48 protein-coding genes, 1 tRNA gene, 1 rRNA gene and 2 riboswitches are annotated in these 57,671 nt (G+C 47.0%); of the genes, 5 read left to right on the top strand and 45 right to left on the bottom strand.

Translation table 11 applies throughout. The features are described from left to right. Nucleotides 1–273 precede the first annotated feature (273 nt). The 8 genes from AC4EHJ_RS11200 to AC4EHJ_RS11165 form a co-directional block, all read right to left on the bottom strand. Complete coding sequence (locus tag AC4EHJ_RS11200; protein ID WP_490975705.1) at nt 274–1,530, bottom strand: exo-beta-N-acetylmuramidase NamZ family protein; 1,257 nt, start codon at nt 1,528–1,530, stop codon at nt 274–276. Between the two features lie 20 nt (nt 1,531–1,550). Beyond that, a complete protein-coding gene (locus tag AC4EHJ_RS11195; protein ID WP_490975704.1) occupies nt 1,551–3,656 on the bottom strand; it encodes a glycoside hydrolase family 3 N-terminal domain-containing protein in 2,106 nt (701 codons plus the stop codon). Between the two features lie 18 nt (nt 3,657–3,674). Further along, nucleotides 3,675–5,312, bottom strand: coding sequence for a serine hydrolase domain-containing protein (locus AC4EHJ_RS11190; RefSeq protein ID WP_490975703.1), 1,638 nt, complete (start codon nt 5,310–5,312; stop codon nt 3,675–3,677). 207 nt (nt 5,313–5,519) lie between these two features. Beyond that, complete coding sequence (locus AC4EHJ_RS11185; RefSeq protein ID WP_490975702.1) at nt 5,520–6,587, bottom strand: DUF871 domain-containing protein; 1,068 nt, start codon at nt 6,585–6,587, stop codon at nt 5,520–5,522. A 359-nt stretch (nt 6,588–6,946) separates the two neighbouring features. After that, a complete protein-coding gene (locus AC4EHJ_RS11180; RefSeq protein ID WP_490975701.1) occupies nt 6,947–8,326 on the bottom strand; it encodes a PTS transporter subunit EIIC in 1,380 nt (459 codons plus the stop codon). A gap of 23 nt (nt 8,327–8,349) precedes the next feature. Then, the gene (gene murQ / locus AC4EHJ_RS11175) at nt 8,350–9,234 is read right to left on the bottom strand and encodes an N-acetylmuramic acid 6-phosphate etherase (protein WP_490975700.1); all 885 of its coding nucleotides are present in this window, start codon (nt 9,232–9,234) and stop codon (nt 8,350–8,352) included. Between the two features lie 492 nt (nt 9,235–9,726). Further along, entirely contained in the window at nt 9,727–10,575 is an 849-nt protein-coding gene (locus AC4EHJ_RS11170; protein ID WP_490975699.1) for a MurR/RpiR family transcriptional regulator, read from the bottom strand. Nucleotides 10,576–10,718: 143 nt separating this feature from the next. After that, nucleotides 10,719–11,456: an SDR family oxidoreductase gene (locus AC4EHJ_RS11165; protein ID WP_490975698.1), complete on the bottom strand. Its 738-nt coding sequence runs from the start codon at nt 11,454–11,456 to the stop codon at nt 10,719–10,721. Between the two features lie 144 nt (nt 11,457–11,600). Between AC4EHJ_RS11165 and AC4EHJ_RS11160 the strand changes: the two genes are divergently transcribed. Next, complete coding sequence (locus AC4EHJ_RS11160) at nt 11,601–12,488, top strand: DNA-3-methyladenine glycosylase family protein (protein WP_490975697.1); 888 nt, start codon at nt 11,601–11,603, stop codon at nt 12,486–12,488. 197 nt (nt 12,489–12,685) lie between these two features. Here the strand turns inward: AC4EHJ_RS11160 and AC4EHJ_RS11155 are convergent, their stop codons facing one another. Then, nucleotides 12,686–13,807, bottom strand: a complete 1,122-nt coding sequence (locus AC4EHJ_RS11155) for an NADH-dependent flavin oxidoreductase (RefSeq protein ID WP_490975696.1) — start codon at nt 13,805–13,807, stop codon at nt 12,686–12,688. A gap of 152 nt (nt 13,808–13,959) precedes the next feature. On the opposite strand from AC4EHJ_RS11155, the gene AC4EHJ_RS11150 reads away from it, so the two are divergent. Continuing rightward, the gene (locus AC4EHJ_RS11150) at nt 13,960–14,988 is read left to right on the top strand and encodes an NADP-dependent oxidoreductase (RefSeq protein WP_490975695.1); all 1,029 of its coding nucleotides are present in this window, start codon (nt 13,960–13,962) and stop codon (nt 14,986–14,988) included. A gap of 67 nt (nt 14,989–15,055) precedes the next feature. Here AC4EHJ_RS11150 and AC4EHJ_RS11145 read toward each other — a convergent pair whose 3' ends face one another. From AC4EHJ_RS11145 to AC4EHJ_RS11115, 7 genes are all read right to left on the bottom strand, one after another. Further along, on the bottom strand, nt 15,056–16,063 hold the full coding sequence (locus tag AC4EHJ_RS11145) for an LLM class flavin-dependent oxidoreductase (protein ID WP_490975694.1): 1,008 nt from the start codon (nt 16,061–16,063) through the stop codon (nt 15,056–15,058). 290 nt (nt 16,064–16,353) lie between these two features. Further along, on the bottom strand, nt 16,354–19,794 hold the full coding sequence (metH, locus tag AC4EHJ_RS11140; protein ID WP_490975693.1) for a methionine synthase: 3,441 nt from the start codon (nt 19,792–19,794) through the stop codon (nt 16,354–16,356). Beyond that, nucleotides 19,775–21,634 carry a bifunctional homocysteine S-methyltransferase/methylenetetrahydrofolate reductase gene (locus AC4EHJ_RS11135; RefSeq protein WP_490975692.1) on the bottom strand — a complete coding sequence of 620 codons (1,860 nt, stop codon included), beginning with the start codon at nt 21,632–21,634 and terminating at the stop codon, nt 19,775–19,777. The genes metH and AC4EHJ_RS11135 overlap by 20 nt, the downstream gene beginning before the upstream one ends. Before the next feature lie 73 nt (nt 21,635–21,707). After that, nucleotides 21,708–21,814, bottom strand: a riboswitch (SAM riboswitch). Between the two features lie 183 nt (nt 21,815–21,997). After that, nucleotides 21,998–23,986 carry an acyltransferase family protein gene (locus AC4EHJ_RS11130; protein ID WP_490975691.1) on the bottom strand — a complete coding sequence of 663 codons (1,989 nt, stop codon included), beginning with the start codon at nt 23,984–23,986 and terminating at the stop codon, nt 21,998–22,000. 269 nt (nt 23,987–24,255) lie between these two features. Further along, the gene (locus AC4EHJ_RS11125) at nt 24,256–25,239 is read right to left on the bottom strand and encodes an aldo/keto reductase (protein WP_490975690.1); all 984 of its coding nucleotides are present in this window, start codon (nt 25,237–25,239) and stop codon (nt 24,256–24,258) included. 114 nt (nt 25,240–25,353) lie between these two features. Beyond that, nucleotides 25,354–26,193, bottom strand: coding sequence for a DUF6920 family protein (locus AC4EHJ_RS11120; RefSeq protein WP_490975689.1), 840 nt, complete (start codon nt 26,191–26,193; stop codon nt 25,354–25,356). Nucleotides 26,194–26,337: 144 nt separating this feature from the next. Next, nucleotides 26,338–26,940: a hypothetical protein gene (locus tag AC4EHJ_RS11115; RefSeq protein ID WP_490975688.1), complete on the bottom strand. Its 603-nt coding sequence runs from the start codon at nt 26,938–26,940 to the stop codon at nt 26,338–26,340. 232 nt (nt 26,941–27,172) lie between these two features. On the opposite strand from AC4EHJ_RS11115, the gene AC4EHJ_RS11110 reads away from it, so the two are divergent. Then, entirely contained in the window at nt 27,173–27,688 is a 516-nt protein-coding gene (locus AC4EHJ_RS11110; RefSeq protein ID WP_490975687.1) for an SRPBCC family protein, read from the top strand. A gap of 51 nt (nt 27,689–27,739) precedes the next feature. Here the strand turns inward: AC4EHJ_RS11110 and AC4EHJ_RS11105 are convergent, their stop codons facing one another. The 19 genes from AC4EHJ_RS11105 to groES all read right to left on the bottom strand — a co-directional run bounded on the left by AC4EHJ_RS11105 (nt 27,740) and on the right by groES (nt 48,984). Next, nucleotides 27,740–28,258 carry a YehS family protein gene (locus AC4EHJ_RS11105; protein WP_490975686.1) on the bottom strand — a complete coding sequence of 173 codons (519 nt, stop codon included), beginning with the start codon at nt 28,256–28,258 and terminating at the stop codon, nt 27,740–27,742. 128 nt (nt 28,259–28,386) lie between these two features. Then, on the bottom strand, nt 28,387–28,602 hold the full coding sequence (locus tag AC4EHJ_RS11100; RefSeq protein WP_490975685.1) for a hypothetical protein: 216 nt from the start codon (nt 28,600–28,602) through the stop codon (nt 28,387–28,389). Nucleotides 28,603–28,733: 131 nt separating this feature from the next. Further along, on the bottom strand, nt 28,734–29,723 hold the full coding sequence (locus AC4EHJ_RS11095) for a tRNA dihydrouridine synthase (protein WP_490975684.1): 990 nt from the start codon (nt 29,721–29,723) through the stop codon (nt 28,734–28,736). 204 nt (nt 29,724–29,927) lie between these two features. Next, the gene (locus AC4EHJ_RS11090) at nt 29,928–31,028 is read right to left on the bottom strand and encodes a threonine aldolase family protein (protein ID WP_490975683.1); all 1,101 of its coding nucleotides are present in this window, start codon (nt 31,026–31,028) and stop codon (nt 29,928–29,930) included. A gap of 96 nt (nt 31,029–31,124) precedes the next feature. Continuing rightward, complete coding sequence (locus tag AC4EHJ_RS11085; protein ID WP_490975682.1) at nt 31,125–32,063, bottom strand: GAF domain-containing protein; 939 nt, start codon at nt 32,061–32,063, stop codon at nt 31,125–31,127. Nucleotides 32,064–32,249: 186 nt separating this feature from the next. Next, complete coding sequence (locus tag AC4EHJ_RS11080) at nt 32,250–33,095, bottom strand: DegV family protein (RefSeq protein WP_490975681.1); 846 nt, start codon at nt 33,093–33,095, stop codon at nt 32,250–32,252. Between the two features lie 395 nt (nt 33,096–33,490). Continuing rightward, nucleotides 33,491–34,678 carry an acyl-CoA dehydrogenase family protein gene (locus AC4EHJ_RS11075; protein ID WP_490975680.1) on the bottom strand — a complete coding sequence of 396 codons (1,188 nt, stop codon included), beginning with the start codon at nt 34,676–34,678 and terminating at the stop codon, nt 33,491–33,493. Between the two features lie 38 nt (nt 34,679–34,716). Then, nucleotides 34,717–35,544 (bottom strand): MetQ/NlpA family ABC transporter substrate-binding protein, encoded by an 828-nt coding sequence (locus tag AC4EHJ_RS11070; protein ID WP_490975679.1) that lies wholly within the window; start codon nt 35,542–35,544, stop codon nt 34,717–34,719. Nucleotides 35,545–35,745: 201 nt separating this feature from the next. Further along, nucleotides 35,746–35,872, bottom strand: a riboswitch (SAM riboswitch). Nucleotides 35,873–36,202: 330 nt separating this feature from the next. Next, nucleotides 36,203–36,601, bottom strand: a complete 399-nt coding sequence (locus AC4EHJ_RS11065; protein ID WP_490975678.1) for a protein-export chaperone SecB — start codon at nt 36,599–36,601, stop codon at nt 36,203–36,205. A gap of 32 nt (nt 36,602–36,633) precedes the next feature. Next, the gene (locus tag AC4EHJ_RS11060; RefSeq protein WP_490975677.1) at nt 36,634–37,038 is read right to left on the bottom strand and encodes a hypothetical protein; all 405 of its coding nucleotides are present in this window, start codon (nt 37,036–37,038) and stop codon (nt 36,634–36,636) included. Between the two features lie 23 nt (nt 37,039–37,061). After that, the gene (locus AC4EHJ_RS11055) at nt 37,062–37,724 is read right to left on the bottom strand and encodes a hypothetical protein (RefSeq protein ID WP_490975676.1); all 663 of its coding nucleotides are present in this window, start codon (nt 37,722–37,724) and stop codon (nt 37,062–37,064) included. 724 nt (nt 37,725–38,448) lie between these two features. Then, the gene (locus AC4EHJ_RS11050; RefSeq protein WP_490975675.1) at nt 38,449–39,051 is read right to left on the bottom strand and encodes a hypothetical protein; all 603 of its coding nucleotides are present in this window, start codon (nt 39,049–39,051) and stop codon (nt 38,449–38,451) included. Nucleotides 39,052–39,124: 73 nt separating this feature from the next. After that, nucleotides 39,125–40,009, bottom strand: a complete 885-nt coding sequence (locus AC4EHJ_RS11045; RefSeq protein ID WP_490975674.1) for an IS30 family transposase — start codon at nt 40,007–40,009, stop codon at nt 39,125–39,127. Between the two features lie 188 nt (nt 40,010–40,197). Next, entirely contained in the window at nt 40,198–40,488 is a 291-nt protein-coding gene (locus AC4EHJ_RS11040; RefSeq protein WP_490975673.1) for a hypothetical protein, read from the bottom strand. 89 nt (nt 40,489–40,577) lie between these two features. Beyond that, nucleotides 40,578–43,583 (bottom strand): type I restriction endonuclease subunit R, encoded by a 3,006-nt coding sequence (locus tag AC4EHJ_RS11035; RefSeq protein WP_490975672.1) that lies wholly within the window; start codon nt 43,581–43,583, stop codon nt 40,578–40,580. Further along, nucleotides 43,584–44,864, bottom strand: coding sequence for a restriction endonuclease subunit S (locus AC4EHJ_RS11030; RefSeq protein WP_490975671.1), 1,281 nt, complete (start codon nt 44,862–44,864; stop codon nt 43,584–43,586). It abuts the gene before it with no gap. After that, a complete protein-coding gene (locus AC4EHJ_RS11025) occupies nt 44,857–46,635 on the bottom strand; it encodes a type I restriction-modification system subunit M (RefSeq protein WP_490975670.1) in 1,779 nt (592 codons plus the stop codon). Before AC4EHJ_RS11025 ends, AC4EHJ_RS11030 begins: the two co-directional genes overlap by 8 nt. A 240-nt stretch (nt 46,636–46,875) precedes the next feature. Continuing rightward, complete coding sequence (groL, locus tag AC4EHJ_RS11020) at nt 46,876–48,507, bottom strand: chaperonin GroEL (protein ID WP_490975669.1); 1,632 nt, start codon at nt 48,505–48,507, stop codon at nt 46,876–46,878. A gap of 192 nt (nt 48,508–48,699) precedes the next feature. Then, a complete protein-coding gene (gene groES, locus AC4EHJ_RS11015) occupies nt 48,700–48,984 on the bottom strand; it encodes a co-chaperone GroES (protein ID WP_490975668.1) in 285 nt (94 codons plus the stop codon). 197 nt (nt 48,985–49,181) lie between these two features. Between groES and AC4EHJ_RS11010 the strand changes: the two genes are divergently transcribed. Next, nucleotides 49,182–49,973: a CPBP family intramembrane glutamic endopeptidase gene (locus AC4EHJ_RS11010; RefSeq protein WP_490975667.1), complete on the top strand. Its 792-nt coding sequence runs from the start codon at nt 49,182–49,184 to the stop codon at nt 49,971–49,973. A 31-nt stretch (nt 49,974–50,004) separates the two neighbouring features. Here the strand turns inward: AC4EHJ_RS11010 and tatC are convergent, their stop codons facing one another. The 3 genes from tatC to AC4EHJ_RS10995 all read right to left on the bottom strand — a co-directional run bounded on the left by tatC (nt 50,005) and on the right by AC4EHJ_RS10995 (nt 51,708). Continuing rightward, nucleotides 50,005–50,775, bottom strand: coding sequence for a twin-arginine translocase subunit TatC (gene tatC, locus AC4EHJ_RS11005; RefSeq protein ID WP_490975666.1), 771 nt, complete (start codon nt 50,773–50,775; stop codon nt 50,005–50,007). Between the two features lie 12 nt (nt 50,776–50,787). Continuing rightward, a complete protein-coding gene (locus AC4EHJ_RS11000) occupies nt 50,788–50,985 on the bottom strand; it encodes a twin-arginine translocase TatA/TatE family subunit (protein ID WP_490975665.1) in 198 nt (65 codons plus the stop codon). A gap of 90 nt (nt 50,986–51,075) precedes the next feature. Continuing rightward, nucleotides 51,076–51,708: a redox-sensing transcriptional repressor Rex gene (locus AC4EHJ_RS10995; protein ID WP_490975664.1), complete on the bottom strand. Its 633-nt coding sequence runs from the start codon at nt 51,706–51,708 to the stop codon at nt 51,076–51,078. Between the two features lie 129 nt (nt 51,709–51,837). Here AC4EHJ_RS10995 and AC4EHJ_RS10990 point away from each other — a divergent pair, with 129 nt between their 5' ends. Continuing rightward, entirely contained in the window at nt 51,838–53,778 is a 1,941-nt protein-coding gene (locus AC4EHJ_RS10990; RefSeq protein WP_490975663.1) for an ABC-F family ATP-binding cassette domain-containing protein, read from the top strand. 359 nt (nt 53,779–54,137) lie between these two features. Here the strand turns inward: AC4EHJ_RS10990 and tsaD are convergent, their stop codons facing one another. From tsaD to rrf, 7 genes are all read right to left on the bottom strand, one after another. Then, nucleotides 54,138–55,157, bottom strand: coding sequence for a tRNA (adenosine(37)-N6)-threonylcarbamoyltransferase complex transferase subunit TsaD (gene tsaD, locus AC4EHJ_RS10985; protein WP_490975662.1), 1,020 nt, complete (start codon nt 55,155–55,157; stop codon nt 54,138–54,140). After that, entirely contained in the window at nt 55,150–55,605 is a 456-nt protein-coding gene (gene rimI / locus AC4EHJ_RS10980) for a ribosomal protein S18-alanine N-acetyltransferase (protein ID WP_490975661.1), read from the bottom strand. Before rimI ends, tsaD begins: the two co-directional genes overlap by 8 nt. Then, complete coding sequence (gene tsaB / locus AC4EHJ_RS10975) at nt 55,602–56,297, bottom strand: tRNA (adenosine(37)-N6)-threonylcarbamoyltransferase complex dimerization subunit type 1 TsaB (RefSeq protein ID WP_490975660.1); 696 nt, start codon at nt 56,295–56,297, stop codon at nt 55,602–55,604. The genes rimI and tsaB overlap by 4 nt, the downstream gene beginning before the upstream one ends. Further along, complete coding sequence (gene tsaE, locus AC4EHJ_RS10970) at nt 56,294–56,746, bottom strand: tRNA (adenosine(37)-N6)-threonylcarbamoyltransferase complex ATPase subunit type 1 TsaE (protein WP_490975659.1); 453 nt, start codon at nt 56,744–56,746, stop codon at nt 56,294–56,296. Before tsaE ends, tsaB begins: the two co-directional genes overlap by 4 nt. A gap of 158 nt (nt 56,747–56,904) precedes the next feature. Beyond that, nucleotides 56,905–57,369, bottom strand: coding sequence for a DUF2691 family protein (locus AC4EHJ_RS10965; protein ID WP_490975658.1), 465 nt, complete (start codon nt 57,367–57,369; stop codon nt 56,905–56,907). 98 nt (nt 57,370–57,467) lie between these two features. Further along, nucleotides 57,468–57,540: transfer RNA gene (locus AC4EHJ_RS10960), tRNA-Asp, on the bottom strand. 13 nt (nt 57,541–57,553) lie between these two features. Beyond that, nucleotides 57,554–57,669, bottom strand: a 5S ribosomal RNA gene (rrf, locus tag AC4EHJ_RS10955). Between the last annotated feature and the right edge of the window lie 2 nt (nt 57,670–57,671).

The raw sequence follows: 57,671 nt of genomic DNA, 5'->3' as shown, positions 1-57,671 counted from the left end.
GAAAAGCCGTTCGCTCCAGCGAACGGCTCCTTCTCAAGCACTGGCGCATTTCGCCTTGGCGAAATGCAACCATCTGTTGGTTTGTGGCGGCAGGTTCACCTGTTAACATGAACTAAATCGCAGTTAACATGAAGTCCGGGAGATTCAACCTGAACTAGCCAGCCGTCAACTTACACTGTTCGGAAATTAACCGGCACTAGCCAAATTTCACATCCCACCATACATCCTATCAATCAAAAAGCTACAGACTTTATGCCTGCAGCTCCTCTCTCATTAATAAAGCAAATAATTCTTTCTCACTTCCTGGAACTCTTTCAACTCACCGCTCCAACGCTGTTTCATTTCTTCGACAGACATGCCGTCTTTGATGCCTTGGCTGATCCAGCTGTTGCCGATCAAGTTGTTGAAGAACGGCGTCAAGGTCACTTGCCCCGGATACAGATCGTAAATGGTTTTAACGATGTGAAGCCCGGTCTCAACCGGTAAGTATGCGTCCCGGTCGGTGATGTGGACTTGGATGCCGTGCGACAGCTTGCCGCTATGTTTCGAGAATGCCGGCGTGAAAGATGCCGCCCGGAAAGTGACGCCCTGCAATTCCAAAGCGTTCAGTTCTTTTGCGAGTTCGGTGCTGTTGATGAACGGTGCACCGATGAATTCGAACGGTTTGGTCGTGCCTCTACCTTCTGACACATTCGTCCCTTCAATCAATGCCGTACCCGGATAAGCGAGCGCAGTGTCGAGTGTTGGCATGTTCGGTGAAGGCGCAACGAATTCCATGCCGGTTTCATCGTAGAACTCATTGCGTTCCCAGCCTTTCATCTCGACCACCGTCAAGTCAGCGTGGATATCGAATTCTTCATTGAACAATTCAGCGAGTTCGCCGACGGTCATGCCGTGGCGCAGCGGAATGGCGTACTGGCCGACAAATGAAGCAAATTCCGGATCAAGCACCGGCCCTTCCACTTTGATGCCGCCAAGTGGATTCGGGCGGTCGAGCACGATAAACGGAATGCCTTTTTCTTTAGCGGCTTCCATTGCAAGGGCCATGGTATAGATGTACGTGTAGAAACGCGTGCCGACGTCCTGGATATCAAACAGCAGCACGTCGACGCCTTCCAGCATTTCCTGTGTTGGTTTCCGGGTAGAGCCGTAAAGGCTGTAAACCGGAAGACCGGTCACTTCATCGATATAATAATTCACGTATTGTCCGGCCTGCGCATCTCCCCGGACACCGTGTTCCGGCCCGTACAGCGCAGTCAATTCAACTTCCGGGTCATTGTGGAGCAGGTCCACGATGCTGTTCAGTTCCTGGTCTACACCTGTCGGATTGGTGATCAATCCGACCTTTTTCCCTTCAATCAGGTGTTTCTGGTCTTCCAGCAAAACTTCCACCCCAATGGCGAATGGTTCTTTTTTGCCTTTGCCGCGGTCTTTCGATTTGCCGTTTCCGTTGTCATGATTGGCGAATGCAATTGAAAGTGAAGATAAAACCAGCATAGCGGTCAATAAAAATACGATCCACTTTTTCAATGTCATCTCTCCTTGTCATTTTAGTAAGTTAAACCATGTCCATACTCATACAATAAGCCGCCTGTAAGATCTGGAATGGATACTGGCAATTTGCCGGTTGGCGAAAGTTCACCTAAAATGCTCGATGCCATCGCTTCGTAACTTGCAGTGCGGAAACTGTATTGTGCCAAGTACGCATCCACTTCCGGATACGCCATCACGTCATACGGGTTTTGAATGCCAACTGCAATAACTGGCGCATCGGTTGCAGCGATTATCTGATTGGCCATCTTCATTTGCCCGCTGTTCGGGGAGCGCTGCGAAACGGTTGAAGTCCGTGTACCGATAATGACTGCTTTCGCCGCTTGGACTTGTGCGAGTTCCTGTTCTGTCAGCAGGGTGTCTTTTTTGATCCACACGGTATTTTCGTGGCGTGCTTTTAATCCGGCATACAGCTCATCCGAATAAACGTTTCCGACAACCACAAGCGCATCTTGCGGATTCGGAGCAAGCGGCAGGACGCCTTCATTTTTCACGAGCGTAATTGATTTTTCAGAAGCTTCGCGCTCTGTTTGCCGATGTTCTTCCGAACCAACAACTTCGAGGGCATTAGCTACTTTTTCTTCCAATGGCTTCGGCGTTTCTTCTTTCACGATTCTACGCTTCAGTTTCAGAGCAAGGATGCGTTTCGCTGAAGCTTCAATTCGTTCTCCGGAAATTTCACCCGACCGCACCGCTTCGTACAAACCGTTTGCGACGCTTTCAAGTCCGACCGGCATCAAGACGATGTCGCTTCCAGCGTTGACCGCACGGATCACGGCATCAACCGGTCCGAAATGGTCGGCAATTGCTTGCATGTTCAAAGCATCTGTTAAAATGACGCCATCATAACCCATTTCTTCCCGCATTAATTCCGTCAAAACTTTATGTGACAACGTTGCGGGCAACGTGATTTCACTGCCGTCTTTTTTCGAAATGACTTTTGTGCCATCCACTTTCGGGAAGGTCACATGTGCGGTCATAATGGCGTCGATGCCTGCATCCATCGCTTTTTGGAAAGGATACAATTCGACTGCCTTCAGCCTTTCCAAATCATATGGCACTTCCGGCAAGCCGATATGGGAATCTGTTGCTGTATCGCCATGCCCCGGGAAATGCTTCGCCGTCGCAGCTGTGCCGGACGCTTGAAGCCCTTTTGTATACGCGACACCTAGTTCTGCCACAAGTTCAGGCTTTTCTCCGAATGAACGGACACCGATGACCGGGTTGTCCGGATTGTTGTTGATGTCAAACGATGGCGCAAAGTTCATGTTGATGCCAAGTGCAGCAAGCTCTTCGCCGATCGCGTTCCCAACGTTTTCCGTGATTTCCGGCGAACGGGTCGCCCCTAATGCCATGCTGCCCGGCATATCCGTTCCGGATTGAAGGCGGGTTACGATGCCGCCTTCTTGGTCAATCGTCATCAGGAGGCCGTATTTTTCGGCAGCTTCCTGGTAGTCCGCAACCAATTCTGTCGTCTGTTCAGTCGTTACAACGTTTTCCCGAAACAGGATAACGCCGCCCAGATGGTATTGCTTAACAAGCCTTTCGATTTCCGGAAGCATTGCGGTGACGTTCTTGCCATTCCAGTTTCTAAAGTCAGGCATCAGCATCTGGCCGACTTTTTCTTCCATCGACATGCCTGCCACCGCTTTTTCGATCAAGTTATAGCGGTCGCCTTCCCCTTTGATCACCGCTGTTTTCACAGGCGGTTTTCCTTTGGCTGTTTTGGCTGCCGGATCCGGCTTTACCTGCACAGCAATTTCATCCGTAAAACTGCCGTCGTTTACCGTGATGAACGTTTTCCCGGGTTTCCCGAGCACCGTTACCGTTCCTTCGCTATCTACTGAAGCCACTGATTTATTGGTGGAGCTCCACTCCAAATTTTCTGAAGCCCCTGAGAAATGACCGTCTTCATAGACGTGCAACGCTTTTAGCGTGAATTCCCCACTTGCGCCGTCCACTTCCACTTCAGGCACATTTTGCATAATAATCAAATCAGCAGCTGCCGATTGCGCTTTTGCCGCTCCTGCGCCTGTTGCCAGTGAAGAAATTACCAAAACGGCGATCAATAGCGGCAAAACTAGAAATTTACGAAATTCTGTCATGTTCCATCCCCCTTTAACTTAATTGCTGCGTTCGGTCCAATCGTTTCCAGCTGGCTGCGGTTGTACTTCAATGCCATCAACTTGGATATTTTCAACATACCAGCCGCGCCCGTTGACCGATCCATCTGTCTGGTAGCGGAAGCGGATGTGCGTGGTATTTGCCGGCAATTCAAGTTCGGTGTTTTCCCAGCCTTCGCTGTCCCCTGTGAGAGGTTCTGCCACTTGGTTCCAGTTCACCCCGTCGTTCGATGCTTCAATAAAACCGAAATCCGAGTTCGCTTCCAGGCGGTGCCAAGTATCAAAAGACACCGTTGATGCGCCTTCAGGAACGGCAATTTGCATTTCATTGTTCAATTTATCGCCGTAGCCCGCAAACCAGGCTTCTGAATGTTTGGAAATCGGAGCCGGTATCGCGTCCGCAACTGCTCTTGCAAAATCTCTGCGGATGAAGTTTGTGGAAATGGTGGTTCTCGACGGGTGCACCCGGTTGGTCAGCAAAATGGCGATCGTGTTGTTTTTCCGGTTGATGACAATGCTGGTCCCCGTATAGCCTGTATGGCCGAATGCCGATGAATCAGCAAGCGCGTCCATGTACCAGCCTTGGTTCAATTCCCAGCCAAGCCCGTGGTCATTTCCAGGGAACTCCGGAATCTGGTTGGTTTCCAGCAAACGGACCGTTTCAGCTTCCAAAATCCGTTTCCCGCCATACTTCCCGTTGTTCAAAAACATATGGGCGAACTTCGCCAGATCAGAGGCTGTTGAAAAGACACCGGCATGCCCTGCAACTCCGTCCAACGACCAGGCATTTTCATCGTGCACTTCGCCCCATACCATGCCGCGTCCAAGCGCTGGTTGGTATTCTGTCGCTGCAATGCGATTTTTCAATGATGCCGGCGGGTTGTACATCGTGTCTTTCATGCCGATCGGCTCGGTAATTTCTTCTTTTACAAATTCGTCAAGGCGATTGCCTGAAAACTTCTCGATCAGCGCGCCGAGTGTAATCAAGTTCAAGTCGCTATAGGTATATTTGGTGCCAGGGGTATTGGCGAGCGGGTGGCGCAGCGCGTACTCGATGCGGTCTTCCCGGTTTTCCCCTTGCTGATACAGCGGCACCCAGGCAATGAAACCTGAAGTATGCGTCATGAGTTGGCGGATGGTGACCCCTTCTTTACCGTTTTCAGCAAATTGCGGAAGGTGCATCGCCACTGGGTCGTCCAGTTGGAAATGCCCTTTTTCGTAAAGTTTCATCGCGGCTGTGGTCGTAAAGATTTTGCTGATGGAAGCCAAATCGAAAATCGTATCTTTTTTCATTTCAACCGGATTGTCCACCAGAGTCCCTTCGCCATCTGCATACAAAGATGCAAAGCCGTAAGCATCGTGCTTGGCGATATGTCCGTTTCTTGCGACAAATGCAACAGCACCCGGCATCGACTTAGCCGTTAAAGCGCTTTCAACTTTATTATCGAAGCGGTCCAGCGGTTCTTGAATCATTCCCGCCCCTTTCATGGAGCCAGGGTGGAGCACGGGTGCCATGGGGCCAGGCTGATCCCATTGCTTAGGTGATTCAGCAAGGGCCGGTGAAGCCAGAGGCGAAGTCAATACAAGCGAACAAATCAAGGCGGATGACAGAACTTTCATGTTCATATTCTTTTTCATTTGTTTCCTCCTAGTTTCTTTAATTTGTATTTTTTTCCCTTTACCACCTAATATTATCTGACAATTCACACGTTTCCCATGCCCCAATAGCGCTGTCTTTAGGAGTGATTTTTCGTTTCCCGAAATTTTCATGCGTTACATCTGCTCATGTTCCAATTCTTGGAACACTTCTTTTGTAACAAAAATTAAAGAAATTAAAGTTCTCCTTTATACCCATACCAGTTGAAATTTAACTCCAGAATTAATATGTTCAAGCAACGCTAAGTCTTCCCGGCAGACCCTACCGATTACATTGACTTTGTCATCGGCTGGCAGATTTCTCTTTGTGATTTGCAGTTCACCCTGGTAGCGGCCATAGCGCTCATTGTCGATCGTTATGCTGCCTTTTGTTCTTTCCATGGTCCCTTCCGGATGGAGGCGATACGTTCCGAACAAACCGTATTCCCTTGATTCCATAGAGCGCACGACATCCCGCGCGGCGTCCAAACGGTTGGTCTGGACTCTGCTCGCGGTTTCCAGCACATCGCTGTTTTTCGTCAATCTCTCTGCATGCAATTGGATTACGCCTTGGTCGTAAGCTGCAAATTGCGCCAAGCTGCCTTCACTGAGCGTGATATCTCCAACCAGAATCTTATCGACCAGCCTGCTCTTTTCCAATGCTGCATACGCTGCAAGAGGCGAAACGGTGCGGTGCTCTTCTAATGTCGGCAAGCCTTCAAACAAAGGGCCCCGCCGCTTGCCATCTCCCGGAACAAACGCCATCACCGACAAACCTTCCTCCTTCAGCCAATCGTTCACCTTGAAAAATTCCTGTGTGTCCAACCCGGTTTCAGGCCGCGGATAAAAATTATGCCACGCTTCAACCGCTTCCGTCCGGAGCCCGGCAGCTTTCAGCCTGGACAACCCTTCTTTTGTCAGTGTGCTGGCATTCAAAGCGATTTTCATTTTCTTCGATAATTCAGCAATCGTCCCTTCATCGATTCCGTAATCAATCCGCAAACCGGTGACGCCCCATTCCACAAGCCCTTCCGCATTTTCCCAGGTAAACCCCAGATGCCCGAGCGACTTTGGCGAGATATCCGCCATTAATTCCATTTCGTATGTACGTGCCAGCGCACCTAATTCCCGGAGCCGTTCTTCGTAAAGGGTTGGGTCCTCTTCCGGGATGTGCAAAGAGGTGAAGATGGATGTGAAACCGAGATTCCTTACTCCTTCGATATAAGGTTCCAACTCTTTTACAGAGCCTTCCCCAAGGTATACTGATATTCCGCGCATTTTACTCTCTCCTTTTAGATAAATTAAAAAAGGGAGAACTGGTTCTCCCTTTTAACTTGGTGTGCTGTTCAGTTTTCTTTGTCTTTATCATTCGAACTTTAGAAATAACATTTTTAAAACCGCTCCGTCCGCTTTGGGCAGTGCAAAGACGATTGCTCCTGCGCAAGCTCGTCGCAAAGTATGGGCCAAATGCTGTTTGGCCCATACTTGCCTGCGGGGCAGCGTAGCGACGAGACAGCCGAGACCCCGAAGGGAGCGAAGCGACCGAGGAGGCTTGGCGCTCGCCCGCGGCAAGCCTCGCTGTTTTGCGGAATATCGATTATAGTTATTCATTAATTCAACTTACATAATACAAGTACTTAGATTCCCTCAGCCATGCGTTCTTTAAATCCGAACGTATACGTGAAGATGAAGCCGAATACGTAGGAAACGACGAGACCTAGGAAGTACCAGATGTATTTGCTGTCAGCAATCAGCGGGATCAACGAGATCCCGGATACGCCGATGCCTTGTGCAGCGGTGTGCATGACGGCTTGGAACGCTCCGCCAAAAGCGGCTCCCATACAAGCTGTGATGAACGGCCGTCCGAGCGGCAAGGTCACTCCGTATAATAACGGTTCCCCGATTCCGAGAACGCCAACTGGCAATGCGCCTTTAATGATATTGCGCAAACGCTGGTTTTTCGTTTTCATGTAGATGGCGATTGTGCCTCCGACTTGGCCGGCACCTGCCATGGCCAAAATCGGCAATAACGCTGTGCTGCCGAATGAATTCATTAATTCCAAGTGGATTGGCGTCAATCCATGGTGAAGCCCTAACATGACGAGCGGCAAGAAGAATGCAGCCAAGACGCCGCCTGCTATAACTCCGCCTGCATCCAAGGCAGAGATTAATCCGGTCGTGATGACATCCGTTAATACGCCAGCAATTGGAACGATGGCATATAACGCAAGAAAGCCGACAACCAAAATCGTGATTAATGGTGTAAAGAGAATATCAATCGAACTGTGCATGACAGAGCGCACTTTCTTTTCAACAAATGTCATTAACCAGGCAGCCAAGATGACTCCGAACAAGCCTCCGCGCCCGACAACCAGCGGTTCCCCGTAAATCACGATGTCCGCCAGCAGCGGATTGAATAAGATTCCGCCTGCAATAGCGCCAAGTACCGGTGTGCCGCCAAACTCTTTGGCTGTATTCCAGCCGACTAAAATGGCTAAGTATGCAAAGACAGTGCTTCCGAGCAGCAATAAAATCTGCATAATTGTTGTGGTTTCATCGACTCCTGCATTTTTTGCGAAGTTTGCTGTTCCGTTGATAATCCCGGAAGCGATCAAACCTGGAATCAGCGGGATGAAGATATTGCCGACTCTGCGCAAAAACAGCTTGAACGGTGTTTTGTTTTTTTGCTTCATTTTTTCCCGGTCCAATTCGGCCCTTTCGCTGAAACTCAGATCGCCTTCGTTGACTGCCGTTTCTTCCCCGATAGCCAGCCCGGTTGTACTGCTCATTTCTGCCGCTACTTTATTGACCGTGCCAGGCCCTACCACAATTTGGAGCGTATCGTCTTCGACGACCCCCATGACGCCGTCTACTCTTTTCAAGTCATTGATGTTTGCCTTGCTTTCGTCTTTCAGCGATAAACGCAGCCGTGTCATACAGTGAGCAATATTTTGGATATTCTCTTTTCCCCCGACGTTGCTGAGAATATCCTGAGCCATCTTTTGTTCTTTTTTCATACGATCCCCCGCTCTCCCAATGTTTATAAAGTTTTTCTTACAAAACCGTCTGCTGCTTCCAGCTTTTCAACAGCTTCCCCTTTGGTGCAATCCAGCAAAATCATGACAATCGCCGTTTTCACATGGCGATCCGCTTTTTGATAAAAAAGCTCGGCTGTTTCGTAATCCACTTGTGCCGCATCCATTATAATGCGTTTCGAACGCTCAATCAGTTTTTCGTTGGTCGCCTGCACATCCACCATCAAGTTTCCGTAGGCTTTACCAACTCCGATCATCGAAGCCGTTGAAATCATATTCAATACGAGCTTTTGAGCGGTTCCGGCTTTCAGGCGCGTCGATCCGGTCAGTATTTCTGGCCCTGTTTCGATTTCAATGGCGATTTGCGCATACTGGCTGATTTGCGCGCCGGTATTACAGGAAAGAGCCACGGTCTTAGCACCCACTTCAGCAGCATATTGCAAGGCACCGATAACATAAGGCGTTCTGCCGCTTGCTGCAATGCCGATGACCGTATCGTTCTTCGTTAACGAAGCCTGCTCCAATTCTTTCTTGCCGAGATTCGCGTTGTCTTCGACGCCTTCTTTAGCCATTGTGAACGCTTCCATTCCACCGGCTAAAAACCCTTTCACAACTTCCGGCGAGACACCGAACGTCGGCACACATTCAACTGCATCCAAAATTCCAAGCCGGCCGCTTGTGCCTGCACCGATATAAATCAGCCTGCCTCCTGCCTGAAATGATTCGATGACGGCATGTACCGCCTGTTCAATCGACTCCATTTTTTCAGCAATGGCGCCCGGCACCGTTTGGTCTTCGCGGTTCATCGTTTGCAGGATTTCCAGCGTCGACATTCCATCCAATTTCATTGTGTCGTGATTTCTTTTTTCCGTAGACAGATTTTCTAGCATCGACTCATCCTTTATTTGGTTATTTCTTGACTTCATTGTACCCTTAAGAAATTTCATGTCAATATAATTTATTATATTTATGAACCTTAGTTTCATTTATGGAAATTATTAAAATACCGATATTCCGCATAACAGCTTCGCTTGCCGCGGGCGAGCACCAAGCCTCCTCAGTCGATTCGCTCCTCGCGGGGTCTCGGCTGTCTCGTCGCTACGCTGCCCCGCAGGCAAGTATGGGCCAAACAGCATTTGGCCCATACTTTGCGACGAAGCGCATAGCGCTGGAGGAGCAGTACGATTTTCTCCACTGTTTTGCTCCATATCGAGATATATTTAGCGCCGGCGCGCCTATAGACTGGGCGGAGCTATGAGACGGATGTTCTTCCCGGCTCATGGCGTGAGCCATGTTCAGAGCGTCCGAAGCGGCGATTTAACATTAACTTCTTCAATTCGAATTATATGCAATATAAAAAAGAGCTGAATGACCAGCTCTTTTCATCTTCTTAAACTTTCCATTTCTTTGCGGGCGTCGTAATATTGCTGCCGGACGTTCTCGCCAAGATAATGGAAAACGCTCATATAAAGGGTGTCTACGACGGTCAGCTGCGTCATCCTCGACGACGTGCTGCCGATCCGGAAATCCTGTTCCACATTCGGCGTGCACAGCCGGATGTCCGCTTCTTTGTAAAGCGGAGATTTGTTCAAATTAGTGATGGCAATGACCTTCGCTCCTCTTTTCTTCGCAAAACGGGCCAATTCCAGTACATCTTTTGTCTGGCCGGATGTACTGATAGCGACGAAGACATCGTTTTCCGTCAGGTGGGGAATCAGCGACAGCATATAATGAAAATCCAGCGATGTGATGGATTGATAGCCAAGCCGCATGAATTTGTACTGGGCATCAACCGCTGCGGTTGAAGAACCGCCGACGCCGAAAAACACGATTTTCTGCGCGGCCTTCAACGCGTCCACCGCCTTCATCAGCTCTTTTCTGTCCATTGAATCTGCGCAGGACTCGATTGCGGATTTATTGACGTGGATCACTTTATGAAATAAATCATAAGGGGAATCTTTTTGTTGAAGCACCGAAAAATCGGTCAGATTTGTATCGTTCAATGCTAAATCTTTCATGAGCGCGAGCTTAAAAGATTTAAAGCTGCCCATGCCGATCGATTTGCAGAAACGGATAATGGTAGCTTCGCTGACTCCGGATTTTTCCGACAGTTCTTTGGTGGTCATGTGCGGGATGGCATCCGGCTGTTGGATAATATATTCGCCAATCCGCCTTTCCGCTGCGGATAATTGGCCGAGCGCCAATTCAATTTTTGTAAGCAACGATTTCATGGGAGACCTCCAACTGCTTTCAGTTTATACAATGCCTTTTTAATGAATACTATAGGAGAACGTTTTTCTCCGCAATCATTACCTCCATGTAAAATGCCTGCCCTGCTTACAGCGGGACAGGCATAACAATCACACGACGGCTATTATTTCTGCTGTCTCGGGCGAATCAGAATTTCATTGACATCCACATAATCCGGCTGTTCAACAGCATACGCGATTGCGCGGGCGATGTCTTCAGCCTCCAAGAACTTCATATCGCTCCCAGATGCGAACATATCAAGGATGTCCTGGTCGGTGATCGTCTCGGAAAGTTCGGTTGCCACAGCTCCCGGTGAAATGATCGTCGCGCGGATGTCCATCGCCGGATCGAGTTCCTGGCGCAAACCTTCCGTGATGGCACGTACTGCGAATTTCGTGCCGCTATAAACGGCGCTGCCCGGCGTCACATCGTGTCCGGCAACAGATGCCACGTTGATGATATGGCCTTCCCGTCGCGATTCCATATGCGGCAGCACGGCGGCGATGCCGTACAAGACGCCCTTGATGTTGACATCAACCATTTGGTCCCATTCCGAGATCTTCCGTTTGTTGAGGAATGAAAGAGGCATGAGTCCGGCGTTATTGATCAGAACATCGATCTGCCCAAACTTTTCGATTGCGGCATCCGCCAGCTCTTGCATTTCTTCCGACGACGTTACGTCCGTAACTTTGAATGCCGCCGTACCGCCAGCAGCCTCAATTTCTTCTTTTAGTTCGATAAGGCGTTCTTCGCGGCGGGCCGCAAGCATGACGGCATACCCTTTGCCAGCCAATTCCTTTGCTGTCGCCTGCCCGATTCCGCTGCTTGCGCCTGTAATGATGGCTGTTTTCGTGTTTGTCATGTTTCATTCCAGCTCCATTTCTGTAATAGATTCCTCTAACTGCCTCATGGTAACTCTACCTTCTGCCTGTACCGCTGTAAACTGTTTCGCATGGCGTACGTGTGGTATGTTGGATGGAAGAACCGATGAAAGGTGGAAACGCCCTTGCAAGCCCCTGAGCCTTTATTTATTGATCTTCCGAAGGAATTCGACTTAGCGGCGAACCTCGCCTATATGCAGCGGAATTCTAAGGAATGCATGTATACGATTCGCAATGAAACCATTACGCGCGCATTGGAAATCGATGGCGAACGCCTGTTGATCCAAGTCAGCGCCATTCAGAACCGGCAGCTGCTGGTGCGTTTCTTAACTGGCACTCCGACTGCTGGGGTCAAACCTTATATTCGCGACTGGTTCGACCTCGGCACCGATCTCGCACCGTTTTACGAAATGGCGAAAAACGATCCCCTTTTGCAACGGACCATCGAGGATTTTTACGGCCTCCGCAACATCGGGCTGCCGGATTTGTTCGAAGCGCTGTGCTGGGGGATTTTGGGCCAGCAGATCAATTTGGGCTATGCCTACACGTTGAAGCGCCAGTTTGTCGAGAAGTTCGGCGAAGCGGTGGACTATGAAGGTATGCCGTACTGGATTTTCCCTTCTTATGAAAAAATCGCAGAATTGTCGCCGGAAGACATGAGTGACATCAAAATGACCGTCAAAAAAAGCGAGTACATCATTGGCGTCGCCCAGCTGATGGCAAGCGGCGAATTGTCGAAAGAAGGCCTGCTCGCACTTGGCAGCCTTGGCGCCATTGAGAAAGAATTGATCCGCATCCGAGGCATTGGTCCATGGACCGCCAATTATGTGCTGCTCCGCTGCCTGCGTTTCCCCAATGCTTTTCCGGTGGATGACGTCGGCCTCATCAATGCCATCAAATTCCAGCTTGGCCTCGACCGCAAACCAACCAAAGAGGAGATTCTCGACCTAGCCGTTCCATGGGAAAACTGGAAAGCGTACGCGACGTTCTATTTATGGCGTGTGCTTTATTAATAAATCCGGATCTTCGGCAAGTGCGAAGGTCCGGGTTTATTATTGTATGCGTATCTGGAATTGCCGGAACAATGATGGAAACGTCAGAAACGATGACAGAACCTTCTACTAAAAACAAGAGAAATCGTAAAAGTGGTCCCCACCTTTTCACTGGACGAAAAAAGCCAACGGCAATCCCTCTGCCGCTGGCGCATCTTTTATTCTGCTAATTTAACCATGCCGTATGAAGTGATGGCATTCCACATCGATTCCGGGATATCGAGTTTGCCGACCATCTCCTGCGGGATCACTTCATGGATTTCTTGTTCTTTTCCTTGCTTCACTTTTTCCGTCCATTCCGGATCAACTAGCGCTTGGCGGCCCATTGCGACGATATCGGCGCCTTCTTCGAGCGCTGCCACGGCATCTTCCGGCTTTTTGACGCTGCCGACCACGACAAACGGCACACGGCCATTGATGTGCTTCGACAAAATTTCAACGATGCTGCCTTGCTCTGCTGCACCGCGCGGCTGTTTCTTGAATTCGAATAAAGACACGTGGACGTAATGGATGCCGCCTTCAATCAATTTCTCAACGAGCACTTTTGTATCTTCAATCGTGTAGCCGACAGAGTTTTCGTTGTTTTCTTCAGGCGACAAGCGGTAGCCGATGATGAAGCTGTCGTCTGCGTATTGCGCAGCTGTTTTCTTCACTTCTTCCAATACTGCCATCGAGAAACTCAAACGGTTTTCCAGGCTGCCGCCCCATTTGTCTTCGCGCTGATTGAATGTCGCCGATACGAATTGCTGGATCAAATACGTGTTGGCGCCGTGGATTTCAACGCCGTCAAAACCGGCTTCGATCGCGCGGCGCGTCGTTTCGCCGAAATCACGGATGATGTCGTCGATTTCAGCAGCTGTCAATTCGCGCGGCGTCGGTTTGCCTTCAGGTCCTGCGACTGCGCTCGGCGCTACTGTTTCGTTGGCAGCGATCAAGTCCGGCTGGCCTTGACGCCCGCCGTGCTGCATCTGCAGAATCGCTTTGCTGCCTCCAGCTTTCATTTCATCTGCCAGCAATTTCAAGCGCGGCAACGCTTTGTCATCAAAACCGATAAACTGATTCGGAAACGCGATGCCGTTTTCAGAAATGGCGATACAGGCAGACACGAACAAGCCCCCGATGCTCGAACGGCGGTTATAATACTCGAGTTCAGCGTCAGATACCGTACCATCCGGATTTCCTGAGTAAGTTGTCATCGGTGCAACGCCCAATCGGTCCTGCAAAACAACACCGTTCGGCAATGTAATTTCTTCGAATAAAGATGTATAGTTCGGATTCATGTGAATTCCTCTTTTCTTTTGTCTATAGGTATATCAAAATATCATAGGATTAGGACAACCACAAGAATACAGGCTTGGCGGTGTGTAATTTTTGATTCCTTTTTAAAGCAATGGTAAGCTCCTCTACAGACAAATTAGAAGGAGTGTTTTACATGGCACCTACAACTTATAAAGAAATCCACTTGGTCAACCGTCCGGAAGGAATGCCTTCAGACGAAGATTTCAAATTCGTGGAACAAACGGTACCTGCTCTACAAGACGGCGAAATCCTGTTAAAAACGCTTTACTTGTCGGTTGACCCGTATATGCGCGGACGCATGCAAGATGCAAAATCCTATATCGCCCCATTCCAGCTCAATGAAGCCATCACCGGCGGCGTGCTCGCTGAAGTTATCGCTTCAGAGTCGCCGCATTTCAAGCAAGGCGATATCGTCAATAGCAACCTTAAATGGGGAGAATACAATATTGCAAAGGCGGATGGACTTCAAAAAGTCGATCCTCAGGTTGCACCGATCACGACACGCCTTGGTGTTTTAGGTCTAACGGGCCTAACAGCATATTTCGGTTTGTTGGACATTGGAAAACCGAAACCAGGCGAAACAGTCGTCGTTTCTGGCGCAGCGGGAGCTGTCGGTTCGATTGTCGGCCAAATTGCGAAATTAAAAGGCGCAAAAGCGGTCGGCATCGCCGGCTCGGATGAAAAAATCGATTACTTGATCAACGAACTCGGATTCGATGCCGCAGTCAATTACAAAAAAGACAGCTTTGCGGAAGACTTGAAAAATGCATTGCCGGACGGCGTCGATGTCTATTTCGACAATGTCGGGGGAGACGTATCGGATGCCGTCATGCGCTTGTTGAACCGCAATGCACGCATTCCATTGTGTGGAGCGATTTCTTCCTATAACGCAGCAGGCAAGGACCTCGGACCGCGCATCCAGACGTCTCTCATCAAAACGAGTTCGATGATGCAAGGCTTCACGCTTGGCAATTATGCGGCAGATTTCGGAAAAGGTGCGACTGAACTCGGCCAATGGCTGCAGGCTGGCAAGCTGAAATACGAAGAAACGATTGTCGAAGGCTTTGAAAACACGCCGCAGGCATTCCTCGGCTTATTCCAAGGAAGCAACCTCGGCAAGCAATTGGTCAAAGTGGCAGACCCGGATTTCGCGAAACTTTAATAACGGCACATTTTATTACTCAAAAACAAAAAAGCGTTCAAAGCGATTTTCCGCTTTGAACGCTTTTTCAATTTGATGATAAAGAAAATGCCTCCGCGAGTAAACTCAGCATCTTCATGCGGTTGGCAGCGCCTGATACATTCGGGATGACAGTGACTTCATCGGCACCGTATAATTCCGTGAGCCGGACGATTTCTGCCTTCACTGTATCGACATCACCGATAATCATGCGTTCTCTGTTTTTCGCCACTTTTTCGCGTTCCCCTCGGCTAAAGCCGCGGCTTTCAGCGGTGTCGATGGATGGATAATACGGAGGCGGCGTCTCGGATTCGACAAACAGCAGCCACAAATCGAGCGCTTTTGCCAGCCTCTCGGCTTCTTCCGCTGTATCAGCGACGACAGCGAAAACAGCGATGGCGACTTGCGGTTCCGCCAACAAATCCGATGGCCGGAACTTTTCCCGGTATGCGGCAACGGCTTCCGCGCCATCAGCAGCTGGACGTGCAAAATGGGCGAACGCGTAAGCGAGGCCGTTCTTTGCCGCAATGGCGGCACTGCCGTGTCCGGTGCCAAGCAGCCACATTTCAGGCGCTGTTTCGGTAATCGGTGTCGCTACGAGCTGGCGGAATCGGTGCGTTCTTTCCGTATCATCGGTGAAGTATTTCTGCAGATCCTGAATTTGCTGTTCATATGACACTTTGATGCCTTTGCTTTCATTGAGTGCCTGATTGACGTCTTTATAGCTGCGCGAACGTCCTATGCCGAGATCGATGCGGTCCGGATGCAGCGCTTCGAGCATACGGAAATTCTCAGCCACTTTATAGGAACTGTAATGCGGCAGCATGACGCCGCCCGAACCGATGCGGATCCGCTCTGTCGAAGCAGCCAATTGCATCATCAGCATTTCCGGCGAACTGCCCGCGACCGACAGCACCTTGTGATGCTCTGCCACCCAAAAGCGCCGGTAGCCAAGCCGGTCCGCGAGCTTTGCAAGTTCAATTGTCTGCAGCAACGCATCGCGCGCAGCCGCTCCCTCGTCGATCGGCGAGTAGTCGAGTATATTCAGTGCAAACACAATTCCCACTCCTGACATTTCCTAATGCGATTAGTTTAACATAATCGTATATACAGTCCAACGCCAGCTTCGCGGGAAAAAGTGAGCCGATTGTTCTTTATACAAATGGATTTATTTCAAATGGACGAATAAACACACAAAAAGAACCGCTCCCAATCAGTGAGCGGCTCTTTTTTGGCTAGATTGCCTTCTATATTGAAAATACTGTCCGCACGGCGGCAAATACTGTCCGTACTGGTCCAAATACTGTCCGAAATCCAGGGAATACTGTCCGCACTCCCTCTCCTCCTTTATTCCACGTTAAAATACCGTGCATCCGGATGGGCGAAGACGATCGCCGAAACGGACGCTTCCGGGTCCATCATGAATTCTTCTGTCAGATGGACGCCGATGTCTTCCGGTTTGATCAGGCCAAACAATTTTGCCTGGTCCTCCAGATTCGGACATGCCGGGTAGCCGAATGAAAAACGCTGTCCTTGGTATTTCGCCGCAAAACGGTCGCGCATCGAGAAATCGGTGGCATCCGGGAAGCCCCATTGGTCGCGGATTTCCTGATGGATGCGCTCAGCAAAGCCTTCCGCGAGTTCAAGCGCCGTCGCCTGCAGTGCGTGGCTTTCCAGGAACTTGCCGGCTTCTTTCAAGCGCGCCGCTTCGTCGCGGACGCCGTGCCCCGCTGTCACTTGCATGAACGCGACATAATCCATTTCTCCGCTGTCGACGGATTTCAAGTAATCGGCCAGACACAAGAACGGCTCGGCGGTTTGGCGCGGGAATGTAAAGCGCTCAATTTCCGTCTTGGCGTCTGCCGGATCGTAGATGACGACATCGTCGCCGTCGCTTTGTGCCGGGAAAAACTGATAAACGCCGGACGGTTTCAAAATGCCAGAGCCAAGAAACTCCGTTGCCAATTCGTGGAGCTGAACCGCGCGCGGATCGCCTTGCACCAGCATTTTATCGCTATAGCCACGCAATCCGAGATGATGGCCGATCAGTGTGCGCATATTGACGTATGGATACAAATGCGCAACCGAATACTCTTTCAAGACACGGCGGCGCAGGTCATTCGGGTTGAAGACCGGCACATCTTCGCGCACAGTCTTCACCGGTTTTTCCGCTACCGCAACAGCTGGCTTGGCGGCTTTCGCCGCTTCGGATGCCTGGCGCTTCTCTTGCTGCGCACCCAATTCTTCCAGCAACACGGCTTTTCCTGCTCCGCTCTGCAGGCGATTGGCCAAGTCCAATCCTTGCATGGCGTCTTTCGCGTAAATGACCGGGCCGTCGTATTCAGCAGCGATTTTCGTTTCCGTGAAGCGCCTCGACAAGGCGGCACCGCCGACCAGAATCGGTGCATCGATGCCCGCTTCCTTGAAGTCCTGCGCGGTCAGCACCATCTGCTTGGCGGATTTCACCAGCAAGCCTGACAGCCCAATGATGTCCGGATTTTCTTTTTTGATGACTTCAATCAGTGTCGCCGGCGTCACTTTGATGCCGATGTCGATCACTTTAAAGCCGTTATTGCTAAGGATGATATCGACCAGGTTTTTACCGATGTCGTGCACGTCGCCTTTGACCGTGGCAAGCACCACTTTCCCTTTGCCTGTATCGTCCGCAGCTTTTTTCTCCATAAAGCCTTCAAGGTACGACACCGCAGCCTTCATGACGCCTGCGCTTTGCAACACTTCGGCGACAATCAACTGGTTGTCGTTGAACAAACGTCCCACTTCCGCCATGCCTGCCATCAGCGGCCCGTTGATGACATCGAGCGGTGTGTCGTACATGTCGAGCGCTTTCTCTAAATCCGGAATAAGCCCTTCTTTCGTGCCTTCCAGAATATAATAGGCGAGGCGGTCTGGAACCGTCTTCGGAATGTCGTCTTCGCTCCGCTCTTTTTTCTTATCGCGGTAGAAATCGGTGAAATCCGCCAATGTCTTGTCTGTCGTCGTGAACAGCAATTCATCGGCCATCTTGATCTCCGCTTCCGGAATCGATGCGTAGCGCTCCAATTTCTCTGTATTGACGATGGCGTAATCGAGCCCTGCCTGCGTGCAATGGTAAAGGTAAACTGCATTCAGCACTTCGCGGCCGACTGGCGGCAAGCCGAACGACACGTTGCTGATGCCGAGAATCGTCAATGTGCGCGGTAGTTTTTCCTTGATCAGTCGGATGCTTTCGATCGTTTCAACCGCGGAGCCGATGTATTGCTGATCGCCGGTGCCGACCGGAAACACGAGCGGATCAAAAATGATGTCTTCCGGCGCGAGCCCCCATTTGTTGACCAATAAATCATACGAGCGTTCGGCAATTTCAAGTTTGCGTTCACGCGTCACTGCCATACCCGGTTCATCAATCGTTCCGACAACAACCGCCGCACCGTATTTCTTCACAAGCGGCATGACCGCATCAAAGCGCTCTTCGCCGTCTTCGAGATTGATCGAGTTGATAATCGCTTTGCCTTGCGAAAACTTCAGCGCCGCTTCGATGACTTCTTCGTCCGTTGAATCGATGACAAGTGGCACTTTGACCTTCTTTACCACTTCGTGCATGAAGTTCGCCATGTCCTCGAGTTCATCGCGGTCCGGATTGGCGAGGCAGATGTCAACGACGTGGGCCCCGTTCTTCACCTGAGCGCGCGCGATTTCTGAAGCTTCCTCAAATTTCCCTTCAACGATCAGCCGTTTGAATTTTCGCGAACCGATAACGTTCGTGCGTTCCCCAATAAACAGCGGGCGCATCGAATCGTCGTATTGCAGCGGTTCGATTCCGGACAAAACATGTCCATGTCCGGTTTGGGCCGGCTTTCTCGGCGGCAAATCGGCCACCGCTTCACGCACGGCTTTGATGTGCGCAGGCGTCGTGCCGCAACAGCCGCCGACGACGTTGAGCCAGCCTTTTTCGGCAAAGCCCCGCAGCTTTTTCGACAGTGATTCCGGGGTTTCGTGGTAATGCCCTTCTTCGTCCGGCAGCCCTGCGTTCGGGTAACAGCTGACAAAGCCGTCGGACAGCTCAGACAAAGAGCGCAAATGGTCCGTCATGAATTCCGGGCCCGTTGCGCAATTCAAACCGACCGACAGCGGCTTGACGTGTTCAATGGAAATATAGAACGCTTCAATGCTTTGCCCGGCAAGCGTTGTGCCCATCGGCTCGATGGTGCCTGAAATCATGATCGGCAATTCTTTGCCCAGCTCTTCAAAAGCCCTTTTGATACCGATCGTCGCCGCTTTGACATTCAGCATGTCTTGGCTCGTTTCAAGCAAGATCAAGTCCGCGCCGCCTTCAACCAGCGCTTTCGCCTGTACATAAAAATCCTCGCGCAAGGCATCGAACGTGATGCCGCCTGTCACCGACAAAGTTTTCGTCGTCGGCCCGATAGCACCTGCGACAAAGCGAGGCCATTCAGGGGTGGAATAGTCAGCAGCCGCTTTCTTGGCAATCTCTACAGCACGGCGGTTGATGTCGGTTGCTTGGTCTCCAAGTCCATACTCGTCTAAGACCACTGGCGTACCGCCGAACGTGTTCGTACAAAGAATGTCCGCTCCCGCTTCCAGATAGGCTTTATGGACGCTTTCGATGACGTCCGGCCGCACGATGTTCAAGTATTCGTTGCAGCCGTCAAATTCCTCGCCGCCGAAATCTTCCGCTGATAAATCGGCGTTCTGGATCATCGTTCCCATGGCGCCATCGATGATCAAGATCCGTTTTTCAAGCTGCTGTTCAATAAGTGTTTTGGACATGGCTGCTTTCGCCTTCTTTCTTCAAATCTAGTTGCCTGATGTAATTGATCAATTCCACGGACATTTCGTAGCGGAAAAATGGCGTGATCAAGTAAATGCCATTGAATAGGCCAGCCGCAGTATCGATCAATTCCTTCGCTATCGCAATGCCTTCAGCCGTCGCCCGTTCCTTGTCGTCGCCGCATGCGCGCATCCGCTCAAGCGCATTTTCCGATAACTTGATGCCTGGCACTTCGTTGTGCAGGAATTCCGAACTGCGGATGCTTGTCAGCGGCATGATGCCAAGGAAAATCGGCGTGCTCAAATGCTTTGTTTCTTCGTATATTTCAATGATTTTCTCTTTTGTGAACACCGGTTGGGAAATGAAATAATCTGCGCCGCTGTCGATTTTCTGTTCCAGCCGCTTGACCGCCCGGCTGACGACGCGGACATTGGGATTGAATGCCGCCGCCACTGAGAAGTTCGCTTTTTTGCGCAGCGGCTTGCCGGAAAATGAAATGCCTTCGTTGAGCTTTTTGATCAGCTGAATCAATTCCAGGCTGGAAACGTCATAAACACTTGTCGCTCCCGGGAAATCACCGACTTTCGTCGGATCTCCCGTGACTGCCAGGATATCATGCATGCCAAGTGCGTCAAGCCCCATCAAATGCGATTGCAGGCCGATCAAATTGCGGTCGCGGCACGTGATGTGCGCAAGCGGCCGGATGTTTTCCTGCTGCTTCAAAATCGAGCCCATCGCCATATTGGAAATACGCGGCGAAGCGAGTGAATTATCGGCCATCGTAACCGCATCGACTCCCGCCGCATTCAACGCTTTCGAACCTTCGATGAATTTCGTGATGTCCAAATGGCGCGGCGTGTCGAGTTCGACAATGATCGTGCGCTCCGTCTTCGCTTTTTCGTGCAGCGGCTTGACGTCGAGCGCTTCCGCTTCACGAATGACGATCGGCTTTCTCGCCACCACTTGCTTTTCTGTCACCGGCACTAAATTGCGCATTCGCTTTTTCACTTCTTCGATATGCTTCGGCGTCGTGCCGCAACAGCCTCCGATGAGGCGCACCCCTTCTTCTCTCAACAACAATGCAGCCCGGCCAAAATAATCGGCTTCCGATTCATAGACAATGCGGCCGTCTTCCACGTCGAGCAAGCTGGCGTTCGGATAGGCCGACAGGAAGGCTTTTGCCGGCAGCGACACTTCTTCGAATGCTTGGATCGTATGGTGCGGGCCGAGGCGGCAATTGACGCCGACGATTTCCGCTCCGAGCGCTTCAAGCTGGTGCAGTGCTTCGTTCAGCGACATGCCGTTTTGCAGGATGCCCGGCTCGTGCATCGACACTTGCGCAATCAGCGGGGTATCCGTCATCTTTTTCAAATGCGTGACCGTCGCAGCAAGCTCTTCAAAATCGTAATACGTCTCGAGCAGCAAGCCGTCCGGATCGCCTGACAATAAATGCTGCGCCTGCTGGTCGACCATCGCAATGATTTCCTGCATCGTGGCATCACTTTTCCGCATGCCTCGAATGCCGCCGATTGTACCGAAGACGTATTGTCCGCCAGGCGACGCGGCGCGCTTCGCAATATCGATCGCAGCGAGGTTGATGTCTTTCACTTGCTCTTCAAGGCCGTAGCGCGCGAGCTTATGGGCATTCGCACCGTACGTATTTGTCTGGATGATATCGGCTCCCGCTTTGATGTAATCCTGGTGGATCTTGCTGACGATTTCCGGCCGCTGCAGGTTCAGCTCCTCGTTGCAATACTCGATGCCATAAGAATACAGCAGCGTCCCCATCGCACCGTCCCCTGTCAACACGCGCGTTTTCAATGCATCCAATAACTTCATGCCGCTCACCCTCCTGTATATAGAAAAAAGCCCTCCATGAAAAAGAAGGCTTTACGGTCGTTAAACTCGTTCCTTTTCATCTCCCAGGCCATTGCATGCCTGCTGGATTTAGCACCTGACCACGAATGGCTGGTTGCTGAAGCGTCACAGGGCCAGTCCCTCAACTTCTCTCGATAAGAATTCACTATGCAGTTTTTGTATTCTTAAAATCTTACCTGCATACGGGACGCTGGTCAAGAAAATTCGTCTAAAAACAGAGAACTTTCTGTTTATTAGCGTTAAACAAGGACCCTCCACACAAATGGAAGAATAAAAAACGCACCGCCGGCAATTAGCTTGCTGGCGGTGCGTTTATCGTTTCAGTTACTTCTTGAGCACCGGCTCAAGATGCTCTTTTAGTGCCGGACCCATAGTTTTGGAGTAGAGTGTCGTCAAATGATGCTTATCTCGGTAGACGAGCACGTTGCCAACTACCGGCGAACACAGATCATCAATACAGAAATATTCCGACATGTCCACAAATGTCACGTTGCCCGGAATGCCTTCCGTGTTTTCCCACGGTGCTACAGCGGCCAGCGCTTCGCTGCGCGGCACGGAGCAGTCTTCTACAGTCGAGGCATCAAGGCAAAGCGTCGGGTCGACTTTCATCCGTGGATTGTCGCGCACCGCAAAAATATCAGTTACACCTTCAAATTGCTTCCATTTGTCGATATAAACCTGCGGCACGGTTGCTTTGGAACTTACGTTCGCCGTTGTGAAAATCAAATCAGGCGGATCTTCCATGAGCCGCTGATGGAGTTGATCATTCCATGTCATGCATGCTTCCGTTAATAACCCATCGAAATCGCCGTTCGTGAAGCGGCATGCATCCTTGTTGTAGACATCGATACGCATATTCAGTTCTTCCGCGATTTCTTCAAGCGCCGGGAACCAGTGCCCTGAATGTGAACCGCCGACCAATGCAAGCACATGCTCCGGATTTTCCGTCACACCGTACGAGCATTCCTTCAATTTAGCGTTCTTGCTGCCGGAGGAAGTACAGTCCTGGTCATTATAAAAGGCCGGCAGCACTTCTTTCGCAGTCAGAAAATCCGGCTTGAGCTCGGCTTCAATCGCCGGCTGGATGTTTTCCGAAACAGCACGGGCGCCTGGATTGTCTTCGGTTACGACAGGAACGGCGACGCTGCTGCTTGCCTGGACAAAGACGCTCCACGACACGCCAACCAGAATGGCCGGCATCATCAGTGTGACGAGTACTTTCGTCAAACGTTTTTTCGATTGCTTGACCGGCATCTGCCGCACAGGTGCTTCGACGAGCCAAATCGTAACGATCGACAGCACGAACGTCACTGCCAAAATGCTGAGCCCGCCAAACAGCGAAACCGTCTCGGTGTTGAAAAAGGCATAATAGAAAACAAGCAATGGCCAATGCCAGAGGTAAAAGCCGTAGGAAATGCTGCCGAAGTATTGAAACGGCTTCGAACCGAGCAATTTCTGCACACCGAAGAGATTGCCGTTTTCACTCGCTATGATGACCAAGATCACCCCACCTGTCGGCAGCAGCGCTGCAAAGCCCGGGAACACAGTCGACACCGGAAGCAGCATCCCCGTAAACGCGATAATCGCAAGGCCCAACCATCCCATGATGAGGTGCGCACGATCCGGAAACTTCAAATACGGCAGCAGCAGCGCAAGCATCCCGCCGAGGCTGAATTCCCAGGCGCGTGCAAATGTATCGAAATACGCCCACGGCTGATTGACAGCGGTGATGTAAACCGAGTAGCTGAGCGAAGCGAAGAAAATAGCCGCCAGCACCCCAAGCAACGTTTTGCGCACCGGTGTCTTCAAAATTTTCGTCGCGAGAAGGTACACGAGCGTGATGACGATTGGCCACGTCACGTAAAACTGGCCTTGAATCGACAACGCCCAGAAATGCTGGTACGGGCTCGCTTGGTTGTTCTGCCCCAAATAATCAACCGCGCTATTCGCGAGCTGCCAATTCTGGAAATAAAAAATTGAGGCAAACAATTCCGCGATTGTCTGCTTCCACGTGCTCATCGGCAAGAGAAAAATTGACGCCGCTGCGCTCACTGCTATTACTGTAAACGCCAGCGGAAACAACCGCTTTGCCAGCCCGAGCAAGTTTTCCGCGTAATTGATACGGCCCTCCCGCACCATCCGCGACAAAAGAGATGTTGTGATCAAATACCCTGAGACGATAAAAAAGACATCGACCCCACCGGACACCGACCCGATCCAAATGTGATAGATGGCCACCAAAAGAGCTGCCACCGCGCGTATTCCTTCCAATTCTGGCCGAAAGCGCTTTTCGGGCACTCGTAAATCTGCCATTTTTTTACCTCCCTATTCTTTGCTAGTTCAAAAAACTAATAGCGTAATATTTCAATAATTTTTACAAATAGTTTTAAGTTGTTATATTTTTAATAAATAAACCACTAATTCCCATTTAAGTTTAACGCGCCCATACAAAAGTTACAACAGCTTATCCTACATTTGAACCATTTGCTGCAAAAAAAAAGCTTCACCGATAGACGGCAAAGCTTTTTCTGATTCAAATGAAGGGAATTTCTTCGAGATAAGGCTCTCCAGAAATTTCACCCTTAATAAGGGCCTCTAATTGCCCCGGCTACTTCTTCTCTATAGAATTGCGACAGACGCTCCAGCTCTTCGGCTGAATACCCTTCGGCATCCAACGTCTGCAGATTGTCTTTTACTTGGCGCACATTTTTGAAACCCGGAATGACTGATGAAATCGCATCGTGTTCCAAAATCCACTTTAGCGAAGCTTGCGCCATACTGCCGCGCCCTTCCGCAATCCATTTCAATTCATTGCTCAGGTCGACGCCTTTGTTGAACTCCAGGCCGGCAAATGTTTCACCGACGTTGAATGCCTGGCCGTCGCGGTTGAAATTGCGGTGGTCCGCCGCTTCGAACTCGGCGTCTTTGGTGAATTTTCCGGTTAACAAGCCGCTTGCCAATGGCACACGTGCCAGAATGCCGACGCCCTGCTCCAACGCTTTCGGGAATAATTCCTCGAGCGGTTTTTGGCGGAACAGATTAAAAATGACTTGCAGGCTGCTGACATTGGGGTTTTCAAGACAAAGCAAGCCTTCTTCAACCGTTTCAACGCTGACGCCGTAATGGCGGATTTTTCCTTGTGCCTTCAGTTTATCCAGCCTTTCGAAGACCCGGCCATCCCGCAAAATCTCAATCGGCGGGCAATGGATTTGATACAAATCGATCGCTTCGCGCCCCAATCGCTGCAAGCTGGCTTCGCAATATGCCGTGACACTTTCTTCCGAATACGTCGCGGGATCATGGACATCACCTGCGCGGCAGAATTTCGTCGCGATCATGATGTCCGATTCTTTGCCTTTGGTGGCTTTTGCCAATAGCTCTTCACTGTGGCCCCCGCCATAAACGTCTGCGGTATCGAAAAAGTTCACCCCTTCATCCATGGCATAATCGAGGGCGCGCAGCGATTCGCTGTCGTCGTTGCTGCCCCAATCGCCGCCGATTGCCCACGTGCCAAAACTCAATTCACTGACGTTCATATCCGTCTTTCCAATGTCCCGATAATTCATCTTCTACACTCCCATTCCCTCAGTTTATCACGAACAAAAGCCCCAGCTTGCTAGCTGTGGCTTTCCATAACCTGTCTTTTCCCTTGTCATTTGACAGATAAACTAATTCCCTGCTCAATGCCGCCCTGCAGGCGCAGGCTCGTTGAAATGGACGCCACTGACTTCGAATTCGTACCAAGTAAATGGCCCTTCCGGCAGGTTCCAAACAATCTCCATCTTAGATGGCACCTTGATGCCGCCTGCTTCCATATAACTTAGGATATTCGCGGTGCAGAGCACCATCTCGGCCCCTTCGTTGCTGTCTTTATAGCGCCATGCCTTGACCGATTCTAATTTTCCTTGCGCGTTGAAATGGAAATCTGCATTGCCGGACACACCGTTCAGCTCCATCATTGCTGTCGCCGTCGTCTCATCGACTCTTTGCCAGCTGACGTAAGAGCTTAATGCCGCCGGCGGGCAGCAGGATAATTCCATTAAATAGCGCTGCAGCGACGATTGGTTCGTCTTAGGGCTGTTTTCAGTCTTCGACAGCGGCATGATGCCGTTGAATTTGATGCGCATCTGTGCGCGCCCGTTGCGGAAGACATCCTTTCCGCTGATATGGATGCCAGGTGCCATCTTCATATCCACTTTCCACGTGAATTCCGGGGGCTCGAAAGTTGAATACTGCTCCGCTTTGGCAGGAGTCCAATGCTTCTGTTCCGGCTTCAGCTTGATTTGCCCTGTCTGCTCCAAGTACATACTGCGCACTTCCGCTTTGCCGACCGAACCGCTCCATACCAGCCATTTCTGCACCGGCTCCGGCAACTCCTCAATCCGCTCCGCTGTCACCACAGCCAAATTCGCCCCTGCGTTTTTGGTCCGGCTCTCATTCCTGCCTTCTGAAGGCAAGCTTTTTTTATAGGCATACAGCGCCACAGCTATTATGCCAAACACCAAAACAATAAGCTGCATCAACCATCACGCCTTTCATCTTTTGTGTACCGCCTGTCGCAGCAACGAACAAAAAATCATGAAAATACCTTTTTTATACTATACGGCATGGGCAATGCTTTCTCCTGGCAATAAAATCCGTCACGCGCTTTATTTCAAAATCCTTCACAGGCTATTGTCTGGAAACAATTCCTTCAAAGTTTGGATTGGCCGCGCTTTCGGATGCGCTTCGAATGGCCGGAACTCGATGTTGCCGACGTGCACGCCCATATTGTATTCGCCGATGACTGAATCCAGCAGAATGAACACCACCGGAATCAACTCCTCATTGTTCTCTTCGGTCAGCCCTTTGATATAAAGGTTCAAGCTGACTTCCTCGCGCTCCAGGTCTTTGAGCGCGGTGTAATAGACGTCATCCCTTGTCAATTTCATATCGCCCCAATTGACGCTGAACTCTTCGTCAGAGGCTTGCCGGAAAGGGATGACGGTAAACCGCTCAAGCTCCGGCGCCGTTTCATGCAAGTCGAAGACTTCATCAAAGGCCTCCACCATCCCATCCGCGCTAATGATGAACTCGCGCTTGCCATCTTCCGGCTCTGCACTGAATTCGAACGCCAGATGCTTATTGACCTTTTTCAGCTTGCGGTGCAGCAAATCGAAAAGCTCTTCTCTTTCCTCTTCCGCCAGCTCAAAATAACTTTCCTCATTGTCCAAAAACCATTGCCAAAAGGCGTCCACCTTATTCTTTCGTGTCGGCAGCCATTTCATTTCATTTATCCCCTTCACTGTAAAAAATTCTTCCTTATTTATCATAATCATTTTGATGGAATTTAGAAATTGTTATTTTCTATGAATTCAAATAATTTCTTGCGAATAGACTTTTCATTCGAGCACAAATTCTTTATTATGGAGTTATTAAGAAAACTTCCCTTTGAAGATTGGACGCTGCCGCCCGGAAACGGAGACGAAGAAAGCACATAAATCAGAAGGAGGAATTTACATGTCAGCGAATAATGGATCGAATGGCGCCTCGACGCGGATCGAAGGCACTGAACTCGTTATGGAACGGTTTTTCAACGCCCCCGCGGAGCTTGTGTATACGATGTATACGGAACCGCAGCACGTGAAGAATTGGTGGGGTCCGAACGGCTGGACGACGGAAAACTATAAGATGGACGTGCGCCCTGGAGGCATCTGGCATTATTGCATGCGCTCGGAAAACGGTGAGGAGGCATGGGGCAAAGCAATTTATGACAAAGTCGAAAAACCCCATTTGCTTACGTATACAGACACATTTTCTGATGAAGAAGGCAATGACGCCGAAGGCCTTCCCGCTATGAAAATTATCGACGAATTCTTGGAAGAAGAAAACGGCACGCGCATTATTAGCCGCACCGTGTTCGACTCAGAAGAAGACCTGCGCAAAGTCACTGACATGGGAGCTGTCGAAGGAATGACCGAAACGTTCGACCGCCTCGAACATTATATGGAAGAAACACAAAACAATCTGCATTGAGCACAAAAAAACGCAAACCCGGAATTGGGTTTGCGTTTTTTCCTATTTTCTTCATTTACGGTATTTCAGGCCCAGGCCTTTCAAAAAATTGCGCGCATAGCGGTCGCCGCAAACGCTGTAGTTTTTATGCCCTTCTTTGCGCAGCATCGCACTCATCTCGCTCTTTGTGACCGTCACACCAGCCAGTGCCAGAATTTCAAGCATATCCTCGCTCGTCAGCTGCAGCGCGATTTTCACTTTCTTCAACAGCAAGTTTTTTGATGGTTCATTCGTCAAAGCGGGCTTGTCGGGCTGGCCCGGCTTCGGTTCTTGCTTGCCTCGTTTAAAAATGATCAATCCGTTCAGGAATGACTCGAATGTTGCGTCACTGACGCTCAAATAATCCTTGAATTCGTCCTCGCCCATAATGCCGCCAGCTTGGCCATCGTAATCTTCAGGGGTTTTCGTCAGCATTTTCATGACATCTTCTTTTGACACTTTTACGTCGCCAAGCTTAAAGATTTCCACCATGTCATGGTTTTTGATATCGAGCGCGTAGCGCAATCTTATGAGTAAATCGTTGTTATCCATCCCTATACCTCCTGGGCAAACTGCTGATTCATGCAGTTGTCTCGTCAAAGTCAATCATAGCATATCGCAAGCCTTTCAATAAAAACAGCACCGATTTCCGTTGCGGGAAATGGGTGCTTCGCTTTGCATTACGCGCCGCGCGGTTCTTTTGGCGGTTGGCACACGTCGCATTTGCGTTGGTCATTCTTATTAAACTTCGTAAATGTCTTTTCGAAATTATTGCCGCATGCACATTTGAAAAGCAGCTTTTGTGAAAACCCGTGATATTCCGTCGACAGCAATTTGCTATCTGAATTTTTCTCCACAAACGTTCTGATTTTATCGATCGTCCATCGTTTATTCATTTTTTACACCTCTATGGTTTATTGATAGGCGTTGGGCCATTCGTTCACTTATGAGCAAAAGCCGCAATCGTCCTAAGTTCTTCATTATAGCACGTACCGGCTTCTAATCAGCAGTTATTGCACAGCTGATTTCACAATACCGGCTTTGGCGCAGTAATTTCTTCCTCCCCAAAAGCATCAAGCAAAGCCCGCACTTGATCTGTCGTCTCGGTATACATCAATTGGTTTCTCAACTCGCCCGCTCCACGGACGCCACGCACGTAGATCTTAAAGAAACGGCGGAGCGGTTTGAACGAAATCGGCTCGATTTCCGTTGAATACTTATCGTGCAGGTCCAAATGCAGGCGCAAGAGATCGAATAATTCCTCGGTGCTGTGTTCTTTCGGCTCTGTCTCAAAAGCAAAGGGATTGTGGAAAATCCCACGCCCGATCATGACGCCATCGATGCCGTATTTTTCGGCAAGCTCGAGGCCTGCTTGGCGATCCGGAATATCCCCGTTGATCGTCAGCAATGTATCAGGTGCGATCTCATCACGGAGTTTCTTGATTTCCGGAATCAGCTCCCAATGCGCAGGCACAGCGCTCATTTCTTTTTTGGTGCGCAGATGAATCGATAGATTGGCGATGTCCTGCTCCAAGATATGGGTCAGCCAGCCTCTCCACTCTTCCACGTCGCTATAGCCGAGGCGCGTTTTGACACTGACAGGCAATCCGCCCGCTTTTGCAGCTTGTACGATCTCCGCTGCATTGTCCGGGTAGCGGATCAAGCCGCTGCCTTTTCCTTTTGCAGCCACGTTCGGCACTGGGCAGCCCATATTGATATCAATCCCTTTAAAGCCCTGTTCCGCCATCCCGATGCTCATGTCCCGGAAATGCTCGGGTTTATTGCCCCATATATGAGCCACCATCGGCTGTTCATCCGGCGTGAACGTCAGGCGTCCACGCACACTGAAAATGCCTTCCGGGTGGCAATAGCTTTCTGTGTTCGTAAACTCTGTAAAAAATACATCCGGCCGTGCTGCTTCAGCCACCACATGGCGAAACACAACATTCGTGACATCTTCCATCGGGGCCAATACAAAAAACGGCCGCGGCAAATCACGCCAAAAATTCTCTTTCATATTTAAATTCCAATCCTTTCGTTACAGGATGAGAGGTCAGCCCAACATCCAAGATCTATGCTGTAAATAAATTAAATCTGCAAAATCATTCTATCTTTTCTTAACCTTATATAGTTTACACGAGTCACGCATTTGTGGAAAGCAGCGCGTTTTGAAAAGACAAAAACCCCCTCAACCCTTTGTTGAGGGGGGTGGCATCCATTTCTAAGGCTTAAAATGATGTGTCATGCTTTGATCCAGTCCTTCAAATAAGCTGGTGACGAGTTCTTTAGGGATCTCTGAATATTGGTCTCCCATGCTAAATTCAAAATAACAAGACTGTTCATCAACCATTGTTAAACGGCCAGTTATTCCTACTTCCATCTCTTGTCCCAATTCGGCTAAAACCGCTTCTACCCGCTCTTTGGCATACGGAAAATGGACATGGAACATATTGGACACAGGAACAACCGGAAGCGTGGAGATGCCGTAACAAGAATTGAACAAAGCAGCAACTTCCTTTGCCTCTTCGAAATACTGTCCCATTTTATGAGCGCGAATGTCAAAGTAATAATCTGCTGAGATGATATAAGGATATAAACTAATCAGATCGCCGCCATGCCGCCTTTTCCAAACTTTCGATTGCTGAATAAAATCTCGATTGCCAGCTAATATGGCGCCGGCGATTCCACCAATCCCTTTGTATAAAGACAAGTAAACGCTATCAAATAAAGCACATACTTCGGCCGCAGTTTTTTGGTAATAAGGGAGAACTTCAAGCAACCGCGCTCCATCAAGATGCAGCCTGATTTGCTTTTCCCGGCAATACTGCGAAATCTGTTCGAGCGTTTCGAAGCTCGGTAATTGTCCGCCTATTTCACGTTGAGGCAATTCCAGCAACACTGCCGCAATCCCGTCCTCCATTTTTATCACATCATCCAGATCGATTACACGATGGCGATCCGCAAGCAAAACCGTTTCAATGCCATGCAGCTCTTTTAACCCATCTTCTTCATGAATTTCTAAATGGCTCAGCGGGTGATAAGCCACTTTTTTTATTCCTTTTTCATCACACCATATGCGCAAAGCAATTTGCTGCGCCATTGTGCCGCTGGGGAAAAAAACGGCGTCATCTTTCCCTAATAATGCAGCCATTTTCTCTTGGAAATCCTCAATAATCCGGCCTTTCCCATACATATCACTTTCCAAATCATCGTTCACGTTTTGGAAGGCTTCTTTTAAAACATGAACATTGCGTGCACTATGATTTGCCAACTTGTATGTGGATTGATTGTAGGTCTTTTGCAATTGGCTTGTTTCGCCCATCTTGTAAGCTCCTTTTACCACTCTTTTTTTGGAAAGGGTCTCCTATATTACTTGTAATGAAAAAAGTATACCTTTTGATTATTTTAGAAAAATTGCTTAAAAAAATTTATACGTGTTCTTTCCGGCTGTTTTTGCACGATATAAGGCATTGTCTGCATTTTTAAGAAGCGTGTTTAAATTGTTTTCATTACCGGCAGGATAAGTTGCAATGCCAATGCTTGTGGAGAGTTCATATTCGGCACCCCATGTACTTAAATCGTTAAGCAACTGTTCCGCTCGCTTGCTGCTTTCCTCTTTGCTAGAGATGCCAGAGAAATTTATGATGAATTCATCTCCCCCTAATCTAACGACAAAAGCATCATTATACTCTTTCACAAAGTTTTGGAGTCTCTGAGCAACTTCCTTCAACACTAGATCCCCCGTATCGTGACCATGCACATCATTCACCTTTTTAAATCCATCCAAATCAAGAAAGTATAGCGCTCCTCCGTTTATGGAATTGGTTTCAAAAAACTTCGAAAGATAATGTCTGTTGTATAGTTCAGTCAAAGAATCTCTATAGGCAAAGCGCTCCAGATCCAAATAATAAGAAAACATCCTGACTATTCTTTGCAGCAGAACTATGCTCTTGCTGTTGAAATGGCTTTCTTCGTGATGCACTGCACACAAAGTTCCAAACCGCTCCCCGTTTACGCGGGAAATCGGAATCCCTAAGTATGACTTGATATTGGCTCCTTCGAGTACTTTTTTTAAATCACTCGGACAAGCTTTTTTAATATCCTCATAAATTAATGGCTGTTTTTTTTCAAAATCAATTCGATCACATACTGTCTCTTCAAGGTTTATTGTCATTCCTTCAGTCAGAAGAATACTTGTGTCAAGATCTGACAGCTTCAAAATAATTTGCTGCGTATCGCTGAATGAAGTTAAGTAAATCAATTGGTCAGGCAGAATTTCTTTTGCAAGATCAAGGACATCTTCAGCCAGCTCATCAAAATTCTTATACATTTGCAAGTCTTGTACCGTTATTACCATCATGCACCTCGATTATTGTCATGTTTTACTTCTCAGTTGATTAAACTAAAATTTTACTTTATTTCTTAAATTTTAACATATATAGCTAAAGACTGTTTAATAAGATTTCTGCTAATCAAGGAGCCGATTAAAAAGAGGCAAACCCATTTTGGATTCGCCCCTTTTTTAACCGTTTATAATAAAAAATCAATAAGCAACCCAGCTTAACCCCGTAGTTCCTTCCCCCGCATGTACCCCGACACATACACTAAGTGGAACAACTTGTACTTTTAAGCCTGGAAACTCCTGCAAAAGCTCGTTCTTCCATATTTCTGCGTCAGCCGCATTATTGCAATGAATAGCCGCAACTTCCGGTACAGTGCCTTTCGCCATATCCGCGCGAAGTGCATCAGTCACGGTATTTTTTGCCCGCTTGTTTGAACGGACTTTTTCTTTCATGACCGTTTTTCCATTTACAAACGTAATGACCAGTTTGATGTTCAGGATATTGCTTAAGAATGCTTGTGTGCCGGAAACCCGACCGCTTTTATGCAATTGGTTCAAGCTTGAAGGTATAAAAGATAAATGCGATTTAGCTGTCATATCCTTTATTGTCGCAACAACTTCTTCTACGTCCTTGCCTTCTGCCAACAGGCTATCGCCAATTTCAATCATTTTCACCATCGGAAAAGAACCGATTTTCGAATCAATAGGATACACTTGGAAGTCTGACATTTCCGTAGCCGACTGCGCGCTTTCAAATGTACCAGAAAGTCCGCTGGATAGGTGTAAAGCAATCGCAAAATCATATCCTTCGGACTGCAATTTTTCGTATAAAGAAAGCATTTCTCCAATTGCTGGCTGCGAGGTTTTAGGCGAGACTTTCGCTAAGCGTAATTTACCGTAAAACACTTCCTGTGTAAGGTCGAGGGACTCCCGATATGACCCATCGTCAAAAACAACGCTAAGAGGCAGGACATATACATGATGTTTTTGGATGAAAGCTTCATCCAATTGCGCAGCTGTATCCGTAATCCAAGCTATTTTCTTCATTAAAAAATTTCTCCTTTAAATGCAATTCCGTATCGGAAGCAATTCTCTGCTACGGATAACTTACCTGACGCACCTATGGGAGGCTAGTGATAGGTGTCATATAAGCGCAAACTAAACAAGAACGTTTGTAAGCGCAGACATAATTTGAACTTATATAGCCTATTTCCTTGATGGTTGCAGCCGCCAAAATAATTAGTTGAAACGTTCGTAATTTCCTAAGGCGCGAGACGAATGCTCATACTAAAAAAGAGCGGTGATCCAATAAAGGGTCAGCGCTCTTTTGATGTTTCATTTCTTCTAAAAGAAGTGGATAAGAAGAATATTCATGAATTTAATATGAATCAAATTGAACGAGTTCTTATGGAGGGTGGAATAAACGGGAGAGCTTCTAGTTGCTATTTAATGACTTGTTCACTCAAAGTTTTTTTCACAGCCTGGTTTCCAATCGCATAGTCAGCAAGCAACGGAATAACCATATCATCCATAGGTGGATTGTGAAGGCCCGCTCTCACATCCCGGTAATATCTTTGCAGTGGGCTCTTTTCTGATAAACTATGAGCACCTGCTACCCTCATTGCCAAATCAACAACGGTGATTGCTGAATTGGTGACAGCTACCTTCACGGCTCCCAATTCCGGATTCATCTTTGATCGTTCCTCTTCATTCGACTCATCCCACTGCTTCGCTACAGAATATAGAAAATGTCTCGCTCTGACTAGTTCCAATTCGATTTGGCCAATCTTTTGCTTAACATTCGGCAGCTCTATAATCGGACCGTTAAGACTATTCGGCGAGTATTCTTTTGCAAAACTGATGGCATAATCCTGCGCTGCCTGTGCAATGCCGAGGTAGCATGCTGGAATATGAAGCAGCCATCCAGCTGCCTGTTTTTTTCCAGGTTCGAGAATTTCGACTAATGAGTCTTCCTCAAGCTTGACGTTATTCAATATCAAATCATGGCTCCCTGTACCTTTCATGGCTATACTATCCCACGTTTCTTCGATCTCTACCCCTACTTTTGAGCGTGGGATGAGGAAAAATCCAATTTCACCTGTCTCTTCAATCGCAGCTGTTACGTTGAAATAATCCAATACGGGAGCCATTGTCGTAAACGTCTTCCTTCCATCGATAACCCAATGCCGTCCATCCTTTTTAGCTGTTGTAGAAGGTTTTCCTCCCCTTGTCGGACTTCCTGTTTGCTTTTCTGTCGCACAGTTATTGATCAATGTCACATTTTCTCTGATATCGTCAAATAGTTTTTTCAGCATAGACTCTTTCCATCTATTCTTTTCTCCCAGATCTTTAATGATTCCCATGTGCCAGCCGATGGACAATCCTGTGGATCCATCAGCCTTACTGATAACTTCTTGGTAGCGCAGCATCTCATATAATGAGATGCCTGCTCCTCCGTACTCCGCTGGAATCGTCAATAAAGGATAATGGATTGCTTTCAGTTCTTTAAAATTCTCAAATGGAAACCTTCCTTCAAGATCGTTTTCGGCTGCTCTTTCTGAGAATGAGGCAACCGTATGTGTCAGTAACTGCAAACGCTCTTCAAAGGTCTTATCTGCTGTGATATCCATGTACACTTCACCTTTCTTTTTCTAATACGGGTTCTTATTTATTGATCCCATTCCTCTGTTAAGATGAACCCGTCATATTGTTCATTCGACTCGATGTATTCCTTAAATTCCTCTGATTCATATGCTTCCTTCAAATCTCTCGCCCATTCTGTATCCTCGTTTTCTTCCTCAATCGTTACAACAATCCGGTGCTGCTCAGGTGTATCTTCAATCTTGAGGGCATCTGTAATTTTCCGGTCCGGAGCATTGGCAATATAATTGCCATTGACGACCCCAAAGTCAATGTCCTGCAGTGATACTAGAATTTGAGCAGGGTCTAATACTTTAATGTCAATGTCGTAATCGGCTGTTTCAACACCTTTTAGGTTGAAATCAGTCACCCCTGCATCAGACGAGACAGTCACCCATCCCAACTCCTCAAGAATACGCACCGCTCTTTCCTGGTTTACCGGATCATTCGGCACCCCTACGGTTGATCCGTCTTTCACTTCATCCAGGGATTGATGATGTTTAGAATATAATCCTTGAGGGGCACTCGGCACAAAAGCAATACCGGTCATATTCATGTTTAATTCATCATTCATCCCTTCCATATAAGCTGTACTCTGAAAAATACTCGCATCAATTGAACCTTCTTGCATTGCCGGATTCAACTGCATATTCTGAGAGAAGGTTGTCGTATCAACGGTGTACCCTTTCTCCTCTAAGATGGGCAAGATGCCTTCTTTGAATTGCTGCTCATAAGTGCCAACTCCGAAACCGACCCGCACTTCTTTCGTATCCCTTCCGGAAGCTTGATCATTGCCGCAGCCCGCTAATAATAGGGAAGCTGAAAGCCTCAACACACCAATTAAACGCTTTTTCATTTGCTATCTCTCCTTGTTTTTCATTATTTTACTCTGCCCCTGACAAATCTAAACCAGTTGCATATGCGGCAATTTTATAAACTGGAAATGATGTAAAACATTTCGGCGGTTCGATACCTTTTACTCCTCACTCTTCTCAATCCATTGAATAGAAAAAAGCCCCCTCTCCATAATTAAGAAGAGGGGCTCACGGTCCGGCTCTTCTCATCTTTCAAGTGCTGTCTAGGGCACCTGCTGGATTTGGCACAGTTACAAATCGGAATGTTCTCCAATTAGTTCCGCTGCCGAAGCTTCAAAGGGCCAGTCCCTCCACTTCTCTAGATAAGAATTTATGTATACTCGGAAATTTAATACCGAGTAATCTGATGTGATTAATACAATATCAGACGATCCATTTCATTACAACACATTTTCAGAAAATCATTTTAATATTTTATTCAACAGAATAGAAAAACTCCCTCTCACTTAGTGAGAGGGAGTTTTTCCGGAAGGGCTGATGATTTACATCATGCCGCCCATTGACTAGCGACAGATATAGGATGGGATGGCATACTAGAAAACCTATTATATAGAAGGTTTTCTTTTTTCTTATTTACAGAAAACTATACAAAGCTATTTTCAATGTTGCCGGAGTGTTGCCAGAATTAAAAGTAACGTCTTAATCTTGACCAAAATTACTTGTATTGATTGTTGGCAATAAAATTGCATCATGCGAGTCTAAACTACTCACCATCGATATAATACTCCGTACATAAGGATAGAGTATAGCAGTACCATTAACTGATAAGAACTGGTGTATTTGATCAATATCATCAAGATTATTAATTTCAAAATCTCCAATAACTTTGAGTGATATCTTAATATCGTTCTCTGTATTTTTTATACGAACAGTCAACTCAACTTTTCCTTCTTTAAAGTCTTCTGTGACTCCGTAATTTAGAGAAAGACTTAAATCCTTATCTTTTTGGTCTTCAAATTCTTCATCGAAATCCATTTCTTCTTTCGTAAAGACTAATTTCTCAATTGAATACCCTCTAAATGTGATAACTGGTTCCATTTTAATACTCCTTTAAAGAAATCGTTTAGAATTCAAGCCGCTAATGAGACTTCTTTTGATACATTCGTTGTTACTACATCCTTATTAATTATTGTATTCATAACTGCTGAAATTGTATGGTCGGCTGAATTTAAAAAAGTATGGTTAACTTCTACATTCAACTTAACATTTTGACGCAGCTTCTTTTCTTCAGCAATTTCTCCTGTTTGATTCTTAACATTTTTAGTTGAAGAAGGAAATAACATCTGACTATATATGCTATCAAATAAAAGCTCTTCCACTTTTTGCGTTTGATTTTTTTTCACCATAGCAAATTCTCTGTATTCTTGAACTTCGTTCATAAAACTACTTAGTTTTTCTTCATTTTCTTGCATAACCGGTTTTATAGCGGAATGAAAAATATCATTTAGTTTCATGAGTTGTTCACTGTTCAACATAACAATCACCCCTAATTTTTTTATTAGATTTGATTCAATCCGATAATTACTTCTGTATCTTTTATGGCTACATATTGAGTAAACCAGGGATCTTTGTTTTTTTTCCCTCCACCATGGGTAAAAGTACACTTAATTATCTTGAAGTTTTCGACTAACATCATGTATAAATCAATTATTAAACCAGCTGCATGAGGTGTTCCTCGAAAGTTGTTGTCTAGACAAGCCTCTAATAATTCTCGGAATTGTCGAGCATACCCCTTATCTTCAGGTCGTTGCATATCTTCAAGTTGTTTCAAATCATTAACAACGAATTCTTTAAGTTTTTTTCTGTTCAGCCGTGAATCCATATTAAAAATATTGGTTCCTTGACACAGCTTTTCATCTACAATTATCTCCACAATTGCATCATGATTGGCACTATATTCTAGTGCTTGCTCTAAATCTGTTTCTACAAAGCAATATACTCCAACTCCTAGCCAACTCACATATTGTTCATTGCCTTCGGCATCAGTGAATTTTTGAGGAATTAATAATTGATTAGTATCTACAAACTCATCTTTCTCAAACCAACCATTCAGAATGACTTCTCGGAGATAGGCAGCTAAATCATAATAACTTGGATTGATTACCTGTTCATCGACAATAGAAGCCGCATATTCAGATTTTGTACTGTGATAGAATTTCATAGTATTTTCCTTTTCAATAAAAAGTAGCTGGTAAGCTGTCTCGCTTTGAAGTTACGACAACTACCTTTTAGAAGTTGATTTTGTATCTTTTTTATACTATACCACTGGTTAAGTACTTGTACACCCCAGACGGATTTACAAAAAGACAACGATATGTCGGGAAGAAATGTCATGCACATGCGTCAAAAAACACCTATTCAAAGTCCTTTAGGACCATCTAAACAGAGTTAGATACTTTTTTTAGGCCTAATTACTATTAAAAACCACTTCTCGTTAGAAGACCTCCTGAGTGCTTTAAAATGGGTATGTCTGATATTACTTTTTTATGAAAAAAATTTCGTTTCAAGAAATCAAAAGATTTTTGTCGCTTTTAATCACTGTCTGTCCACGCATTTAGTTACTACCAAGTATCCATTATTTCTCTCATCACTACCAAGCTTTCCTCATAAAACCAAAACCACTTACTTTTATCTTTCCGTCGCTCCAGTAACTTCATCCGCGGATCATCAAAAAATTCGTTTACTAAGAATGACTTACTCATACAGTTTCGTTTCGCCATTTCGTTTATATCCCAAGTAAAGAGAACTTGCTGGATAGCTTCATCTAATTTCTTATTAATCTGTTTGCGAGTCTCTTCTTGGTCAATCGTAATTTTAAAATGATACTCCATAATTAAACAACAAAAATAGCACCCTTTTCAGAGTGCTATTCCGCATTATCTTTTCTAATTTTCATCAATATCTTCCAAGGCTTTTTGAAAGTCTTCAAAAATGAAGTCATTTTCAGTGTTTTGAATTTGAACTACCGGAGTATAGGCATTGTTAAGTTTTTCGCGGAAACTATTTATTTCTTTCTCCACATCTTTTTTTGCCTGATTCAGTGTTTCAAAATCTCCGCCAGAATAGTGACCAATCAAAGTAACTTCGTCATTTTGTTCACTTCCCAATGTTAACCATCTTTCTTCACTAACATCTATTAATGAAAAATTAACGAAAAAGTGTCCAGGGCGATTAAATACGAAAGATTTTTCGTCAGAAAACCTTAAACTGAAACTCTCGCTTCCACTTCTCGCTTCTATACCTATTACTCCTTGCATCTGAGGATGTTCAAGTAACGCGACTTCATAACCTATTGGTTCTAAGAAGTCTTTTACATCATTCACAATCTCTTCTCTTTTCGACTGCAAAGCATTCGAATAATTAGTTGAACCTTCTAACTCTGAATATGTTTCTCTTCTTATGATAAAAAATCTTTTCAAATCGAGCTTCAATTTTTCAATGTCCACTTCTTTTTTTGACTTGGCCAATACGTCTTCAAAATATCCCATAAAAAAATCTCCTACATTTTACAACTATCTTGTTCTCTTCTCCACTTAATGCTTTTATACTTTTGATAGTTTGTCAAATTAAGTGCAACACTTCATCCATGAGTGCTTCGTTTAATTCACTTTCACTGACGCTGGCGAAATCGGTTTTCTTTGGAAAGAATTCACGCAAAAGACCATTGCCATTTTCGTTGCTTCCACGCTGCCAGGAAGAATACGGATCCGCAAAATACACTTGGATGTTCAGATCTTTTTCAAGCGAGCTGTAACAGCTGAATTCTTTGCCCCGGTCGGTGGTTGCCGTGAGAAAGCCGTCCTCCGGAATGAGTTGACACAAGGTATGAACCGCCTTCTCCATGGAGGCTGAGGTACGGTCCACCATTTTGACGGCGGTATACCAGCGGGTTTTCCGTTCAATGAAGGTGGCCACACAGGCTTTGCTTTTTCCGCGGCTGGAGACAACGGTATCCAGTTCCCAGTGACCGAAGGTCTCCCGTTTCCGGACCTCTTTCGGTCGTTTGGCAATGGGTGTCCCAATGGTAAAACGGCCCCGCGTTTCCTGTGGTTTCCGCCGTTTGCCTTTCTGCCGCAGTACAGTTAGCGGCACCTGAATCAACCCTTCGTAGATCCAGCGGTAAATGGTTTTAAAGCACAGCCTTCCTTCGAATAGCCGGTTGGCAATCTGTTCCGGGGACCAGGTCTCGTCAAGCTTCTGCTGGACAGTGGCCACTGTTACTTCTGTCCCTTTGGACTTCGCGCCGCAGCGCTTTTTCTTGCCGGCATAAGTTTCCTGAGCTGATTCTGCTTGATAAGGACCTGCACTTTCGCAACGCTTCATTTCCCGCGAAACGGTAGAGGGACTACGTCCCAATTTGTGGGCTATTTCACGGATCGAGTAATTCAAATCCGCTAGGGTTTCTATTTTGACGCGTTCCGATATGGTAAGATGGACGTAGCTCATGACAGAACCTCCGTGTAGTGTTGGTGTGGTAACTTACATTTTACACGAATCTGTCATGGGCCCTTTTTTGTTTTTAGGGTGTTGCACTTAATATTACAATTCGTCTTATAAAAAATAGCCCAGTTCTTTTGAATATGGACTACACACCGCATTTACTCCGAAGGCATCTTAGAAACTAAAGTACTCCATTAAAACAAATCGGGTCTTCTTTGCGCAAAATAATACGGACGTCTTTCAATAAAATCAACCGCTTTAGAATCACTTAACACATCCGTTTTGCTCTCTTCAAATCGTTCATTTTCCTTTCCATCGAAGAATTTTCCAGTAGTAATTCTCGTTAACTCAATAGTCCCATGTGATACACTAATTTCATCTTGATAACTATTTTTACTGTAACCAGTAGTGTAAGGTTGATACGTATGGTTTAGTCCATCAAATTCTCCTGCTTTAAGGGCAGCTAAAACCTCTTCTCTTTTCATTTGACCGTTCCCTCCTGACACCAATGTGTCTAATAATTATGTTCACAATAACTCTTCATTTATTGTATAGTTTCTCAGTCAAAATGGTTTTACTTTTCACTTCTCAAATCTTTATATGCTACCCTCGCAACAATTTCCATAACCGATTGGTAAAATTCGGAGTCCTGGAAAAGTTTTTCAAAAGACTTCGTTGATTTTTCGTAATTGTCCATTGCAGATTTATGGAAGAAGTCTGGAAAAATACTCTGCTCAAAAATTTCAGAGTCGTTAGTTTTGGCTGAGGCCTTCAAGCGCTTATCCTGCTTAACTGCCTTATAGAGCACTTCTAGTATAACTCGGTCGCCTTCGGTGAAGTTCCCTTGGAATTTATCGTTTACTCGCTGAATAATTTCTTCCAAAAGTTCGTCTTCCTCGATTGATTTGACGGCTGTCTCGATTTCTTTTGGATTGACGAGAATGCTATCTACTGTATTAGGATTTAATGTAATATCACCTTTAAATGTTTCTTTAAGTTTAAAGTATTCAAGCTTCAACTTGTCTTCTATGCTAATATCGCTCGTAGTGACTCCCGGAATAAACTTATCGAGATAAGAAGTAAAGACATACTCCTGATGCAATTCTTTATCGAACATCCGGGCAATTTGAATGATATATGCATACCATTTATTGAAGTTTCGAATGGAAATCCGAAACTCATACTGTTCTTCCTCCGACAAGTCGCCGTACCGCTTCAGAACCGGTTTCAAAAGACTCGTCATTGCCCCAAGCTCTTTATCTCCTTGCGTTCCCTTTTTATAATATATCTTAAGGAATTTAGTTATATCCTCGGTATTGTAGAGCTTATAGTTTTGGATTTTCGTCTGAATATCATAAATCATATTGACGTCGATAGCTTCATCCAGACTCGTTGATTCATAATACGGTGTAAATGCTTCCTGTATCTCATCTGCTGTATTAACAAAATCAAGAATGAATGTATCTTCTTTCCCAATATGCGTTCGATTCAGTCGGGAAAGGGTTTGTACAGCCTTTACACCCGATAAACGTTTGTCGACGAACATTGTGTGCAAAAGCGGTTCATCAAATCCAGTCTGATACTTCTCCGCTACAATCAATACATTGAAATCATTAGTCTTGAACTGAGCTTTAAGTTGGTCTTCTGAGATATTTTTGCCGTCCTTTGCCTGATTCATACCGCTTTCCTTGTATTCCACCCCACTGTCATTTATAACACCAGAGAAGGCGATGAGAATATCAAGGTCAGTATACCCTTTCGATTCGAGATAACGCTTGAATTCATGGTAGTAACGCACAGCGTGAAGGCGTGAAGCGGTGACAACCATCGCTTTTGCTTTGCCACCTATTTTATTCTTTGTAATGTCTCGGAACTGTTCTACCATGATTGCGGTCTTCTGTTGTAAATTATGTGGGTGAAGTGACTGGAATCTCCGTATAGCTTTTACACCTTTACTTGTCGGCACTTCCGGATTGTCCGGGGTATCTTTCGCAATCTTATAGGAGGTATCATATGTCATGTAATTTTTTAACACGTCTAAAATGAAACCTTCCTCAATTGCCTGACGCATACTATAAACATGAAAAGGATGATAGGAACCATCACTATTCCGGGTGCCGAACATTTCAAGTGTCTTTTCCTTTGGGGTCGCTGTGAAGGAAAAGAAACTCATGTTGTCATGCCGGCCATGACTAGCAAGTTCCTGCACGAGACGGTCTTCGGCATCGAGCTGGCTCGCCTCTTCAAAACCTTCCATCTCCGCATATTCTTTCAAAGCCTCTTCCGTATCAGCAAGAGCAGTACGGAGTTTCTTTGCACTGTCACCAGTCTGTGAAGAGTGAGCTTCGTCGACAATGATGGCAAAACGACGTCCCTTGTTGTTCTCGACTTCATCGTAAATAACCGGAAACTTCTGTAGGGTAGTAATAATGATTTTCTTCCCGTCATTCACTGCATTTAACAGGTCACGTGAAGATTTCCCTTCCCCGATGGTCTCCACCAACCCCGCCTGATGGTCAAAGCCTGAAATCGTTTCTTGCAATTGGTTATCCAACACCTTCCGGTCAGTCACGATGATGACCGAGGTGAACAAAGGGGTATCTGAAAGGTCATGGAGACTTGCCAATCGGTAGGACAACCAGGCAATGCTGTTCGACTTCCCGGAGCCGGCACTATGCTGGATGAGGTAATTCCCGCCGCTCCCGTTTACCTTCACATCTGTAGTCAGCTTTCGAACCACATCAAGCTGATGGAATCGTGGGAAGATAAGGCGCCCTCTTTTCGGGTCACCATCGAGATGCAGGAAGCGTTGCAGAATCTCCATGAGGGAGTCTTTCTGCAGTATCTCTTCCCACAGATAGGCCGTTGAATAACCTGCTTCATTCATAGGGTTGCCAGCCCCACCGACCTGTCCAGAACCGTTAGACCCTTGATTGAAGGGAAGGAAGAAGGTTTCTTTTCCAGCAAGCTTTGTCGTCATCCATATTTCATACAAATCGACAGCAAAATATACTAGGAATCGCTTATTGAACTGGAAGCAAGCTTCCCGATGGTCACGGTCATACATGAATTGCGTCTTCGCATTGTCGACGTTCTGCCCCTTCGCCTGATTTTTAAGCTCAATGGCCACAATCGGAAGTCCATTCAGGGAGATTACGAGGTCAATGGAGTTGCGGTTATGCGCCGAATAATAAAATTGTCGGGTGTAGGTCAATCGGTTCTGCTCGTAGGCACGGATGACATCGGTGTTCCGATTCGACTCTTGACGGAACGACGCAATCTTGAGCCATGTCCCCCTGTCACGGATACCGTTGCGGAGTACATACAATAAGCCGTTCGTATTTATTTCCTGCGCTAGGCGTTTATTTAGCTTGTTCGGCGCCTCCTGCCCATACATCCGCACGTATTTCTGCCACGCTTTCTCCTGCGTCGCTTCGATAAAAGCAATCAACTCGTCGATATTAATAGCCCGCTCCGGGTCATAGCCGGACATATCCTTCTGCCGGTAACCTTCGCTTTTCAGAAGGAAGGATTCAATGTCTTCTTCAAAACGCTTTTCCCCGTCTTGTGTGATCGCCATTTATACGACCTCCTTCTTTCCAGTGACATATTCGTAGATTAGTGACTTCTTGTATGTTTCCAACTCTATGATGAGCTGCTGCTTCTGTTCGATAAGCTTACTAATGTGCAAGCTTTTCTCATCAATATAGTTAACTATGTCATTTTGCTCCTGCAATGGAGGCATAACACACCAAATATTAAATAAATCCGGCGTATACAACCGAGTGAGTCCAGCAGCTATCCCTCTTGAAAATTTCTTGAATTCATTGATATATAAAGGTGTTTTGAAAAGGTATTCCAAATACTTTACATTTACAGATACTCTTGAATAGTAGACAGCATAATCAGGACTCACAATTCCATCAAATAAAGAGACAGAAAATACTCCCAAATGCGCCTTCAGCTTATTAAAAACCAAATCTTGTTTTATCACAATTTTACTTCCGATATAAGAGGATGTGGGGTTGGGAATTGAAAGCATATCTTTTGTAGGTATTAACCCATATTGTTGACTCATAGATAAAGGTTCTTCTGTTCCATCATTAGTTTTTTTACTTCTCTCTGCTAAAAGATGCTTAACTTTTAACAAATTCCAGTTAACAGGAACTTCACTTATCCACTCAATTCCGCTATCTTTCACTTCAACATCCGGATTCAACCCTCTTGTTACCGCTTCGGAAATCACCGCTTGTTTGTACTTCTTGAACTCATCGATGGATTGTTTTGTGTCGCTAATGATGGAATCGATATGAGCGGTTTTCTCGTCAAGTAAGTCGGCAATTTTTTGTTGTTCTTCTAATGGAGGGACAGTTAAATACATATTAGCGTATTTTTCCGCTCCAATATTTTGAATTGTAGCTTGTATAACAATAGAATTTTTCCATTCATCGTAAGCGCTAGACTTGGTGAAGTAATATACAAATTTCGCATGCATATCCTTTTTATAGGTAGCCTTAATGAGGTACCCAGCAAAAGCACTTCTCGGAGTACCTTCATTTACTATATAAGTTTTTCCAGCAGTAGCTCCACTTCTGGCAAACAGTATGTCGTCTTTTTTTAATATATAATTTTCGGCAATTTCTTCTAGCAAAGACTGCTCATTTCCACAAGACAGCTTATTGTTATCTAAAATATCTGTAATCCTTATATATCTAGGCAAATCAGGGCTATAAGCTATACCCGATTCATTTGCGCCATACTTCATGGGGGATTCAAATAATTTCTTCATTTTGGCAACAACCCACTCTTGAGGCACGTCACCAATCCAATCTAGTCCACTATCTTTCATCGGCCTACCCATCAATTTCTACCTCCTGTCCAGAGAGCGCTTCAAATGACTTGACAATCTTCTCTTCCAGTACCTTAATGCGAAAAGCGATATCCTCCGTCTTTTCCGGCTCTGTGTACTTGTAAAACAGGCGGGTGAACGGAATTTCATAGCCCACTTTCGTCTTCTTCTTATCAATCCATGCTTCCGGATTGAACGGTTTGATTTCCCGCTCGAAGTAGACATCGATGTCCTCGATAAGTGGTACGTCCTCTGTATCCCGAAGGGTAGCATCTGCTACCGGCTTCTTGCTTTTCATGACTACTTCTCCATTTTCGTCCTTCAATGGGGTTTCAATAGTAATCTTATTGAACCCAAAGTCCAGGTTGTCGAGGATTTTCGATTCGAGGGTGCTGTCGCCCAAACGGTATTCCTGGTCTGCAAACTCTCCGTATGCCTGTACGATAATGTCCCGACACGCATCACTGATGTCATTTCGCTTACTTCCGATGGATTTTCTCCGTTTCTCGAACATATTGGAGGCATCAATCAATTGGACTTTCCCTTCCCGGTGCGCCAGCTTCTCTTTCGAGATAACCCAAATGTACGTCGTGATGCCTGTATTGTAGAAGGAATCCGTTGGCAATTGGATAATGGCCTCCAGCCAGTCGTTCTCGATGATATAACGGCGGATTTCACTTTCCCCGCCCCCTGCGTTCCCGCTAAACAGGGCAGAGCCGTTATGAATAATGGCCATTTTCCCGGTGTCTTTCAATTTCTTGACCCCATTGAGCATGAAGAGCAATTGGCCGTCGCTTCTACGTGGAAGACCGACTCCGAATCGACCAGCATCACCTAGGTTGTGTTCAGCTGTGACCGCTTTATGTTCAGAAGCCCAATCAATGCCGAATGGTGGATTACTGATGCAGTAATCAAACGTATAGCCCCCGAATTTATCATCGGTGAGTGTGTTCCCAAGACGCATGTTCTCCGGATTCCCGCCCTTGATAATCATGTCTGCTTTAGCGATGGCGTAGGTCTGCGCATTGATTTCCTGGCCGAATGTCGTAACCTCTGCATCCGCATCCAAAAGGCGCAGGCGCTCTTCCATCGCACCGAGCATCTGTGACGTTCCCATAGTCTGGTCATAGACCGTCTTTGCGACCCCTTCGGAAGCCAACACGTCCTTCTCTTCCGCCAATAGGATATCGGTCATAAAGTAGATAATATCTCGGCTCGTGAAGTGCGCTCCCGCTTCTTCGTTATAGCTCTCAGAGAAACGCTTGACCAAATCTTCGAATACGTAACCCATGTCTGTCGAGGTAATGACATCTGCTCCCATATAGCCCTTGGCCGTATTAAACTCCTGAATGATGTGGAAGAGCTTCCCATTCTTGGAAAGTTTCGCAATGTGGTTATCCATCTCGAAGTTCTGGAGGACATCTTGCACGTTTTCGGAGAATCCGTTCAGATATGCCCGGAAGTTCTCCTCAATGTGTTCCGAATCGGCCAATAGGGAATCAAACGTGAATTGGCTAGTATTGTAAAAGATGTGGCCAGCTGCTCGTTGTAAGAATCCATCCTTTACCGCAAATGTTTCATACTTTTCAGCTGCTTCTAACACTTTGTCTCTAGTCGGCAATAACGTATCATGAAACCTTTTTATTACCGTCATTGGCAAAATGACCTCGCCATATTCGTGAGGCTTGTAAAGACCACGCAAAATATCAGCGATATTCCAGATTAATGCTGACTTCTCTTGAACATTGAAATTGGTCTGTATGTTTCTATCTATCGTGTTCATATTAATAACTCCCCCGTGTGGTATATTCTATGGAATGCATCATCATTTATTTGATAAAAGGTTATCAAAAATAGCCTGTAATACTGTAAGTATAATACTTATAGTCACCACTCGACAGGTAAAAAAACAATTCTTTTCCAAAACTATGAGCATCCTATGAGCATTTGAAAATTATAGTTCAAAAGAAAAAGAGAGAAACCCTTATACTACAAGGTTTCTCTCTTTATTAGTTAGAAGTTCTTACATCATGCCGCCCATGCCACCCATATCAGGCATGCCGCCGCCTTGTCCTGCTGGTTCAGGGATGTCTGCTACGACTGCTTCCGTCGTCAAGAACATCGCTGCTACAGATGCTGCGTTTTGAAGTGCAGAACGCGTCACTTTCGTCGGGTCGACGATTCCTTGCTCAAGCATGTTGACCCAAGTGCCGTTCGCTGCGTTGAAGCCGATGCCGATTTCTTCCGATTTCAGGCGGTGAACAATGATCGATCCTTCAAGGCCTGCGTTCGTTGCGATTTGGCGAACCGGCTCTTCTAACGCGCGAAGAACGATTTTGACGCCTGTTGCTTCGTCGCCTTCTGTTGTTTCCAGAAGTTCCGCGACTTTATTGTATACATTGACAAGCGCTGTACCACCGCCTGCAACGATTCCTTCTTCTACTGCTGCGCGCGTTGCGTTCAAAGCATCTTCAATGCGCAATTTGCGTTCTTTCAATTCGGTTTCAGTAGCCGCTCCAACTTTAATGACTGCTACGCCGCCGGCAAGTTTTGCCAAGCGTTCTTGTAATTTCTCTTTGTCGAATTCTGAAGTCGTTTCTTCCAGCTGGTTGCGGATTTGCGCCACGCGGGCAACAATCTGCTGCTGGTCTCCAGCGCCTTCAACGATTGTCGTGTTTTCTTTCGATACGACAACTTTCGATGCACGGCCAAGCTGTGCAATGTTCGTCGTTTTCAATTCCAAGCCAAGGTCTTCCGTGATGACTTCCGCACCTGTCAATGCTGCAATGTCTTCAAGCATCGCTTTGCGGCGATCGCCGAAGCCCGGAGCTTTGACAGCTACAGCATTGAACGTTCCACGCAATTTGTTGACGACCAATGTAGCCAACGCTTCGCCTTCAACGTCTTCCGCTACGATCAATAACGGTTTGCTTTGCTGAACAACTTGCTCCAACACTGGAAGGATTTCCTGGATGTTGCCGATTTTCTTGTCAGTGACAAGGATGAACGGGTTTTCAAGGACTGCTTCCATTTTGTCCGAATCCGTCACCATGTATGGCGACTGGTAGCCGCGGTCGAATTGCATGCCTTCTACAACGTCCAATTCCGTCGTGAAGCCGCGTGATTCTTCCAACGTGATCACACCGTCATTGCCGACGCGCTCCATCGCTTCAGCGATCAAGTTGCCCACTTCAGCGTCACCGGAAGAAATAGCTGCCACTTGTGAAATCGATTCTTTGCCTTCGATTTGCTGGGAAACGGCTTTCAAGCCTTCCACAGCGCTTGCGACAGCCAATTCGATCCCACGGCGGATGCCGACAGGGTTCGCGCCTGCAGTGACGTTTTTCAGCCCTTCACGGATCATTGCTTGCGCAAGGACCGTTGCCGTTGTCGTACCGTCTCCTGCGATGTCATTCGTTTTAGAAGCGACTTCCGCCACCAATTTCGCGCCCATGTTTTCGAACGGGTTTTCAAGCTCGATTTCTTTCGCAATCGTTACGCCGTCATTTGTGATGAGGGGTGAACCGAATTTCTTCTCAAGTACAACGTTGCGCCCTTTCGGCCCAAGTGTCACTTTCACTGCATCTGCCAATTTATCAACACCGCGCAGCATCTGGCTGCGTGCATCTTCGCTGAATAAAATCTCTTTTGCCATGTTTAGTTTCCTCCTCTATCTTGTTAAAACATTCTATATTGTTATTCACCCGGTTAATAATATGGAGCAAAACGGCGAAGACGCCTGCGGGATAGCGAGACAGCCGAGACCCTGCAGGAGCGCAGCGACGAAGCGGCTTGGCGCTCGCCCGCGGCAAGCGAGCCGTTTTGCGTAATATTAGGAATATATAGCTTAGCCTAATACAGCTAAAATGTCGTTTTCGCGCAAGATTAAGTATTCATTGCCTTCGTATTTAAGTTCAGATCCTGCATATTTCGAGAAGATGACCCGGTCGCCTTCTTGGACGTCCAATTCAGTGCGCTGTCCATTGTCGCGGATAAGTCCGTTGCCAACAGCGATCACTTTGCCTTCCTGCGGTTTTTCCTGTGCCGATCCCGGCAATACAATCCCGCTTGAAGTTTTTTCTTCAGCTTCGATAAGCTTAATAATTACGCGATCTCCTAATGGTCTTAACAATTGAAACACCCTCCTCAGATTATCTAAATAAATATTTCTTAGCACTCTCAACACCCGAGTGCTAACCCACTTCTCAGTTTAATAAAACCGCCTCTCTTTTGCAAGTCAAAACATTCTCTTTTTTTAAATCTTTGCGGTCGCCCGGTGAAAGTTCTACAATAGAAGGAGCATGCATTAACGAAAGGAATCTACCTGAAATGAAATTGAATTTAAAAGCGCAGACCGATACAGGCCGCAACGGCAAAAGCAAACTGAGCGTCACCGCCAAACGCCAGACAAAAAAGACGCCGCTTTATGTCCTGCTCATCTTCATCGTGATGCAGCTCGCACCGGCATTCTTCATCGCACCTACAATGGGTTATTTCGAGGGACAAGGCCTCGAGGAAACAACAGCACGGATGACCACTACCGGTTGGCTCATCGTCAGCTCCATGGGCATCGGCTTTGTCGCCACCATAATCCTCGTGCTTCGGGACAAGCGCTTTTTCGATATCTGGAAAGGCAAAAAAACGAGCCTACCGATGGCATTCCTTTGGGGAGCCCTCGGCTTCTTGCTGCTGCTAATTGGGCAGTCGCTTGCTGTCATGATTGAAATGGCCATCGGCATCGATCCCGGATCTGAGAACACGATGGCGCTCGTCAGCGTTGCTGAAGTTGTGCCGCTTACGATACTCGCAATCGTCCTATTCGCCCCGGTCCTTGAAGAACTTGTATTCCGCCGCGTCATTTTCGGCTCACTGAACCAAACAACGAACTTTTGGGTTGCTACTGCCGTCAGTGCATTAGCGTTCGGGCTTGTCCACATGGAAATGACACACTTGCTGACGTATTTTTCCACCGGCCTAGTGCTCGCATTCCTTTACCAGAAAACAAAACGCATCATCACTCCAATTATCGCGCACATCCTGCTGAACGGCTATGTCATGGCCATCCAGCTCAACATGGATAAGATCCAAGGATTCTTGAAAGAATTGGAGAAAATCCAATAACGGCTGCATAACAAAAAAAGCCTTCCCCGATTTAATTCGGTGGAAGGCTTTCTTGTTGTTCGATGATTTGCTGCTGCTGCTCTGCTTTCAAAAACTTGCGGTAGCCAATTTTGGCGATGACGACACTGAACTCATAAAGCACGATCAACGGCAGTGTGACAATCATATGTGAGACAATGTCCGGCGGCGTGATGAACGCCGCGATGATCACCAATCCAAGATACGAATACTTGCGGTATTTCGTCATCAGCATCGGCGTAATAAAACCAAGCCTTGTCAGGAACAGCATCAATACCGGCAGCTGGAAAATCAAGCCGAACGGCAGGGTGATTTGGAACAGGAATTGGAAATATTCATTGATCCCGATGGTTTCCTGGATATCCATGTTGTCAGAGATATTCAGCATAAACCCGATTACATAAGGAAACAGGACCAAATAGGAAAAAGCGATCCCGCCTAAAAACAAGATTAAGGAAAACGGAATATAGCTTAGCGTCGCTCGCCGTTCTTTTTCAAGAAGTCCCGGGCTGATAAACGCCCAGAATTGATACATGATCACGGGCGAAGTGAAGATCAACGCTAAAATCATCGTTACCTGCATAAAAATCTTGAGTGGATCCGTAATTTTGAACGCGTTCAAGGTAAGATTTTTCGCTTCTTCTGTATATTGCAGATACTGAATCAACGGTTGGGCAAGGAAAAAGCTGACAATGAGTGCTAATACAAAGAAAACGACTACAATGGTGAGCCGTTTTCTCAATTCAACTATATGTTCAACTAAGGTCATATCTTTTTCTGTCATCAGACAAACATCCTAACGTATTTCCTTTTGCTCTTCTTTCTTTTTCAAATCTACTTTCTGATCGTCGTCATCATCTACAAGTCCTTTTGTAGCATTTTTGAACTCACGCAAAGACGAACCAAACGCTTTCCCGAGTTCCGGCAACTTTTTAGGGCCGAAAACAAGTAAAGCAACAACTCCGATAACGATGATACTCATTGGACCTGGCATACGAGGCACCTCCTGTATTATGGCTCTATTCTACATCATTCGAGCCCTTTTGGCTATTTCGAGAAACCCTTCAAATGTGAAGGTTTTAAGTCAATGCTGCTTGATCTGGTAGATCAGCGTCTGCAGCTCGACGGACAAGTCAATGGTCTGTACGCGGATATGGTCCGGCACTGCAATGCGCACCGGCGTAAAGTTTAGTATGCCCTTGATGTCAGTTTTCGCAAGGCGATCGGTCACTTCTTGTGCTGACCTCGACGGCACAGTCAGGATGACCACTTCGATGCCGCATTCGGTGATCTTCTCTTCAATGCGGTCCGGATGATAGGTGTCGATGCCACTGATCCGTTCGCCTTCAAGCGGACTGTTTGTATCGAAAGCCAGCACGATTTTCGTATTGTGGTTGCGCTGAAAATTGTATTTGAGGAATGCGCTGCCGAGATGGCCGACGCCGATCAACGCAACGTTCGTCGCTTCATCTTGATCCAAAGTCTTGCGGAAGAATTCAAGCAAGCCCTGGACATCGTAGCCATAGCCTTTTTTGCCGAATGCCCCGAGGTAGGAAAAATCGCGGCGGATCGTAGCGGAATCGATTTTCATCGCTTCACTCAATTCCTGCGATGAAATCCGCTTTTGTCCGGCGTTCGCGAAATTCTGGATAAAACGGTAATATAGCGGCAGGCGTTTTGTCGTCGCCTGCGGAATTTTCGTTGGTTCGTGCAGCATGCCAGCTTACCTCCTGAGGTCTTGTCAAATCGATACTATCTTACATTAGGAACCTCCAGATGTAAAGCTGGCTTTATTGCGGACAGCCGCCCTATGGGCTACACTTGAAGTAGAATTGAGGTGACCCGCATGATAGTACTGCAAGTAAACCAAGTCCATAAATCGTTCGGCGCAGATGAGATTCTCTCAGGCGTCAAACTGGAAGTCCAACACCGCGACCGCGTTGCACTCGTAGGCCGCAACGGCGCGGGCAAATCGACGCTTTTGAAAATCATATCCGGTGAGATGTCTTATGACAGCGGCGAAATCATCATGCCGAAAGATTTGACCATCGGTTATTTGGAACAACAGAACGACCTGGAATCCGACGCGACCGTGTGGGAGGAAATGATGACGATTTTCACTCATTTCCGCGAACAGGAAGCGCAGCTCCGCCGCCTCGAAGCCCAGATGGCTGAGCAAGAAGTACATGACGATGCAGAGCTGTACGACAAGGTCATGAAAGAGTATGACACGCTCCAGCATGATTTCAAGGATGCCGGAGGCTACCAGTTCGAATCTGATACCCGCGCCATCCTCCACGGCATGAAATTCTATGCGGACGACTACGGCAAAAAGGTCGTATCTTTGTCCGGCGGGCAAAAGACGCGGCTCATGCTGGCGAAACTTCTGCTGTCCAAGCCACAGCTATTGATCCTCGATGAACCGACAAACCATCTTGACATTGAAACGCTGAGCTGGCTCGAGAACTATTTGAAGAATTATCCCGGCGCCCTGCTGATTGTATCGCATGACCGCTACTTCCTCGACCAGGTCGTAACGCTTGTTTATGAAGTGGCACGGCATCGCGTTAAAAAGTACACAGGCAATTACAGCCGCTATCTGGACGAGAAAGCGAAGCAATACGACCTTGACATGAAACAGTTTGAAAAGCAGCAAGGCGAAAAAGCCAAGCTCGAAGATTATGTTCAGCGCAACCTGGTGCGGGCATCGACGACGAAGATGGCGCAGAGCCGCCGCAAGATCCTGGAAAAAACAGAATGGATGGGGGCACCGGACGGCAGCGAAAAATCCGCACGTTTCGGTTTTACTATCGACAAACAAAGCGGCAATGATGTGCTGACCGCCAATTCACTGGCTATTGGCTATAGCGGCAAGCCGGTCTCAAAAGACATTTCACTGAAGCTGTACCGCCAGGAAAGCATGGCACTTGTTGGGCCGAACGGCGTCGGCAAGTCGACACTGCTGAAGACGATTATGAAAGAACTCAAGCCCCTTGCCGGCGATATCCATTACGGCACAGGCATCCAGTTCGGCTATTACGACCAGGAACAGGCCAACTTAAAAGGAAATAAACTATTATTGAATGAACTATGGGATGAATACCCGCTGATCAATGAAAAGGAAATCCGCGGCATCCTCGGGCGTTTCCTGTTTTCCGGAGATGATGTATTAAAGCCGATTTCTACGCTATCTGGCGGCGAAAAAGCCCGCGTCGCGCTCGCCAAGCTGATGATGCAAAAAGCCAATGTGCTGCTGTTGGATGAGCCGACAAACCATTTGGACCTTGACAGCAAAGAAGTGCTGGAAAATGCATTGATCGATTATCCTGGCACCATCCTTTTCGTGTCCCATGACCGGTATTTCATGAACCGCATCGGCACGAAAGTCATTGAACTGACCCAAGACGGCGCAACGGAATACCTTGGCAACTACGATTATTACGTAGAGAAAAAGCTTGAGATGGAAGAGCTGGCCGCACTTGAAGCGGACCAATCCACTGTGGCAGTGAAAGCTGCTCCAGCAGCGACGACTTCCCAAATCGACAAAGGTGCAAAGAAATTGGAACGCCAGCTTTTGCGCCAAACAGAGGAAACTGAGCTGGAAATGGAAAAGCTCGACGCGCAGATTTCCGAAATCGAAGAGCAGCTTTGCCTCCCAGAAGTATTCCAGGACCACGAACGGGTACTGCCTTTGCAGACTCAATTGGAAAGCTTGAAAGAACAGCAGGAAGAAAAAATGTCCGCATGGCTGGAATTACAGGAACAGATTGAAAAAGTGAACAGTTGACCGTATACATCTGTATACGGTTTTTTCTTTTTCTATATCTAGGTCAATACCTATTTGCGAAATAATTATTTCCACAAAGTTGTACACATCCAAAGAAGTGCAATAACAGCTATCAACAGACTTTTCCACATTATCCACAATTCAATTAAATGTTATCCACATAGTTTTCCAGTGTAGAGGCTACAATATGTAGGTAAACGGCTGTTTTTCATAGAGTTATGAACAGCTTATTCACAATTTGTGCATAAGTACAAATGTTCTCTATTGACAGTTAAAGGATCAATTGTGCATAAAAAAGCTCAATTATGTACGAAAAAGCTCGGCAGAAACCGTGAAATCCGGTTTCTGCCGAGCTTTTTTCAATTCCAGGAAGCAAGTTCCATTCCCGGCCGTCCATTCATAGCCATTGTTCCTCGTATGCCTTTTTCGAACATGACCGTTCCGGCCGCAGCGATCATCGCTGCATTATCTGTACATAAAGCAAGAGGTGGAATATAGAACGGGATGTCTTTTCCATCGAACGCTGCCGTCAAAGAAGTCCGCAGCCCTTTATTTGCGGCTACGCCGCCCGCTGCAATCACCTGGCGCACCTTATACTGCTCTGCTGCGCGCACAGCTTTGGCTGTCACCACTTCAACGACACTGTTCTGGAAGCCTGCAGCGATGTGCTCAGGCGGAATCTCTTCCCCTCGCTGCGCCGCATTGTGCAGATAATTTAACACCGATGATTTTAAGCCGCTGAAGCTAAAATCATAGGAGCCGTCTTCAAGCCACACGCGCGGAAAATCGACAGCCCCGTCGCTTGCATGCGCAAGCCGGTCAATGTGCGGGCCGCCCGGATACGGCAAGTTCAGCGTTCTGGCAACTTTGTCATATGCTTCCCCTGCCGCGTCGTCGCGCGTCTCACCGATTACGTCAAAATCGCCATGCTTTTTCATAAACACCAATTCGGTATGGCCGCCCGAAATCACCAATGCCAATAAAGGAAATTCCATTTCCTGTTCAAGCCGGTTGGCATAGATATGCCCTGCGATATGATGAACCCCGACAAGCGGCAATTGGTGGGCAAAGGCAAAGGCTTTCGCCGCATTAACGCCGACCAGCAGCGCGCCGACCAGTCCAGGACCTTCGGTTACCGCCACAGCACTCAGTTCTTTCGGCTCCATGCTGGCTTGCGTTAAAGCTTCTTCGATCACCAATGTGATTTGCTCGACATGATGCCGCGAAGCGATTTCCGGGACAACGCCCCCGAAACGTTTATGGCTCTCGATTTGCGAGGCCACGACGTTGGAAATGATTTCCGTCCCGTTTTTGACAACGGACGCAGCGGTCTCGTCGCAGCTTGTTTCTATTCCTAATACATAGATATCTTCAGTCATTAAAATTCACCCACATTACTATGGCATCTTCCTGGTTATCGGTATAATACCCCTTCCGGATGCCACCATTTTTAAAACCCATTTTCCGGTATAAATTCTGCGCCGCATGGTTGCTGACACGCGCTTCAAGCGTCATCAGCTCTGCGCCTTTTGATTTGGCGACCCTGACGACTTCTTCCATCAAGCGTTCGCCGTATTTTTTGCCGCGCTCCTGCGGCAGGATTGCGATATTCGTGATATGGCACTCATCCAAGATCAGCCACATTCCGCAATAACCGACAATGCCTTCTTGCGTTTCAGCGATTACGTAATAGGCATGATCGTTATTTTCCATTTCATGGCGAAATGATTCTTTCGTCCACGGCAGCGTAAAAGACAATTTTTCAATCTCATAGACTTGATCGATGTCGTCGACCGTCATTTGACGGAATGCCAGCTCTGCGCTCATGATGGCTGGCCTTCTTGCTTCTTGATGTAATTCGCTTCGGCTTCAGTAATGCGCTGATATTCAGGCACTGCATGATGAATATCTGAAGCTTCCGACTGCTGCGCCAATAAAATCAAGTTCGAAGCGCGCGGCAAACGATTTTGAGGTGTGCTGAAATGCGCCATTTCGTCAAGCACTTCACGGATCAGCTCCTCATAGATAGAAACGTCTGCACCTGTAAAGAGGACAGGTCCACCCATTGCCTTGGCTTTATTCAAGAACTCCCGGAAATCACTGTGCACATCGCCACTAACCGGTTCAAGTGTTTTTCCGTCATACAGTGCAGTAAATGCCGTACCTCTCCGCGCATCCATCACCGGACACACTAAACCGTCGAAAGACTGGCCATTCGCCGCCAATACTTTCAAACTGGATACCATATGCAACGGAATTTTCAGTGACCAGGCCAATGTTTTCGCGATGGTCAGCCCAATCCGGATGCCGGTATACGAACCCGGTCCTTCCGCTACTGCTATATGCGTCAAATCAGCAGGCGCGACTTTCGCTTTCTTCATCATTTCCTCAATCGCCGGCATTGCTGTCAGCGAGTGATTGATTTTCAGGTTCGTGACTTCTTCTATTAAAACGGTCTGGTCTTCCATCAAAGCAATCGCTAAGGGATAGTTTGAGGTATCGATGCCTAGATAAATCATAAGTTTAGCTCCTTGCATAAAGTTTCATAGCGCAGGCCTCTTGGGTGAAGGCCGATTTCGCGAGCCTCTTCCGACTTGCGGGTGATGATGATGTCCAAGCGGTCTTCCGGCAAATACTCGCTGATGAATTTTGCCCATTCTACGACCGATACTGCGTCGCCTGAGAACAATTCATCAAAGCCGATGTCTTCACTGCTATCTTCTAAGCGATAGGCGTCGATATGGTTCAATTCCAGGTCGCCTTCGTATTGTTTTAAGATGGTGAATGTCGGGCTGTTGACCATTCTTTTAATGCCAAGCCCCTTCGCGATGCCTTTGGTGAATGTCGTTTTTCCTGCGCCAAGGCTGCCTTCAAGCGTCAGAAGATCCTGCGGCTGCAGCAGAAGGGCCAGCTTTTCAGCGAACGCCATCGTTTCTTCGGGGGAGTTCACTTCTATTGTATAGTTCATTTTATCCGTCACCTCTATTGAGTCTTAACATAGTTTAGCGAAGAAAGCGCAGGAAATCAAAAAATCCACTTTCTTGTGCGTTTCATGCCGTTTTATAAGTTAAAAGCTAGATCAAACATTTAGATAGGCTTTAAAGCTGGAAACGAAGCCCGCCATTCTTACCAAACAGATAGCCTGGTTCTTGAATCGTTTTCATCGGTTATATATGTAATATCGGTAAAACTATTATTTGTTGCATTTTTTTGCAGAGAGATGATGGTCTCCTGATTTTTGCAGTAAATGGTGACGTAGATGCAATCCACCACGAGCAGAACCAGTTCGCAATCACTTTCCATAAATTCTTCGTAGGTTTCGATGGTAGATATTTCTTCCCCCGGATATGCCTGCAAATCAGCAAAAATAACATAATAATCATTCGTTTCCAATGTGAGTTTCAGTTCTGTCCCTGTAATGGCCTCTCTGCTATCTGAGAAAAGCATTCCATCTAGTTTACCGTTAACTGCCTTATACGATTCGCCTATGCCAATCTTCCAATTGTACGCGTTAACATCTATAGGCTTTAGGACGTCTCCAAGAAAACGGCCATAGTCGTCCGGAATTTCAAAACTGATTCCTTTTCTCATAAAGTTGCCTCCATAGATAGATTCAAGTTATGCCGCTTGCTTAATCCAAACAAAAAAAATGAACACAGCCCATTGGCTGTGTTCATTCGGAAAAATTACGGTCCCGACCGGGATCGAACCGGCGATCTCCTGCGTGACAGGCAGGCATGTTAACCGCTACACCACGGGACCAAAAAAAAATACAGACCAGCGACGTCCTACTCTCACAGGGGGAAACCCCCAACTACCATCGGCGCAAAAGAGCTTAACTGCCGTGTTCGGGATGGGAACGGGTGTGGCCTCTTTGCCATCATCACTGGACT

The sequence above is a fragment of the Planococcus sp. TJ-301 genome (genome assembly GCF_058268475.1).
Note: the sequence above shows the minus strand (reverse complement) of the source record. Positions and strands in the feature narration are given on the sequence as shown.

Bases quoted from the DNA above. Each gene is read 5' to 3' on its own strand.
- AC4EHJ_RS11195 (WP_490975704.1), bottom strand. From the start codon at position 3,656: ATGACAGAATTTCGTAAATTTCTAGTTTTGCCGCTATTGATCGCCGTT.
- AC4EHJ_RS11190 (WP_490975703.1), bottom strand. From the start codon at position 5,312: ATGAAAAAGAATATGAACATGAAAGTTCTGTCATCCGCCTTGATTTGT.
- AC4EHJ_RS11185 (WP_490975702.1), bottom strand. From the start codon at position 6,587: ATGCGCGGAATATCAGTATACCTTGGGGAAGGCTCTGTAAAAGAGTTG.
- AC4EHJ_RS11180 (WP_490975701.1), bottom strand. From the start codon at position 8,326: ATGAAAAAAGAACAAAAGATGGCTCAGGATATTCTCAGCAACGTCGGG.
- murQ (WP_490975700.1), bottom strand. From the start codon at position 9,234: ATGCTAGAAAATCTGTCTACGGAAAAAAGAAATCACGACACAATGAAA.
- AC4EHJ_RS11170 (WP_490975699.1), bottom strand. From the start codon at position 10,575: ATGAAATCGTTGCTTACAAAAATTGAATTGGCGCTCGGCCAATTATCC.
- AC4EHJ_RS11165 (WP_490975698.1), bottom strand. From the start codon at position 11,456: ATGACAAACACGAAAACAGCCATCATTACAGGCGCAAGCAGCGGAATC.
- AC4EHJ_RS11155 (WP_490975696.1), bottom strand. From the start codon at position 13,807: ATGAATCCGAACTATACATCTTTATTCGAAGAAATTACATTGCCGAAC.
- AC4EHJ_RS11150 (WP_490975695.1), top strand. From the start codon at position 13,960: ATGGCACCTACAACTTATAAAGAAATCCACTTGGTCAACCGTCCGGAA.
- metH (WP_490975693.1), bottom strand. From the start codon at position 19,794: ATGTCCAAAACACTTATTGAACAGCAGCTTGAAAAACGGATCTTGATC.
- AC4EHJ_RS11135 (WP_490975692.1), bottom strand. From the start codon at position 21,634: ATGAAGTTATTGGATGCATTGAAAACGCGCGTGTTGACAGGGGACGGT.
- AC4EHJ_RS11130 (WP_490975691.1), bottom strand. From the start codon at position 23,986: ATGGCAGATTTACGAGTGCCCGAAAAGCGCTTTCGGCCAGAATTGGAA.
- AC4EHJ_RS11125 (WP_490975690.1), bottom strand. From the start codon at position 25,239: ATGAATTATCGGGACATTGGAAAGACGGATATGAACGTCAGTGAATTG.
- AC4EHJ_RS11120 (WP_490975689.1), bottom strand. From the start codon at position 26,193: ATGCAGCTTATTGTTTTGGTGTTTGGCATAATAGCTGTGGCGCTGTAT.
- AC4EHJ_RS11115 (WP_490975688.1), bottom strand. From the start codon at position 26,940: ATGAAATGGCTGCCGACACGAAAGAATAAGGTGGACGCCTTTTGGCAA.
- AC4EHJ_RS11110 (WP_490975687.1), top strand. From the start codon at position 27,173: ATGTCAGCGAATAATGGATCGAATGGCGCCTCGACGCGGATCGAAGGC.
- AC4EHJ_RS11105 (WP_490975686.1), bottom strand. From the start codon at position 28,258: ATGGATAACAACGATTTACTCATAAGATTGCGCTACGCGCTCGATATC.
- AC4EHJ_RS11100 (WP_490975685.1), bottom strand. From the start codon at position 28,602: ATGAATAAACGATGGACGATCGATAAAATCAGAACGTTTGTGGAGAAA.
- AC4EHJ_RS11095 (WP_490975684.1), bottom strand. From the start codon at position 29,723: ATGAAAGAGAATTTTTGGCGTGATTTGCCGCGGCCGTTTTTTGTATTG.
- AC4EHJ_RS11090 (WP_490975683.1), bottom strand. From the start codon at position 31,028: ATGGGCGAAACAAGCCAATTGCAAAAGACCTACAATCAATCCACATAC.
- AC4EHJ_RS11085 (WP_490975682.1), bottom strand. From the start codon at position 32,063: ATGGTAATAACGGTACAAGACTTGCAAATGTATAAGAATTTTGATGAG.
- AC4EHJ_RS11080 (WP_490975681.1), bottom strand. From the start codon at position 33,095: ATGAAGAAAATAGCTTGGATTACGGATACAGCTGCGCAATTGGATGAA.
- AC4EHJ_RS11075 (WP_490975680.1), bottom strand. From the start codon at position 34,678: ATGGATATCACAGCAGATAAGACCTTTGAAGAGCGTTTGCAGTTACTG.
- AC4EHJ_RS11070 (WP_490975679.1), bottom strand. From the start codon at position 35,544: ATGAAAAAGCGTTTAATTGGTGTGTTGAGGCTTTCAGCTTCCCTATTA.
- AC4EHJ_RS11065 (WP_490975678.1), bottom strand. From the start codon at position 36,601: ATGGAACCAGTTATCACATTTAGAGGGTATTCAATTGAGAAATTAGTC.
- AC4EHJ_RS11060 (WP_490975677.1), bottom strand. From the start codon at position 37,038: ATGTTGAACAGTGAACAACTCATGAAACTAAATGATATTTTTCATTCC.
- AC4EHJ_RS11055 (WP_490975676.1), bottom strand. From the start codon at position 37,724: ATGAAATTCTATCACAGTACAAAATCTGAATATGCGGCTTCTATTGTC.
- AC4EHJ_RS11050 (WP_490975675.1), bottom strand. From the start codon at position 39,051: ATGGGATATTTTGAAGACGTATTGGCCAAGTCAAAAAAAGAAGTGGAC.
- AC4EHJ_RS11045 (WP_490975674.1), bottom strand. From the start codon at position 40,009: ATGAGCTACGTCCATCTTACCATATCGGAACGCGTCAAAATAGAAACC.
- AC4EHJ_RS11040 (WP_490975673.1), bottom strand. From the start codon at position 40,488: ATGAAAAGAGAAGAGGTTTTAGCTGCCCTTAAAGCAGGAGAATTTGAT.
- AC4EHJ_RS11035 (WP_490975672.1), bottom strand. From the start codon at position 43,583: ATGGCGATCACACAAGACGGGGAAAAGCGTTTTGAAGAAGACATTGAA.
- AC4EHJ_RS11030 (WP_490975671.1), bottom strand. From the start codon at position 44,864: ATGGGTAGGCCGATGAAAGATAGTGGACTAGATTGGATTGGTGACGTG.
- AC4EHJ_RS11025 (WP_490975670.1), bottom strand. From the start codon at position 46,635: ATGAACACGATAGATAGAAACATACAGACCAATTTCAATGTTCAAGAG.
- groL (WP_490975669.1), bottom strand. From the start codon at position 48,507: ATGGCAAAAGAGATTTTATTCAGCGAAGATGCACGCAGCCAGATGCTG.
- AC4EHJ_RS11010 (WP_490975667.1), top strand. From the start codon at position 49,182: ATGAAATTGAATTTAAAAGCGCAGACCGATACAGGCCGCAACGGCAAA.
- tatC (WP_490975666.1), bottom strand. From the start codon at position 50,775: ATGACAGAAAAAGATATGACCTTAGTTGAACATATAGTTGAATTGAGA.
- AC4EHJ_RS11000 (WP_490975665.1), bottom strand. From the start codon at position 50,985: ATGCCAGGTCCAATGAGTATCATCGTTATCGGAGTTGTTGCTTTACTT.
- AC4EHJ_RS10995 (WP_490975664.1), bottom strand. From the start codon at position 51,708: ATGCTGCACGAACCAACGAAAATTCCGCAGGCGACGACAAAACGCCTG.
- AC4EHJ_RS10990 (WP_490975663.1), top strand. From the start codon at position 51,838: ATGATAGTACTGCAAGTAAACCAAGTCCATAAATCGTTCGGCGCAGAT.
- tsaD (WP_490975662.1), bottom strand. From the start codon at position 55,157: ATGACTGAAGATATCTATGTATTAGGAATAGAAACAAGCTGCGACGAG.
- rimI (WP_490975661.1), bottom strand. From the start codon at position 55,605: ATGAGCGCAGAGCTGGCATTCCGTCAAATGACGGTCGACGACATCGAT.
- tsaB (WP_490975660.1), bottom strand. From the start codon at position 56,297: ATGATTTATCTAGGCATCGATACCTCAAACTATCCCTTAGCGATTGCT.
- tsaE (WP_490975659.1), bottom strand. From the start codon at position 56,746: ATGAACTATACAATAGAAGTGAACTCCCCCGAAGAAACGATGGCGTTC.
- AC4EHJ_RS10965 (WP_490975658.1), bottom strand. From the start codon at position 57,369: ATGAGAAAAGGAATCAGTTTTGAAATTCCGGACGACTATGGCCGTTTT.